At 47.8% G+C, this 57,671-nt stretch carries 48 protein-coding genes (1 of these 48 cut by a window edge); 44 read left to right on the forward strand and 4 right to left on the reverse strand.

Annotated features, from left to right (window positions below; genetic code table 11):
- Positions 1-35 precede the first annotated feature (35 nt).
- Positions 36-809, forward strand: a complete 774-nt coding sequence (locus tag C7E00_RS06115) for a DUF7713 domain-containing protein (protein ID WP_135358176.1) — start codon at positions 36-38, stop codon at positions 807-809.
- 104 nt (positions 810-913) lie between these two features.
- Here the strand turns inward: C7E00_RS06115 and C7E00_RS06120 are convergent, their stop codons facing one another.
- Complete coding sequence (locus C7E00_RS06120) at positions 914-1,123, reverse strand: DUF3892 domain-containing protein (protein ID WP_105303451.1); 210 nt, start codon at positions 1,121-1,123, stop codon at positions 914-916.
- A 182-nt stretch (positions 1,124-1,305) separates the two neighbouring features.
- On the opposite strand from C7E00_RS06120, the gene C7E00_RS06125 reads away from it, so the two are divergent.
- The 22 genes from C7E00_RS06125 (at position 1,306) to C7E00_RS06230 (ending at position 25,405) form a co-directional block, all read left to right on the forward strand.
- The gene (locus tag C7E00_RS06125) at positions 1,306-2,355 is read left to right on the forward strand and encodes an ATP-binding protein (protein ID WP_105303452.1); all 1,050 of its coding nucleotides are present in this window, start codon (positions 1,306-1,308) and stop codon (positions 2,353-2,355) included.
- Positions 2,352-4,616 carry a S8 family peptidase gene (locus tag C7E00_RS06130; protein ID WP_105303453.1) on the forward strand — a complete coding sequence of 755 codons (2,265 nt, stop codon included), beginning with the start codon at positions 2,352-2,354 and terminating at the stop codon, positions 4,614-4,616. Before C7E00_RS06125 ends, C7E00_RS06130 begins: the two co-directional genes overlap by 4 nt.
- 122 nt (positions 4,617-4,738) lie before the next feature.
- A complete protein-coding gene (locus C7E00_RS06135; protein WP_105303454.1) occupies positions 4,739-5,026 on the forward strand; it encodes a co-chaperone GroES in 288 nt (95 codons plus the stop codon).
- Between the two features lie 29 nt (positions 5,027-5,055).
- Positions 5,056-6,669 (forward strand): chaperonin GroEL, encoded by a 1,614-nt coding sequence (groL, locus tag C7E00_RS06140; RefSeq protein ID WP_105303455.1) that lies wholly within the window; start codon positions 5,056-5,058, stop codon positions 6,667-6,669.
- A gap of 85 nt (positions 6,670-6,754) precedes the next feature.
- A complete protein-coding gene (locus C7E00_RS06145) occupies positions 6,755-8,041 on the forward strand; it encodes an O-antigen ligase family protein (protein ID WP_167836490.1) in 1,287 nt (428 codons plus the stop codon).
- Positions 8,038-8,325 carry a hypothetical protein gene (locus C7E00_RS06150; protein WP_105303457.1) on the forward strand — a complete coding sequence of 96 codons (288 nt, stop codon included), beginning with the start codon at positions 8,038-8,040 and terminating at the stop codon, positions 8,323-8,325. The genes C7E00_RS06145 and C7E00_RS06150 overlap by 4 nt, the downstream gene beginning before the upstream one ends.
- Before the next feature lie 59 nt (positions 8,326-8,384).
- Positions 8,385-9,401 carry a glycosyltransferase family 10 domain-containing protein gene (locus tag C7E00_RS06155; RefSeq protein ID WP_167836491.1) on the forward strand — a complete coding sequence of 339 codons (1,017 nt, stop codon included), beginning with the start codon at positions 8,385-8,387 and terminating at the stop codon, positions 9,399-9,401.
- 8 nt (positions 9,402-9,409) lie between these two features.
- Positions 9,410-10,177 (forward strand): glycosyltransferase, encoded by a 768-nt coding sequence (locus tag C7E00_RS06160; protein WP_105303459.1) that lies wholly within the window; start codon positions 9,410-9,412, stop codon positions 10,175-10,177.
- A 3-nt stretch (positions 10,178-10,180) separates the two neighbouring features.
- Positions 10,181-11,353 (forward strand): EpsG family protein, encoded by a 1,173-nt coding sequence (locus tag C7E00_RS06165; RefSeq protein WP_105303460.1) that lies wholly within the window; start codon positions 10,181-10,183, stop codon positions 11,351-11,353.
- Positions 11,354-11,355: 2 nt separating this feature from the next.
- The gene (locus C7E00_RS06170; protein WP_167836492.1) at positions 11,356-12,471 is read left to right on the forward strand and encodes a glycosyltransferase family 4 protein; all 1,116 of its coding nucleotides are present in this window, start codon (positions 11,356-11,358) and stop codon (positions 12,469-12,471) included.
- Positions 12,464-13,930 carry a flippase gene (locus tag C7E00_RS06175; RefSeq protein ID WP_105303462.1) on the forward strand — a complete coding sequence of 489 codons (1,467 nt, stop codon included), beginning with the start codon at positions 12,464-12,466 and terminating at the stop codon, positions 13,928-13,930. The genes C7E00_RS06170 and C7E00_RS06175 overlap by 8 nt, the downstream gene beginning before the upstream one ends.
- Before the next feature lie 58 nt (positions 13,931-13,988).
- A complete protein-coding gene (locus tag C7E00_RS06180; protein ID WP_105303463.1) occupies positions 13,989-14,654 on the forward strand; it encodes a glycosyltransferase family 2 protein in 666 nt (221 codons plus the stop codon).
- 13 nt (positions 14,655-14,667) lie between these two features.
- Positions 14,668-15,042, forward strand: coding sequence for a DUF2304 domain-containing protein (locus C7E00_RS06185; RefSeq protein ID WP_105303464.1), 375 nt, complete (start codon positions 14,668-14,670; stop codon positions 15,040-15,042).
- Positions 15,017-16,462, forward strand: coding sequence for a hypothetical protein (locus C7E00_RS06190; RefSeq protein WP_105303465.1), 1,446 nt, complete (start codon positions 15,017-15,019; stop codon positions 16,460-16,462). Before C7E00_RS06185 ends, C7E00_RS06190 begins: the two co-directional genes overlap by 26 nt.
- On the forward strand, positions 16,459-17,478 hold the full coding sequence (locus C7E00_RS06195; RefSeq protein ID WP_105303466.1) for a hypothetical protein: 1,020 nt from the start codon (positions 16,459-16,461) through the stop codon (positions 17,476-17,478). Before C7E00_RS06190 ends, C7E00_RS06195 begins: the two co-directional genes overlap by 4 nt.
- On the forward strand, positions 17,468-18,685 hold the full coding sequence (locus C7E00_RS06200; RefSeq protein ID WP_105303467.1) for an ATP-binding protein: 1,218 nt from the start codon (positions 17,468-17,470) through the stop codon (positions 18,683-18,685). The genes C7E00_RS06195 and C7E00_RS06200 overlap by 11 nt, the downstream gene beginning before the upstream one ends.
- Positions 18,678-19,796, forward strand: coding sequence for a DegT/DnrJ/EryC1/StrS family aminotransferase (locus C7E00_RS06205; RefSeq protein ID WP_204378581.1), 1,119 nt, complete (start codon positions 18,678-18,680; stop codon positions 19,794-19,796). The genes C7E00_RS06200 and C7E00_RS06205 overlap by 8 nt, the downstream gene beginning before the upstream one ends.
- A complete protein-coding gene (locus tag C7E00_RS06210; protein WP_105303468.1) occupies positions 19,793-20,752 on the forward strand; it encodes an acyltransferase family protein in 960 nt (319 codons plus the stop codon). Before C7E00_RS06205 ends, C7E00_RS06210 begins: the two co-directional genes overlap by 4 nt.
- Complete coding sequence (locus tag C7E00_RS06215; RefSeq protein ID WP_105303469.1) at positions 20,749-21,654, forward strand: glycosyltransferase family 2 protein; 906 nt, start codon at positions 20,749-20,751, stop codon at positions 21,652-21,654. Before C7E00_RS06210 ends, C7E00_RS06215 begins: the two co-directional genes overlap by 4 nt.
- The gene (locus C7E00_RS06220; RefSeq protein ID WP_105303470.1) at positions 21,635-23,299 is read left to right on the forward strand and encodes a DUF6311 domain-containing protein; all 1,665 of its coding nucleotides are present in this window, start codon (positions 21,635-21,637) and stop codon (positions 23,297-23,299) included. The genes C7E00_RS06215 and C7E00_RS06220 overlap by 20 nt, the downstream gene beginning before the upstream one ends.
- Positions 23,299-24,417, forward strand: coding sequence for a glycosyltransferase family 4 protein (locus tag C7E00_RS06225; RefSeq protein ID WP_105303471.1), 1,119 nt, complete (start codon positions 23,299-23,301; stop codon positions 24,415-24,417). Before C7E00_RS06220 ends, C7E00_RS06225 begins: the two co-directional genes overlap by 1 nt.
- Positions 24,386-25,405: an acyltransferase gene (locus C7E00_RS06230; RefSeq protein ID WP_105303472.1), complete on the forward strand. Its 1,020-nt coding sequence runs from the start codon at positions 24,386-24,388 to the stop codon at positions 25,403-25,405. The genes C7E00_RS06225 and C7E00_RS06230 overlap by 32 nt, the downstream gene beginning before the upstream one ends.
- Here the strand turns inward: C7E00_RS06230 and C7E00_RS06235 are convergent.
- The gene (locus tag C7E00_RS06235; RefSeq protein WP_105303473.1) at positions 25,396-26,901 is read right to left on the reverse strand and encodes a lipopolysaccharide biosynthesis protein; all 1,506 of its coding nucleotides are present in this window, start codon (positions 26,899-26,901) and stop codon (positions 25,396-25,398) included. The genes C7E00_RS06230 and C7E00_RS06235 overlap by 10 nt on opposite strands.
- 80 nt (positions 26,902-26,981) lie before the next feature.
- Here C7E00_RS06235 and C7E00_RS06240 point away from each other — a divergent pair, with 80 nt between their 5' ends.
- The gene (locus C7E00_RS06240) at positions 26,982-28,202 is read left to right on the forward strand and encodes a glycosyltransferase (protein ID WP_105303474.1); all 1,221 of its coding nucleotides are present in this window, start codon (positions 26,982-26,984) and stop codon (positions 28,200-28,202) included.
- On the opposite strand, the gene C7E00_RS06245 is transcribed toward C7E00_RS06240, so the two are convergent.
- Positions 28,165-29,106 (reverse strand): DUF6625 family protein, encoded by a 942-nt coding sequence (locus C7E00_RS06245; protein WP_105303475.1) that lies wholly within the window; start codon positions 29,104-29,106, stop codon positions 28,165-28,167. The genes C7E00_RS06240 and C7E00_RS06245 overlap by 38 nt on opposite strands.
- Before the next feature lie 100 nt (positions 29,107-29,206).
- On the opposite strand from C7E00_RS06245, the gene C7E00_RS06250 reads away from it, so the two are divergent.
- From C7E00_RS06250 to C7E00_RS06285, 8 genes are read left to right on the forward strand one after another with little or no spacing between them, the layout of a single operon-like run.
- Positions 29,207-29,728 (forward strand): serine acetyltransferase, encoded by a 522-nt coding sequence (locus tag C7E00_RS06250; protein ID WP_204378582.1) that lies wholly within the window; start codon positions 29,207-29,209, stop codon positions 29,726-29,728.
- A 5-nt stretch (positions 29,729-29,733) separates the two neighbouring features.
- Complete coding sequence (locus C7E00_RS06255; protein WP_204378583.1) at positions 29,734-31,083, forward strand: sugar transferase; 1,350 nt, start codon at positions 29,734-29,736, stop codon at positions 31,081-31,083.
- Positions 31,080-32,294 carry a glycosyltransferase gene (locus tag C7E00_RS06260; RefSeq protein WP_105303477.1) on the forward strand — a complete coding sequence of 405 codons (1,215 nt, stop codon included), beginning with the start codon at positions 31,080-31,082 and terminating at the stop codon, positions 32,292-32,294. The genes C7E00_RS06255 and C7E00_RS06260 overlap by 4 nt, the downstream gene beginning before the upstream one ends.
- Positions 32,291-33,370 carry a glycosyltransferase family 4 protein gene (locus tag C7E00_RS06265; RefSeq protein ID WP_105303478.1) on the forward strand — a complete coding sequence of 360 codons (1,080 nt, stop codon included), beginning with the start codon at positions 32,291-32,293 and terminating at the stop codon, positions 33,368-33,370. The genes C7E00_RS06260 and C7E00_RS06265 overlap by 4 nt, the downstream gene beginning before the upstream one ends.
- Positions 33,371-33,372: 2 nt before the next feature.
- Positions 33,373-35,571 carry a hypothetical protein gene (locus C7E00_RS06270; protein ID WP_105303479.1) on the forward strand — a complete coding sequence of 733 codons (2,199 nt, stop codon included), beginning with the start codon at positions 33,373-33,375 and terminating at the stop codon, positions 35,569-35,571.
- A gap of 26 nt (positions 35,572-35,597) precedes the next feature.
- The gene (locus C7E00_RS06275; protein WP_105303480.1) at positions 35,598-37,433 is read left to right on the forward strand and encodes a glycosyltransferase family 39 protein; all 1,836 of its coding nucleotides are present in this window, start codon (positions 35,598-35,600) and stop codon (positions 37,431-37,433) included.
- The gene (locus tag C7E00_RS06280; RefSeq protein WP_105303481.1) at positions 37,430-39,079 is read left to right on the forward strand and encodes a hypothetical protein; all 1,650 of its coding nucleotides are present in this window, start codon (positions 37,430-37,432) and stop codon (positions 39,077-39,079) included. Before C7E00_RS06275 ends, C7E00_RS06280 begins: the two co-directional genes overlap by 4 nt.
- Positions 39,080-39,082: 3 nt before the next feature.
- Complete coding sequence (locus C7E00_RS06285) at positions 39,083-40,780, forward strand: hypothetical protein (RefSeq protein ID WP_105303482.1); 1,698 nt, start codon at positions 39,083-39,085, stop codon at positions 40,778-40,780.
- Here C7E00_RS06285 and C7E00_RS06290 read toward each other — a convergent pair.
- Positions 40,777-43,044, reverse strand: a complete 2,268-nt coding sequence (locus C7E00_RS06290) for a YfhO family protein (RefSeq protein ID WP_105303483.1) — start codon at positions 43,042-43,044, stop codon at positions 40,777-40,779. The genes C7E00_RS06285 and C7E00_RS06290 overlap by 4 nt on opposite strands.
- A 133-nt stretch (positions 43,045-43,177) precedes the next feature.
- Here C7E00_RS06290 and C7E00_RS06295 point away from each other — a divergent pair, with 133 nt between their 5' ends.
- The 12 genes from C7E00_RS06295 to C7E00_RS06350 form a co-directional block, all read left to right on the forward strand.
- Entirely contained in the window at positions 43,178-44,689 is a 1,512-nt protein-coding gene (locus C7E00_RS06295) for a glucosyltransferase domain-containing protein (protein ID WP_167836493.1), read from the forward strand.
- Between the two features lie 9 nt (positions 44,690-44,698).
- On the forward strand, positions 44,699-46,165 hold the full coding sequence (locus C7E00_RS06300) for a DUF6056 family protein (protein WP_105303485.1): 1,467 nt from the start codon (positions 44,699-44,701) through the stop codon (positions 46,163-46,165).
- A 13-nt stretch (positions 46,166-46,178) separates the two neighbouring features.
- Positions 46,179-46,736, forward strand: coding sequence for a haloacid dehalogenase-like hydrolase (locus C7E00_RS06305; RefSeq protein WP_105303486.1), 558 nt, complete (start codon positions 46,179-46,181; stop codon positions 46,734-46,736).
- Positions 46,733-48,109 carry an MBOAT family O-acyltransferase gene (locus C7E00_RS06310; RefSeq protein WP_105303487.1) on the forward strand — a complete coding sequence of 459 codons (1,377 nt, stop codon included), beginning with the start codon at positions 46,733-46,735 and terminating at the stop codon, positions 48,107-48,109. Before C7E00_RS06305 ends, C7E00_RS06310 begins: the two co-directional genes overlap by 4 nt.
- Positions 48,110-48,123: 14 nt before the next feature.
- Positions 48,124-49,575, forward strand: coding sequence for a hypothetical protein (locus C7E00_RS06315; RefSeq protein WP_105303488.1), 1,452 nt, complete (start codon positions 48,124-48,126; stop codon positions 49,573-49,575).
- A 59-nt stretch (positions 49,576-49,634) separates the two neighbouring features.
- On the forward strand, positions 49,635-51,470 hold the full coding sequence (locus C7E00_RS06320; protein ID WP_167836494.1) for a sulfatase-like hydrolase/transferase: 1,836 nt from the start codon (positions 49,635-49,637) through the stop codon (positions 51,468-51,470).
- The gene (locus C7E00_RS06325; RefSeq protein WP_105303490.1) at positions 51,467-52,504 is read left to right on the forward strand and encodes a glycosyltransferase family 2 protein; all 1,038 of its coding nucleotides are present in this window, start codon (positions 51,467-51,469) and stop codon (positions 52,502-52,504) included. The genes C7E00_RS06320 and C7E00_RS06325 overlap by 4 nt, the downstream gene beginning before the upstream one ends.
- A 30-nt stretch (positions 52,505-52,534) precedes the next feature.
- Positions 52,535-53,527, forward strand: coding sequence for a glycosyltransferase (locus C7E00_RS06330; protein ID WP_135358177.1), 993 nt, complete (start codon positions 52,535-52,537; stop codon positions 53,525-53,527).
- Positions 53,517-54,674 carry a glycosyltransferase gene (locus C7E00_RS06335; protein WP_105303492.1) on the forward strand — a complete coding sequence of 386 codons (1,158 nt, stop codon included), beginning with the start codon at positions 53,517-53,519 and terminating at the stop codon, positions 54,672-54,674. Before C7E00_RS06330 ends, C7E00_RS06335 begins: the two co-directional genes overlap by 11 nt.
- Before the next feature lies 1 nt (position 54,675).
- On the forward strand, positions 54,676-56,241 hold the full coding sequence (locus tag C7E00_RS06340; protein WP_105303493.1) for an O-antigen ligase family protein: 1,566 nt from the start codon (positions 54,676-54,678) through the stop codon (positions 56,239-56,241).
- The gene (locus tag C7E00_RS06345; RefSeq protein WP_105303494.1) at positions 56,238-57,212 is read left to right on the forward strand and encodes a glycosyltransferase family 2 protein; all 975 of its coding nucleotides are present in this window, start codon (positions 56,238-56,240) and stop codon (positions 57,210-57,212) included. The genes C7E00_RS06340 and C7E00_RS06345 overlap by 4 nt, the downstream gene beginning before the upstream one ends.
- A gap of 71 nt (positions 57,213-57,283) precedes the next feature.
- Positions 57,284-57,671, forward strand: partial view of a YfhO family protein gene (locus C7E00_RS06350; protein ID WP_105303495.1) — the start only. 2,189 nt of this gene lie beyond the right edge of the window; the window shows 388 of its 2,577 coding nt (coding positions 1-388); its start codon is at positions 57,284-57,286; its stop codon lies beyond the right edge, outside the window.

The raw sequence follows: 57,671 nt of genomic DNA on the forward strand, positions 1-57,671 counted from the left end.
CGATAATGCCAGCTGACGAGAACATGTGCGGAGTCATGGATGAGTATCATATTCCTCATATGTTTCTCGTGTCTTGCTCTGATTTCGGCAGTTTCAGACATTATGAGATGGAAGAAATCTATCGCTGCGGAAAAACAGGAAAAGTCTTCGCCCATCAGCCTGATACCCATTTCACCTTCTCTGTAATGGGACCTGCCGAAAATGATATGCAGCTGGTTCATGAAGTAATCGAGAAGACTGCGGTCGGCCTTCAGAACCTGACTCTGGAGCGCAGAAAAAACCGGAATTGGGGGAGTGGTGTTTATTCAGATGAGAACTTTGGGTATTTTTCGAAAGCGGTCGGCAAATTTGAAGTTAAAGAAAAAAGAAATGGCATCCGCATGCTTGTGGACGGGAAAGAATACTCAGGCGACGACTTTGTCAAACTCTTCAGCAGCTTTGAGGGTTTTACGATCAATTATCAGATTGCTGACCGCACATTCCCGATCGTGGAAAGCGATATGACATTGCTGCCGGTGAGGATTGATGAAGACACCCTGGGGGAAGAACTCTATGATCTGCTGTTTGCATTGACTAAGAATCATGAGGGAAAGTTCCTGCCGTATCAGGATGTTTCTGCATTTGATGTGCTGTTCGAAAAGATTCTGAAGAAACTGAGCTATTACTACCACAGCAATCCACGTGATATGGGGAAAGATGCGGGAAACCGCCTGATTCAGATTCTGAAAGAAGTCGGAACCGATGATGAGATGTTCCCTGAGTTTGAGATCAAGAAAGTGAAACAGGTAATTGAATCTGAGCAGTCATAGCAGTGGAGATATTATTGTAATAACGACGAAAAATCCTGATTTCAGGACTTTTCGTCAATGCTCAGACTGTTTGATATTTTTTGCTGTCTGAACTACTTAATGCTCTATCGGTGTTCGATGTTATTACTTATGCTATCGTCGGGGTTACTACGTACAAATTTGGTGCCGCCTGCATTCTGAACAGCAGTCAAGCCAGGAAGCTTTCCGCTCTTCGCTGCTTTGTAAGCTTCGGTGTTCGTATATGTTTTTCCGTTGATAGAAAGCAGTGTGTTCAGACCTGTTTCTGACTCGCGAAGTACTTTAACCTTTGCCATATCGATTTCTCCTTTCTTGCCTCGCTTGCCTACAGCAATGGTGGGCAGGACCGTTGCCTTTCGTATTCCGGATTACTGGCTAAAGAAAGTATAATTGATATTGGCAATAAAATCAATATATGTGTCCCAATTTGAAAATATATGTCCCATTCCGTATAATGACTATGAAGAAGGTGCCTAATATGAAGAAGAGTAGCATCATTAATCTGATTCGGTGTCATGCAGAAAAGGACGAAAATGGGTTTCGAAATCAGGCGGCGAGTATTGCAAAAGATTTTTATAATGAAGGTGATCGTGAACTTGGTGAGTATATCTTGTCATTGATTTCAGATGCAGATACTTTCACCGCGCAGGAAAGCAGCAATTTAAATTCTCCATATTTTGAAAAGCTTCCTTCCGCAACTGAGATGTTTTTGTTGCCTGATTCAGTTATGAATGATCTTCTGGGCATTGCCAATGCGATTGAAAAGAATATCGGAGTTAATAAATTCTTATTTTCTGGTGCACCTGGAACGGGAAAAACAGAAGCGGTAAAACAGCTTGGTAGGATTACAAACCGATCTGTATTATTGTGCGATTTTTCTAGGCTGGTTGATAGCAGACTTGGCCAGACCGTAAAAAATATTGCCCTTCTTTTTTCAGAAATCAACCAGAATCCTTTTCGCAGTAAGGTGATTTTCCTATTTGATGAAATTGATGCTATTGCTTTAGACCGAATAAATGAGAACGATGTTCGTGAAATGGGCAGAGCTACGACAGCTATTCTGAAAGGTCTTGATTCTCTGAAAGAAGATGCTGTGGTGATCGCAACTACTAATCTTGCGGATAAACTTGACAGAGCTCTGATACGAAGATTTGATGCGACGATCAGCTTTGATCGATATACCCACGAAGATCTTTCGAAAATTGCAGAAAAGCTTTTGGCATCGTATCTTTCGAAATATAACCTGGCGGGGAAAGATATCCGGATATTCAGAAAGATTCTGGATCAGGTTGAATCTCTCCCAGCTCCAGGAATTCTGAAAAACATGATTCGTACTGCGGTTGCTTTCAGCGATTCAGCTGATGAATATGACTATCTTCGAAGGTTATATTTTGTTTTCTGTAAAAAATCTCCTTCTGAACTTCAAGAGCTCAAGAATGAAAGGTTTACTGTTCGCGAAATAGCAATTCTTACCAGTAAATCCAAGAGTGCGGTGGATCGGGAGTTGAAAGGAGATAGAAGAAAATGAATAAACTTCTTGAACTGAACGGGGTATTCACACATAAAAAGAACCCATCAAGGCCAGGTGATCCTGTTCTTCCACCAGATGTCTCTGTATCGTCGGTAAAATTGGAAAAGCTTGCTTCTGATCTTGAAAGAGCAGACACTTTTTGGAACAATCAGAAGATTCTGTCAGGTGAATTGATTGCTGCTTGCGAAACCCGTGTCATCCCGAAATCGAACAGGCTGAAAGAGCTCCTTAAAGATAAAGGCTCAACATCTGATGATGGAATACGTGGGGCTTATTTTCTCAATGAAGATGCAGATGGTCAGAAGAGAAAAAAGCATGTTTTTGTCTATTATGTAAAGAAAGAAACCGTTCTGCATTCTATTGAAGAGTTGAAAACTGCTTCCAGGATTATTGATGATTACTATGAGGGAGTCATTTCTGCAAATGATATCGGAACATCACGAACTCCTTCAGGAAAAAGCCTTAATTCGATTCCATATCGGGCTAATTATTTAATGGCACGAACTACTTTTTTAAGAATCATATATGAATGCAGTTTTGTTGAACGCTTTGATATTCCGAATAAGAATATTTCTCTTGATAGTGACCATATCATCCGAATTTATAAAACCGACGGACCAATCCGGAAGGTGATGGAGCGATGCGGCATTAAGCTATCTGAAAATCAGATTATTGATGAAACGTCAGCAAAGCTTTCAGATAAGGAACTTGCTTTGCTTTCTGAAACGGCTCCTTATCTTGTTGCGATGACGATCAAAGACATGAATGATATACCTCCTGAAGAAGAATCCAATTCTTCAATAAAAGAAAAACTAATTCAGGACCCAACTGATGAACCGATTGTAGGCGTTATTGATACGCCATTTGATCCAAACGCTTATTGCAGTAGTTGGGTGGATAATCACTGTCTGATCAACGGTGAAATAAAGATTAAACCCGAAGATTTCGTTCATGGGACGGCAGTTACAACGCTGATTGTTGATGGTGTGAGAGCTAATCCAGAACTTGATGATGGCTGCGGACACTTTCGAGTAAGGCATTTCGGAGTTGTGACTGGCGACAGATTCAGTTCAATGCATCTATTAATGGAGATCAGACGAATCGTTGAACAGAATCAGGATATCCGAGTTTGGAATTTGTCTCTTGGTTCTGAAGCAGAAGTGAATGAAAATTGCATCTCGCCAGTTGCAGCTGAGTTAGATCGCCTCCAGAATAAATACAATATTGTTTTTGTGGTTGCTGGCACGAATAAAACAGGCGAAAAGAAAGCAATTAAGGGCTATCGGATTGGATCTCCTGCTGATTCTATTAATTCGATTGTGGTGAATTCGGTGAATCGGGACCATGAGCCGGCATCCTATTCTAGAGTTGGTCCGGTTCTTTCGTTTTACAATAAACCGGATGTTTCATGCTTCGGTGGAGATGGAGTAAAAGCAGACCAGAAAATGAAATACTACGATGACGGAATCTGCGGATACGGCTGTGGAACCTCGTATGCAGCTCCATGGATTACTCGAAAGATGGCGTATTTAATATATGTCATGGGACTTTCCAGGGAAAACGCTAAAGCACTTCTTATCGATTCGGCATGCGGATGGAGCAAGTCACCAGACGAAAAAAAAGGATATGGTGTTGTTCCTACAAGGATTGAAGACGTACTGAATGTGCCAAGTGATGAGATAAGATTTGTCATCAGTGGAGATGCTTTTTCTTATGAAACCTATAACTTCAACGTTCCGGTCCCGGCTCATAATAATAAGTATCCCTATTTTGCACGAGCAACACTTGTCTACTTCCCGGAATGTAATCCTGATCAGGGCGTTGACTATACGGGTACTGAACTGGACTTGCACTTTGGAAGAATAGACGGGAAAAAAGTGAAAGATATCAAGGCAAATATGCAATCAGAAGAAGGAATACATCTGATCTATGAAGAAGATGCACGAAAATATTTCCGAAAATGGGATAACATCAAGCATATCACTGATGAAATTCCTCAGAGACATGTAATCCCTAGAAAAAAATATGAGGATGGTCTCTGGGGAATAAGGATTGTTCGAAAAGAACGGAAGGATAATGCCTCTAACCAGCCAATTAGATTTGGGCTTGTGATTACTCTGAAAGAGATGTATGGCATTAATCGATATGAGGAATTTATCCGTGCGTGCAGCTTGAGAAACTGGATTGTCAATGAAATAAGTATTGAGAATAGAGTGAAAATCTATCAGAAGGCAGAGCAGGAAATCAGTCTCGAATAAGGAGGAAAATGGAGAAAAATATTTAGCACTCCTCTTGACATGGTGCTAATTCCGGCTATGATAATCATTGTTGGTTAGCAAACATGAAATCGGAGTGCTAACATCTGGAGGTAAATAAGAATATGTTGAAGCCGTTGCATGATTATGTAGTACTGGAAAAGGTGAAGGAAGAAGTCAAGACTGCTTCCGGTATCATTCTGACTACGAAAGAAGCGAAGGATGAACCGAGTCTTGGTGAAGTAGTTGCAGTAGGACCTGGCAAGACGGAAGATGGAAAGCTGATCCCGATTGATCTGAAGAAGGGCCAGAGAGTCATCTACAAGAAGTATTCCGGAACAGATGTTACCTATGACAAGAAGGATTATCTGCTGATCTCTGCAGAAGACATTCTTGCAGTAGTAGAGAAATAATCAGAAAAGAAAGAGAGAGATAGAAGAATATGGCAAAGGATATTAAGTACGGAAAAGACGCCCGCCAGAAGATGCTGGATGGCGTGAATAAGCTGGCTGATGCAGTCAAGATCACACTTGGCCCGAAGGGACGCAATGTTGTTCTGGAAAAGTCTTATGGTTCCCCGCTCATCACGAATGATGGGGTAACCATTGCAAAGGAAATCGAACTGGAAGACAAGTTCGAGAACATGGGTGCTAAGCTGGTCTATGAAGCAGCAAATAACACCAATGAGACTGCAGGTGACGGCACGACTACTGCTACTCTTCTGACTCAGTCCATGATTACCAATGGTCTGAAGGCAGTAGACAAGGGATCCAACCCGGTTCTGATGCGCGAAGGTATGGATCAGGCAGCTAAGGCAGTTGCAGAAGATCTGCTGAAGCGTTCGAAGGAAGTCAAGACTTCTGAAGACATCAAGTCCATCGCTACCGTTTCTTCCGGATCGGAAGAGATCGGCCAGATCATTGCGGATGCAATGGACAAGGTCGGCCGTGACGGAGTCATCAATGTCGATGAATCCAAGTCCTTCGAGACCACCCTTGAGATGACCGAAGGCATGCAGTATGACAAGGGCTATGTATCTCCTTACATGGTATCTGATCATGACAAGATGGAAGTCTCTCTGGACAACCCGCTGATCATGGTGACAGACCAGAAGGTCAATACAATTCAGGACATTCTGCCGGTACTGGAAGAAGTCGTCAAGGCGAACCGTGCTCTGCTGCTGATTGCGGATGACTATGACAATGAAGTCATGAGCACCCTCATCATCAACAAGCTGAGAGGCACCTTCAATGTTGTTGCGACCAAGGCTCCTGGCTTCGGTGACAACTCCAAGAATCAGCTCGGCGATATCGCTGTCATGACTGGTGCAAAGTTCTTTGCAAAGGATCTGAACATGAACCTTGCAGATATGAAGATCTCTGACCTCGGCACTGCCAAGAAGGTTGTTGTCGGCAAGGACAAGACCACGATCATCGGCGGCAAGGGCAAGAAGGCAGATGTTCAGGCTCGTGTTGAAGAAATCCGTTCTGCCATTGAAAATACGAAGTCTGACTATGACAAGAAGAAGCTTCAGGAACGTCTTGGCAAGATGACCAATGGTGTTGCACTGATCAAGGTCGGTGCTACTACCGAGACGGAGCTCAAGGATAAGAAGCTCCGTATTGAAGATGCTCTAAACGCGACCAAGGCTGCAGTTGCTGAAGGTGTTGTCACCGGTGGCGGACTGGCTCTGGTACAGGCATATACCGATGTCAAGGATTCTCTGAAGTCTGATGTCACCGATGTGCAGAAGGGAATGAATGTAGTTCTCGATGCACTGAAGGAACCGATCATGCAGATTGCTGAGAATGCTGGCTATGACGGAAATGAGATCTATGAGAAGCAGCTTGCTCAGAAGACCAATGTCGGCTTCAATGCAAAGACCGGAGAATGGGTTGATATGTTCAAGTCCGGCCTGATTGACCCGACGAAGGTTACCCGTTCTGCTCTGCTCAATGCTGCAAGCATCTCCGGTCTCTTCATCACAACCGAAGCTGCAGTTGCGCAGATCCCGGAGAAGCAGCCGGCTCCTGCACAGCAGATGCCTGAATATTGATCTTTCTGAAGAGAACAGATCATAAGTAGAATTGACCGCTTTACACGATATAATGTGTAAGGCGGTTTTTTTATTGGAGAGAAAGATGAAAACATTGATTGATTTTCTGTCAGATCGCAGAAACCTCTGCAAGTTCTATCTATATGCAATGATGGTGATTATTGCGGTGGTGCCATTTTTCTTTGGGAAAGGAACGGATCTTTCTTTTCTCTATACGCTGAATCGTGCGGTCTGCAGTATCTGGACCCTGTTCCTTCTTCTCTCTGATCTGATTCACCATAGAGTTCCGAAAGGTCTTCTCAGCTGGTCTTCTGCGTGGCTTTGTGCTGCTGCCTGCCTGTCTCTGATTTTCGGGACATCCTCTCCGAGTTCTGGACAGATCGCAGGGATCTTCTTTCTGATCATGACTTCTTATCTTGCTGTGACCGTAGGCTTCTATCATTCTGACACGTTCAGTGATGACTTTGACCCTCTGTTCAGAATCCTTGCAATTGAATTATTCGGTCTGGCAGCGGTATCTCTGATCATGTTCCTGTTTTATAAAAATGGGTATGAATCGGTGTTCGGCATTCCATATGATGCAGTTACGAGCCCCCGGGTTGTTCGGGTCCGATATTCCGGAATTCTCGGATTTGCTACTGCAGGAGGCTATCATCTGATTGCAGGTCTGATTCTGTGCTTTTATCTTTCTGCTAAGAAGAAGCTTCCAGTCTGGTTCCGCAACCTCGATATTCTTGTCTCAATGGTCATGATTATGCTTGAGGATGCCCGAAATGCCTACCTGGAAGCCGCAATCATAGTGCTGTTGCTCTTATACCGATGGATGAGAACAAAAATGCAGGCAAAGCAGGTGAAATGGATTCTTGCAGGAGCTGCTGCGGCAGTAGGTATTTTCTATGTGCTGAGAGATGCTTCCATGAATGATCCTTCCAATGGCACTGCCTTGGAATATCTGAATCGTTTTACGAGCGGCCGGCTTGCTCTGTGGGCGGGAGCCGTGAAGGGCTTTCTCAGTAATCCGGTCTTCGGGCAGGGGTGGCTGAATGGATCTGCGATCACCGCAGTGGATCCGACTCTTTCAAATGCACATAATGTCTTTATGAATGTCCTGCTCTGGACAGGACTTGCCGGAATGATTCCATTCTGCATCTTCCTGATCGGCGGCTTGATCCGCATCCTTCGCAATCGGCGGAACCTTCGAAGTCCTGCTGATCAGTGGCTCATGGTTCTGGTGATCTGCATCCTGTGGGGCTCTATGCTTTCTTCGGTATCCATCATCGGGGATGACAGCCATCTTGTTTCCATTCTGTTCTATCTTTCTTTCGGGTATCTGTATTATCTGACTCCTCGGAAAGAGAAGGCCCTGAAGTGAAAAACGATCAGAAAGGACAGACAATCCGGGCAGATCACGGGCTGATTGCTATCCTGACGGTTCTATCAGCTGTCAGTGTCATGGTGAAAGTGCGGCTGGGATTTGACATCGATGAGCAGTATGCCTTATCCATGATGTACCGCTTCTCAGAAGGCCAGAAATATCTGACGGACCTCTTTGATCCGCATCAGTTCTCTGCATTTCTGATGACGCCGCTGTTTCTCTTATGCAGAAATCTTCGGATCTGCTGGAGGTTGTTTCCGAAGACTTCACAGTTTCTCTAGCTGAATCCGGAGAAACCTATACCCATTACCTTGCAGTGAGAAAGTGATTCATGATGAATATGGAACGAAAGAAAATCAGACTTCAGTTTGCCGACTTCAATCCGGCATTTGACAGGGAAAATAATGACTTTATCCGGTTTCTGAGAGAACGGTATGAGGTGGAACTCACCGATCACCCGGATTATGTCATTTATTCTGTCTTTGGTTATCAGCATCTGGATTATGACTGCATCCGGATTTTCTATACGGGAGAATGCGTCGTCCCTGACTTCAATGAATGCGATTATGCACTTGGCTTTGATCGGATTTCGTTCGGGGATCGGTATCGGCGGATCCCGTTTTATCTGCTGCATGAATACCGCCAGGGATATCTGGATCTCTTGAAAGAGAGAAAACTGGTGACCAGAGAAGAATGGCGCAGTCGGAAGTTCTGCAACTTCGTGGTTTCCAACTGCTTTGCAGAAGATGTCCGGGCGCAGTTCTATCAGAAGCTCAGTACGTATAAGCAGGTAGACAGCGGCGGAAGGTATCTGAACAATGTCGGCGGCCCGGTTGAGAACAAGGAGTCCTTTCAGAATGATTATCGGTTCTCCATTGCCTTTGAAAATACTTCATACAAGGGCTATCTGACCGAGAAGATCGTAGACGCATTCCGGGCGTATACAATTCCGATCTATTATGGAGATCCGGATGTTTCCCTGGATTTCAATGCAAAGGCATTTATCAATTGCCATGACTTTTCTGATTTCGATGATGTCATTGCCTATGTGAAACAAGTAGATGCAGATGAGGATCTGGCTCTGGAAATCCTGAACCAGAATCCGATTCAGGATCAGAAGAATCCCTATGAGCTGAAAGACTTCCTGTATGAAATCTTTGATAGTGATCTCAAGGAAGCAGGCAGAAGACCTCATTCCATCAATGTGCGTCAGTATGAAGCTATGCTGAAGCGCCATCGTTTTTTTGAACATGAGATCTACCGCCCTTACCGAAAGATTGCCAATACAATGAAGCGTCTGGAAACCGGTACGATTCTGCGCATGCCGGGATCCACCGATGAGCAGAATAACCGATAGGAGTATGCATGTCAGAAAAAGTTTCCCTCCTGATGACTACCTTTAACTGCAAGGAGCACTTTGAACAATCGATTCAGAGTGCCCTTTCGCAGGACTACGACAATCTGGAGGTCGTGATCGCCGATGGCGGTTCTTCAGACGGAACCGTCGATCGGATTCGCTATTATGCCGAATCAGTGAAACAGCACCCGGGCGGAAAGACCATCGTTTGGAAATCAGAGCCGGACCATGGTATCTATGATGGCATGAACAAAGCAATCCGGATGTCTTCCGGAGAAGTGCTGGCAGTATTCAATGATCTTTTTACCTCCAGCCATGCCGTAAGCACGATGATTTCTGCTCTGAATTCCGGAGAATACCAGGGAGTTCATGCGGATCTGGTTTATATGAATCAGGGAAAGTGCTGTCGCTACTGGAAGATGGGGCAGGGGAATCTGCATTTCGGGTGGATGCCCGCCCACCCGACCCTCTATCTGAAGCGGGAAGTCTATGAGAAATACGGTCTTTATGATCTGAAGTATCACAGTTCTTCTGATTATGATTTCATGCTGAGGATTCTGAAGGATGGAACCGTGAAGCTTGCCTATGTTCCGGAAGTCATGATTGAGATGTTCTATGGAGGCACCAGCAATGGGTCCGGTTACTGGAATAATGTCCGGGAAGCTTACCAGGCACTGCTGAATAATCGCATCTCCTTTCCGCTGACAGCGATTGTGTGCCGTTCTTTCCGCACTCTGATACAATATTTGGATGCAAAGGATTACAAAGGTAGCTGACATATGTATATCTATCTGATTTACGGAGCACTTGCGGCGTGGCTTCTGATCGAGCTGTTCCGGGAGAAATCGAATACCAGGGCAAATAGGATTCTGTTTCTGGCGTTAGGGATTCTGTTTGCGGTACGCTTCAACATGGGCCCTGATCAGGATACATATTATTATCTGTTCCACTGGATTGAGACTCCGGTAAAGGGCGTATTTGAGTATGGATTCCAGCGGAATCTTCTTTTCAGCATTCTGGTCTACTGGAGCAAGGTCTTCTTGAAGGAATACAGGTGGTTCATTCTCATTGTGAACCTGATCTGCATGGGACTGATGTCCTATGTCGTATGGAAGAAGAGCAGAAATCTTCTTCTCAGCATGCTGCTGTTCCTAGGAGCAGGGTATATGGCGGTCTATTATTCCAGCGCAATCCGGCAGATGATCGCAATGTGCCTGTATCTGTTTGGCTTCTACGAGTTTCTTCCGAAGAAGCAGTATCTGAGATACGAGATCTTCGCAATTGCGGCGGTGCTGTTTCATGAAGCAGCACTTCCAGCTCTGGTGATTCCGCTGCTGTACCGTCTTGTGCCGGTCTTTCAGAAGAAGCCAGGAAAACTGATCGGCATCAGCCTATGCATTGCCATCGGACTGACTGTGATCTTCACGGCAGTGCTTCCTCCTCTGGTCCAGTCGATTGCAGGTGCCCCCTGGACACCGTTCATGCATATTCTGAAATACCTGCTGGCTCCTTCGTCTAGCTTCATGGGCATCGCGATGGAGTCGGTATTCGGAGTGGGGATATTGGTCCTGTATCATGAGATGGATTCTCATGACGAGGAGTTCCTGCAGTTTGAAGTGCTTGTTTTCCTGTTTTCGATATTTCTGTATTTCTGCTTTTCCAGCTTCAGTCTGATGTCGCGGGTTTCTGATTTCCTGCAGTTCATCATTGTGATTCTGCTTCCGGAAATGCTGTCCAGGATTTCTTCAAGAAAGAGAAGAGCCGCGGTCTTGATGAGCTTGATTGTGCTGAATGGCTTTCTTCTCTACAAAGACCTTTCTGATATACTCCCGAAGATCTCAGAAGGGATGACTCTGAACGATTACCAGTATTTCACGGTATTTGAGAAAGAGAAGACCGATCGCTTCCTCGAGATCTCCGGATGCGATCTGAGCCAGGAAGCGAGGGACTGAGCATGAGAATTCATATCATCTACAACCGCTATCTGGACGAAAGAGATCATGACCGCATCATCATCGGAGGTCTTCAGAACTATGTTGAGAATCTCTGCGCGCTTTCCATCCGGCTTGGCTATGAGACCTTCGTCTATCAGAGATCGGTCAGAGACTTCGAGAAAACCCTGGAAAATGGGCTCCATGTCATCGGGGTCAGAGAAGTCCGCAAGGCCTGGACAAAGGATCTCGTGAAGAAAGCCGAAGAAAACGGAGATCTTCAGAAAGATCTGCTGATCTTTGCGACCAGCACCCAGACCGAACCGCATCATTTTTCTCATTCGCTGATGATTCAGCATGGAATCTACTGGGATATTCCGACCATCATGGACCGGAAGGTGAGACCGCCGTTTGATTCGTTCCTGCGCCATATCCAGGCAGACGGGGAAGTGAAGCGCCATCAGCTGGTTTCCTTCACCGTATGCGTGGACGATAACTATATCAACTGGCTGAGGACCCAGACCACCAGAAGAGATCTTGCTTATCAGGTGATTCCGAACTTCTCAGATGTAAGCGCCGATCGGAATGACTATGACGGGCCTGCCAGGATCATCTTTGCCCGCCGGTTCGTGACGATCCGGGGAGTTGAATTGCTTTCGCAGTTCATGCCGGATATTCTGAAACAGCATCCGGAAGTCACATTCACTCTTGCTGGAGACGGAAGATGCGAACAGAAGCTTCATGAGGTATTCGATCCGTTTCCTAATGTCTCCTTCCTCACTTATGCCCCTCATGACAGTCTGAAGGTTCATGAGACACAGGATATCGCACTCGTTCCGACGATCGGATCCGAAGGAACTTCCTTTTCTCTGCTGGAAGCGATGGGCGCAGGGTGTGCCGCCATCTGCTCCGATGTCGGCGGGATGAGCAATATCATCCTTGACCGCTATAACGGAAGAATGGTAAGACCTCTGGCAGATGACTTTCATGACGCTCTCGAAGAACTGATTGAGCATCCGGAACTGAGAAAGACGTATGCAAAGTGCGGCCAGGAAACAGTAAGGACTGCATTTTCAAAGAAAAAATGGGAATCTCAGTGGACGGATGTGCTGAAGAGGTTCGGAGATCCAGATGAATAAGCGATCGAAGTCCGTAGAAGTGAATATGGTCCTGAATACGGTGAGGACGATTGTCTCCATCGTTTTTCCGCTGATCATCTTTCCTTATGTGACCCGTGCCCTGCAGATGGAAAACCTGGGCAAGATCACCTTTGCCCAGTCCTTCATCGGCTATATCGGGCTGATTGCCTCGCTCGGGTTTACCAGCTATGCCACCAGAGAAGGCGGCAGGTTCCGCTCTGATCCGAAGAAGATGCAGCAGTTTGCGGATGAGATCTTCACGATGAACATGATCACGACAGCTGCGGCATATGCGGTTCTCTTCCTCTGCATTGCCATCTTTCCGAACCTGAAGAATCGCCAGGTGCTGCTCGTCATCATGAGCGCATCGATCATGTTTTCCACAATCGGCGTGGACTGGCTCAATGTGATCTATGAGGACTACCTTTACATCACGGTCCGTTCCATCCTCATTCAGATTCTCAGCTTTCTCTTGACGATCATCCTGGTCAGAAAGCCATCAGACTTTTACAGGTACGCTGCCATCCAGGTCATCACGAATGGAATCATCGCGGTCATGAATCTGATCCATGTCCGTCAGTACTGCCGCCTTCACCTGACCAGGCATATTCATTTCAGACAGCATCTCAAGCCGGTTTTAGTCCTGTTTTCCAATAATCTGGCGGTATCAATCTATCTGAACATCGATAATGTCATGATCGGCTGGATGGTCGGAGACTATTTCGGAGGTATTTATTCCATCGCCGTCAAGGTCTATACCGTCGTAAAGCAGCTGCTTGCGGCAATCTACAATGTCACGATAACGCGTTTGAGCGATTACTTTGCTCATCAGCAGATGGACGACTTCAAGCTGCTCTTGAATCAGGTGATCAATGATATGATCGTCACTGCGCTGCCAGTCAGCCTCGGGATCTTTATTCTGTCAGAACCGATCGTGGAAATCGTGGCAGGAAAGAGCCTCCCGGAATCGGTGATTCCGCTTCGGATTCTGGCCGCGGCGACGCCGATTGCGGTGTTCGGAGGAGCCATTGCCTATTGTGTCAATCTGCCGCTTCATCGGGAATCAGTGAACCTTTTTTCCACTGCAGCCGGAGCGATCGAGAACCTGGTTCTGAATCTGTTCTTCATTCCAGTCTGGAAGGCTTCCGGTGCGGCGTTTACCACGCTGCTTGCGGAAGCCACCGTATTCTGCATTCTCTTGTATCACATTCGGGATTACTTCTGGCTCTTTGACCGGAAGGCCATTCTGTCCAATACCTGGAAGTGCCTGGCGTCATGCTCAGGCATTCTGGTTTTCTCCTTTCTCGGATCCCGGTATCTCTCTGCAAATGCAGCATTGCTGTGCGTTTTTGTCATTGTATTCTCGATCCTCAGCTATCTGGCTATCAATCTGCTGCTGAAGAATATCAATGTGGAGCGCCCGGTAAGAAGAATCCTGCAGAAAATCCGCCGTTCCTAGGCAAAGTGTATTTCACAGAGAATTCTTTTATAATAGGGAGAGTCCGGAGGAAAGAGTCGTGAAGGTTCTGATTATTGTCCCAGCCCATAATGAACAGGATAATCTTCCGACGCTGATCCCGGAAATTCATTCCTATGGCTGGGAAAGCCTTGTGATCAATGACTGCTCCAGTGATCAGACCGGTGAGATTCTGGACCGGATGGGCTGGAAGCACCTGGATCTGCCAGTTAATGCCGGCCTTGCCAGCGTGACGCAGATCGGATTCATGTATGCCCGGGATCATGACTATGATGTCGCAATTGTAACCGACGGAGATGGTCAGCATCCTCCGAAATACATTCATAAGCTTCTGGAAGGGATTGAAGAAGGCAATGACTATGTGGTGGGATCGAGATTCGTGGAGCAGAGGAAGCCTCTGACTTCCCGGATGATCGGCTCCCGGCTTTTATGCGGAGCGATCCGCCTGAAAACCGGACGCCATGTCACGGATCCGACCTCCGGCATGAGAGCTCTTGGCAGAAAAGTGCTTGCCGACTTTGCTGAGAATATGAATTTTGTCGCAGAACCGGACGCCCTTGCCTATGTGATTCATCACGGCTATCGGGTCAAGGAAGTCCAGGTAAATATGAAAGAACGCGAAGCAGGGGAAAGCTATTTCCATAACCCGATGAAATCTGCCGGCTTCATGTATAACGTTCTCATGAGTATTCTGTTTATTCAGTAGTAGAGGAGATTCTATGACCGTTGGTATTCCGGAAGGGCTGAGATGGGTGCTGATTCTCGCATCCCTCGGCATCCTGATCTTTGTCATCTATGGCTCTGCAAAGTCCCGCATGAATGTCCGCTATGCGGTTGTCTGGATCACCTGGGCAGTCTTTGTCCTGATCGTTGCGATCTGGCCTGGCGTAGCCAGATGGATGGCAAATCTGATCGGCATTCAGTCTGTCACGAACTTCATCCTCCTGTTCATGACGGCGATCCTGTTCCTGCTGAATTATTTCCTGTATATGCAGATGAGCAGGATGGACAAGGATATCCGCAAGCTGAATTATGAGTTATCGCTTCTCAGGCAGAAGAAGGATCAGGATGACGATCAGAAAACAGAAAAATGAGCAGAGAACAGCGGCAGCAGGTCTTCTGCTGATCTCTTTTTTCTGCATTACCATCTTCTCACGTTCTTCGTTTCTGTATGAACGGAATCCATGGAGCGATGCGAATATCTTTCTGACCATCGGCCGGGGCATGCTGAAGGGGAAAAAGATGTATACGGACCTGTTTGATCATAAAGGGCCTCTGCTGTATGTTCTGTATGCAGTTGCTGCTATGATCTCTGATCGCTCCTTTGCAGGAGTATATCTGATTGAGGTCCTCTCCCTGTTCTGGTTCTTATGGGAATGCTGGAAACTTCTGAAGCTTCTGCAGACGGAACATCCGTTTCCCGGGCTGCTTCTGATTGCGATTGCGATCGTCACTGCCAAGGCATTCTCCTTCGGCGGGGGAAGTGTCGAGGAACTTGCTCTGCCGCTTCTGATGCATTGTCTGGTTCTTTCTCTGAAACGAATTCTTGCGGAAGAATCCTTTTCAAAGGAAGACTGCTTCCTGATCGGCATTCTCGCCTCTGCCGTATTTCTGATGAAATTCACGCTCTGCGGTTTTTTTGCCGGACTGGCGATTGCGCTGATTCTCTATCAGGCCAGACAGGATCGCCGCAGACTCTTTCCATGCATCATGGAAGCGATTGCTGGTTTCCTTGTGCCCGTGCTGATCACAGTGCTTCTGTTTTCCATGAATGGAAACCTCTCCGATTTTCTGAAAGTCTACTTCGGATACAATCTGAACCAGTATCCGGCTTCTGCAGGAATCCCGACCAGAATCTACCGGATGGCAAGAGCTTACTTCTTCTACCTGAAGAATAATCCGGTCCTGATTCTGTTCAGTACCATCGGTTTTTTTGCGGGAATCCATGAATTCCATCAGAAGCCTGCGGCACGAAATCTGCTGATTCTGATCTTTCTCTGCTGGTATTTCATCTCGTTTATTGGCAATATCTTCATCGCTTACTATATTCTTCCGATGATCTGCTTCAGTGTCTTCCTGGTTCCTATAGTTTCCAGGAAGATGAATCGGAAAGTCATGATCAGTCTCTCAACTGGTCTTTCGGTTCTATGCGCCTTCGGCTCTTCCAATCTCCGTGCGATTGGAAGACAAGGATCCGTGCAGCAGGATTTTGTATCTCTGATTCAGAGCTATGATCCTGGTGCTTCTTATCTGATGCTGGAAGGGTATGACCAGGGATTCTACCTGGAGGGCGGAGAAATTCCTGCCTGCAGGTATTTCTCTGCCATCAACAGTGAAACAGAAGAGATGAAACAGGAAAGACTTCACTGCATTGAAGAAAAACAAATCAGATACCTGATTTCCATGGACCATGAACTCGATCTTCCGGAATATGACTTGATTGCACAGGAAACCGGGGAATATGATGGCGCTGAGCGTACCTACCGTCTTTATGAAAGGAAGAATCTGCAATGAAACCTAGTGAGACAGATGTACCTGTCAGAGTGAATATATGGATCCGCCCGGAATGTCAGAAGCGGCAGTTTGATCGGATTGCCGAGGCAAAGCCAAGCACTCTGTTTCTGATTTCGGACGGAGGCAGAAATGATGATGAATGGAAGAAGATCCGTCTGAATCGGGAGTACGTGGAATCCCATATCGACTGGGACTGCAAAGTCTATAAGCTTTACCATGACCATAATGAAGGTCTGTATGCGACCGGAAAGCAGGGACATGATCTGATCTGGTCGAATGCGGATTACTGCATTCTCCTGGAAGATGATATTCTGCCAGACGTTACTTATTTCCGTTTCTGCCAGGAAATTTTTGAAAAATACCGGAATGATACACGAGTTTCTGCAATCACAGGGCTTAATCTGATGGGGGTTTATGAGCCGGCTTCCTCAGACTGGTTCTTTTCGAGAAAAGTGGCAATCAGCGGGTTCGGCATGTGGAAGCGAACCTATGAACAGTTCTACAGCCGTGACTTCGGAAGAGATTCCTATGTGATGTCACTATTGAAAGAAGAGACAAAGAAGAATGAAGACTTCCGCAAAAAGATTCTCGGGTATGCCGAAAATGAGTTTTTTGAAGGCCATATGGCATTTTCGGAATTCTATACGGAATTCTCTGCCTATGGTCAGCATCAGCTGATTGTCGTTCCGAAGCGCAATCTCATCAGCAATATCGGCTATGGAGAAGGAAGTGCTCATGCAGCAGATCTGAACCGGATGCCGAAGGCTGTCCGCAAAACGTTCAATATGAAGACCTATCCGATGCAGTTTCCGATGAAAGAGCCGGAATATCTGATTCCGGATCCGTTCTACGAGAAGCAGTTCGATCGGATCATGGGAAGAAATGACAAGCTTCTGCAGGCTTCCCGGTGGCTCCAGTTCAAATGGCTGTATCTGAAGAACGGGGGAAATCTTGCGGAAGGAGTCAGACGAGTTGTGAATCGGCATAGAAACCGGAAGAACGAATATGAAAGCTGAGAAAATTCTGCTGCTGGGTGGATCTGCCCAGCAGGTCACTGCAATCAGGGAAGCGAGAAATATGGGATATGAAACAGTACTGTGCGACTATCTCCCTGATAATCCTGGTCAGTTTGCCGCAGATCATTATTACAATATTTCAACCACTGATCGTGATGCGGTTCTTGATATTGCCAGAAAGGAACAGATTGATGGCATTCTTGCTTATGCTTCCGATCCTGCGGCGCCGACTGCTGCCTGGGTAGCAGAGCAGATGCATCTTCCGGGAAATCCGTTTCATTCGGTTGAAACTCTCTGCAGCAAGCATCTTTTCCGGCAGTTTCTGAAAAGCCATGGGTTCAGCTGCCCGGAATCCAGCAGTTATCAGGATCTGGATGATGCGCTGAAAGATGCATCTGATTTCCCTTATCCGGTGCTCGTAAAACCATCAGACTCTTCCGGCAGCAAAGGTGTCACGCTGCTGAAGAGTTCTGAGGGACTGCAGAGTGCTGCAGAAACAGCTTTTTCTTACAGCAGGGCGCATGAAATCATTATTGAGGAGTATGTTTCGAAGAGCACCCCTTATCTGATCGGCGGCGATCTGTTTGTAGTCAACGGCAAGGTAGCACTCTGGGGACTGATGAACTGTTATCGGGATGAGCGGATCAACCCGCTTGTTCCGATGGGCAAGAGCTATCCGCCATTTCTTTCCGATGGGCAGCTCAGGCTTGTAAAGGATACGCTTTCGAGAATGGTTTCCGAACTCCAGATTCAGAATGGCGCTATGAACGTGGAACTGATCCTCGATCAGAAAGACCGGGTGTTTGTGCTGGATGCCGGGCCCCGCAATGGCGGCAACATGATTCCGGAACTGATGGGAATGATCTTTGACCAGGATATCGTTCGGATGACGATTGAAGCAGCCATGGGGAAATCAGTATCGGTGAAGGAAACAGCAGGACATCCGTTTTATGCGACGCATAATCTTCATTCTGCCAGAAGAGGAAAATACCTTGGCATCAGATTCTCAGAAGAACTGAACCCATATCTGATCCGGAAAGAACTCTGGAAGAAACCTGGTGATCAGGTCGTCCCTTTTCTGAACTCTGCCGGTGCTCTCGGCATCATCTTTCTGAAGTTTCCGGATCGTGACACAATGGAGTATTATTTAAGACGCATGACGGACTTCTATACCGTCATTCTGGATGAGGATACCAGCCATGAGTGATCAGAAAATATTAGTTACCCGTTCTTCCATGCCCCCTCTGGAAGAATACGTGGAGGAAATCAGAGAGATCTGGGACAGCCACTGGCTGACCAATATGGGAGTCAAGCACCAGGAACTGCAGAACGAGCTGGAACAGTATCTCAAAGTGGAACACCTCGAGCTGCTGACGAATGGGCACATGGCTCTGGAGATGGCGATGCAGGCAATGGACTTTCATGGCGAGGTCATCACGACCCCGTTTACGTTTGCTTCTACGACACACGCCATTGTCCGCAATGGGGCAAAGCCGGTTTTCTGCGACATTGATCCGGATGATTTCACGATCGATGCTTCCAGGATTGAAGCGCTCATCAATGAACATACCACTGCAATTGTTCCGGTTCATGTCTACGGAAATATCTGCCATGTGGAAGAAATTCAGAAGATTGCAGAGAAATATGGACTGAAGGTTCTCTATGATGCTGCCCATACCTTCGGAGAAACCTATCACGGCATCGGTGTCGGAAATTTCGGAGATGCGAGCTGTTTCAGCTTCCATGCGACAAAAGTATTCAATACGATTGAGGGAGGCGCGGTGACCTTCCATGATCCAGAGCTTGGCAGAAAGATCTATGGACTCAAGAACTTCGGAATCCGCGATGCGGAAACGGTGGATGCGGTGGGTGCCAATGCCAAGATGAATGAGTTCTGTGCCGCGATGGGCATCTGCAATCTCCGGCATGTGGATGCTGAGATTGAAAAGCGGAAGAAGGTCGCGGATCATTACCGCAGCCGCCTTGAGGGGGTCAGAGGGCTTCGGCTTAATGTGATTCAGGAAGGCGTGAAGCAGAATTATGCATATTTTCCGGTCATCTTTGAGGAAAAGGAGTTCGGAGCCGGAAGAGATGAGGTCATGAAAGCGCTGGCGGAACATGGGATCGGGGCGAGAAAATACTTCTATCCGATCACCAGCAGCTTTGAGTGCTACAGGGGACAGTACAATCCGGAAGATACTCCGATTGCTCTGCATATCAGTCAGAGGGTGCTGACGCTGCCGCTGTATGCAGATCTGTCTCTTAATGATGTAGATCGGATCTGCGATATCATTCTGGATCTGAGCGTACACGCATGACTACTTCCTACCGAGACAGGACTGCAGATCTTCTGAGGGCAATCGCGCTGTTTCTGCTGTTTGCCGCCCATACTTCATTCCCGGATTCGTTTCAGAATATCCGGGAGTTTGATGTGCCGCTTCTGTTCTTTCTTTCCGGGATGTCGTATGTGTATTCCATTCAGGGAAGCCGTCCTGACCAGAAAACCTATCTTCTGAGAAGATTCCGGAAGCTGATTCTTCGGGTATGGATCTTTCTGATTATCTTCTTTCTGTTCTTCAATGGCATTCTGCATTCCGGAATCTCCAGCAACGTGATCCTGAATTCATTTCTGATGACCGGATCCGGAATCATGTTTGTCTGGGTGTACCGGGTTTTCTTCTTCAACTGCATCACGCTTCCGATCCTGCAGGAAAGAACCAGGAAGATGCCTGCAGAAAAGCGGATTCTGATCGGTATAGCCGCATTGGCGGTCAATGACCTGATCTATCGGTTTCTGATCAGTCCGATGCAGAACTATGTGGTTCAGAAAGTGTTAACGTATCTTTTCAGCGATACCGTAGGCTTCACCGTGCTTGCCTGGTTCGGGGCTTCGTATACGGATCTGGAAGAGAAGGGAAGAATCCGGTTCACGCTGCTGTTCCTGGTATTCTATCTCATTGCCGGAGGACTTTCGGGATTCCCGTTTCTGGAATCGATGAAATATCCGCCTTCGCTGTATTTCTCGTCTTATGGCATGTTCTGCTCCTCGCTTCTGTATCTGCTGCTGAGCCGGAATCCCAGACGAATCAGGAACTCTGCCGTCTGGATCTCGAAGAACTGCATGGATCTCTATCTTGCCCATATCTTTGTCTATTATCTGGGAACCTGGAAGATTGAAAGTCCCTGGATCCAGTTCGCTCTGCTTTCTGCAGGCTCATTCCTGATCGTGTATGCTGCAGAAACAATCAGAAAGGCGGTGAAGACGCATCGATGACCTTTATTTCCATTGTGATCACAACCTATCATCGGCCAGAGCAGATTGCCCGTGCAATCACCTGCGCCGACCGCCAGACTGCTGCCCATGAAATCATTGTAGTCGATGATAACGGAATCGATACGCCAGAGCAGAAGGCAACGGCAGAAGCGATCCTTCCTTATTCAGATCGGGTGACGTATCTGGTCAATGAACAGAACCGCGGCCCATCGTATTCCAGAAACCGCGGCTTGCAACAGGCCAGGGGGGACTGCATCACATTTCTGGATGACGATGATGAAATCGCTCCGGAAAAACTGGAGGCACAGGCTGCGCTATTGGAGCGGAAGGGACCGGAATACAGCTGCTGCTATTGTTCCTTTACGAAATATCTAGCCGGCGGGAAACGGTTTCTCAATGCAGAAAAGACCGAGGGAGCAGTATATCCGTATATCCTCGGACGCATGCTGTATGTCGGCAGCGGCTCGAACCTTCTGGTACGCACCGGGATCCTGAAAGATGCCGGCGGTTATGATGAATCGCTGCGGAAGTTTGAAGACTATGAGATGATGGGAAGGATTCTGAAGCACCATCTCCTTGCCTATCTGGATCAGAATCTTCTGACCATTCATTATGAAGTTCGAGGAAAGGTGCCGACCTATCAGGAACTCGTATCGTATGATCAGCTCTATTTTGATAAAATCAGTGCAGAGCTCGATCAGCTTCCTGCAGGAGAACAGGAAGGAATCCGGCAGATGGAAGCACTGGAACGCTGGCGCTATGCCCTGCCTCGGAAAGAAACGGCAGATGCCTGGGGCTATCTGAAACAATGCGGCGTTACCCCCGCACTGTTCTTCCGATATCTCTGCTATTGCGCCGATCGGGCCATCGGAAAGAAATCCTATGGATTCAAGACCTTCTGAACAGCACCAGAACCTCAGAACACAGGACCTGCTTTATGCAGGTGTTTTCACTGCGGTTCTGCTGGTGCAGCTATGGAAGGCACGCCAGGGCATGGGCTATTCCGATGAACAGTTCTATGTGACGATCGGAAAGAGATTTGCCGCGGGCGATCGGATGTTTGCGGATGACTGGCATATTGCTCAGATGATCGGGTTCTTCCTGACTCCGCTCTATGAGCTTTATACCGCAGTCCACGGCGGCACCGATGGGATTCTGCTCGGTTTCCGGCATTACTACGTTGCCCTGACGATGTTCACCGGACTCATGATCTATGTGCGCTTCCGGAACGAAGGGCCTTCATCGATTCTCGCATCGCTGCTGTATCTCGTCTTCACGCCATTTCAGATCATGTCGCTTTCCTACAACACGATGGGGGCAGCAGCAGTGATTCTGGCAATGCTGGTGTATCCGATGGAAGGAAGACATCCGTTTCGCTTCTATCTCTGCGGCATTCTGATGGCATGCGCGGTGATCAATACCCCGTATCTGATCTTTCTGTATCTGATTCTGACCGTTATTGCGGCGGTAAAGCCTGCCTGGTTCTCCAGAAGTGCCTGGAAGGGAATTACTGCCGGGGCATTGACCATCGCTGTCATATTTCTGATGATTCTCTGGAGAAACGGATCCTTTGAGAACTTTTCAGAATCTCTGGTCCATCTGATCGATCCGTCCCATCAGATGACGTTTCCTGAAATGGCGATCCGCAATGGCGGAAGATTATATCTGCTGTTTGGTTTCTTTCTCATAGTTTTTGCAGCAGAACTCATTCTGACCCTTGTCTTTCTGAAGGACCCTCAGAAGGAGCAGAGGCTCAGAAGGTGTTCGTTCTGGATCAATCTCTGCTCCATGATTTATGCCGTATGTGTTTCCGGGTACCAGATGGAATCCGGAACTTATGCTGCCCTGCTGATTCCGCTTTGTCTTTCCGGCCTTCAGGCATTGCTGCAGAAGAAGCGCAATGACCTTCTGATGATCTATGGCGTATCAGTTTTCTATGCCCTCATGATTTCACTTTCCAGCAATGTCGGTCCCTCGAGCTTCTGCAGCCCGCTCATCCTTGCTGGCAGCGTTTCGTGTATTGCATTTTCAGGCAGGGAATGGAATCAGCTTCTCGTGATTGCGGTGATTTCGGTCTTTGCCTTCTATAAGTGCAGCTATGTGTTCGGAGCCAGAATCAGCGGCTATGATGCTGAGATCGAAGATGGTCCGCTCAAGGGTATATTGGATACTGAGGAAGCCGTGATGCAGTATGAACACAGACTCGAAGATATCAGGGAAATCAATGCCATGGAAGAATGCAGCAGCGTTTCCCTCGTGACCGGGCAGAGCTGGGAATATCTGGCCTGCAATAAGAGAATTGCCGCCAATTCCACCTATCTCTATTTCTGGGAGAAAGATCAGTATACTGCTGCGGAAGATGCCTATGCTTGTCTTCATGAAGACCGGTATCCGGCTTATATTTATGTGGACCATACTGACAGCCACTATTTCTATGAACCGCAGGACAGCTGGCTGGATCAGTTTGCATTCGTGAAAAACATGCAGGAAGGGACCCTTTATATCCGCAATCAGAGCACGATTTCCTGCACAGAGGAGGCGAAGTGATGAAGATCCTGTTTGCAGCCACGGTTGATATTCACATCATCAACCATCATCTCCGGATTATCCATAAGCTCCATGAGCAGGGGAATCTCATCGATGTCGCTGCCAATGGAACCTATATCAACGATGATATTCATCGGAAATACAATGTCTGCTTTTCCAAGAGTCCGACGTCTGCCGATAACCTGAAAGCATACCGATTCATGAAAGAGCTTCTGAAGAAAGAAGACTATGACATCATCAGCACGCATACGCCGCTGGCTTCCTTCTTTACACGGATGGCTGCGGAAGGGCTGAGGACAAAGGTCATCTATACTGCGCATGGCTTCCATTTCTACGAAGGTGCTCCGCTGAAGAATCAGCTGATCTACCGGAATATGGAACGCATTGCAGCGCATCATACCGATCGTCTGGTAACAATCAATCAGGAAGACTATGCGGCAGCACAGCAGTTCCATTACCGCCCGGGCGGACATGCAGTCTATATTCCAGGGGTAGGAGTAGATCTTTCCCGGATTGAAGCTGCCCGTACCGATCGCAGCGTGATCCGGAAACGGCTTGGTCTTCCCGAAGCGGCATTCGTGATGATCTCGGTAGGAGAACTGAATCAGAACAAGAATCACCTGTTCGTGATGAATGCTCTGCAGAAAGAGCTGCGGGAAGATCCCATGCTTTACTATGTGATCTGCGGAACGGACCTCTGGCATGGCACTTATGCTGAGAAGATCAGAGAGCTTGGCCTGGAAGGAAAAGTCCGGCTGTTAGGATACCGGAATGATATCTATGAACTGCTCTATGGCATGGATCTGTTTCTCTGTCCTTCGTTCCGCGAAGGACTTCCTGTCTGCGTCATTGAAGCGATGACTGCCGGTGTCCCGATCATTGCATCAGATGTGCGCGGAAATCATGACCTCATTGAAAGCGGTGAAGATGGATATCTCTACCCAGTCAATGATGCAGAGCGGTTCCGGAAAGAATATCAGACTCTGCGCAGAGATCAGACCCTTCGGGAAACCTTTATCCGCAATGCCAGGCAGAAAGCCCTGAATTATTCCGAAGAAACCATCGATCCGATGATCCTGGAGCTCTATGACGAACTCAAGCCGAAATACAACGATTGACGCAATGCGCGTCTGTGCGGCGCTGCTGGTCGTATTTGTCCATTCCGGGAATCTGATTCTTGCCTATCAGGTCGGAACTCCGATCGTTCTGAAGCCGTTTCTGATGCTTGCGGATGCAGGGGATGCGATCTTCATGATGATCTCAGGCTACCTGCTTTTCGTGCACCCATTTCAGTATGGCCTGATGCTTCAGAAGAAAGTCAGAACGATTCTGATCCCGCTGGTTCTCTGGAATCTGATCTGGATTCTGACAGATCTGTTTCTGATGGATCTTAGAGGCAATGCTTCCGGCATCCTTTCCTGGTCTTTTCAGGAATGGTTCCGCAATCTGATCGGCATTCCGTTTCATACGGCTCCGTTCTATATGCCATTCTGGTTTCTGACGGATCTGTCCGGTCTGCTTCTATTGTCGCCGCTGCTGCGCAGTCTGACGAAAGAGGTTCCTCATCTGGCCGCTGCCGGTATTCTGATTCTCTGGTTTCTTCCGGTCTCTTATCGGATCCGCATTCCATTCTGCTTCTTCCTTTTCGGGGCATTGCTTGCGGAGTATCCGGAATGGAAAGAAAAACTGAAGCGAATTGCCGAAAAGATCACGCTTCCTTCTGCACTGCTCTGCAGTCTCCTTGTACTGTTTCTTCCCTCTTCCTGGTATGACCTGCTCGATCGGATCACGCTGATTCTCTGGATCTATCCGATCGGAAAGCTTGCAGAAGCCTGCATGAAGAAACAGAAGACCGCCAGCAGAATCGAACTGGCGGCTTCCTGGAATCTGTTTCTGTATGCGGTGCATGGAAAGGTGATCAGCTATCTGCAAGGTATTTATACCTCCCATGTCGCGTGTTCAGATAGTTCTGTCATTGCCGGTTATTTCGGGCTTGCGGTTCTTTCCATCTTCCTCTGCTGGGTTGCAGCAGCCATCATGCAGCACATAATGCCTCGTTTCTACGGAATCCTGAGCGGCGGCAGAGGCGTGCCGGTTCACTTATGAAACAGCTTCTGCTTCAGGAATGCTTTTTCTTCCGGCTTCAGCGCCATCAGCCAGACTAATACTGTGTAGAGGATCACAACCACAAGGATCTGGATCACTACAGAGCTCCATCCGACCCCTGCAAATACGACATTGCAGAGATAATAGCCGGCAGCTAACGCAATCGCATCCGGGAGCAGAAAGCTACGGTAGCATTCCCGGAAGAAGGAACGGATATCCAGATTCAGTTCTTTCTGGTAGACATGATTCATCATTGCAAACTCTGTCAGAGACGCAATGCAGATTGCCATGCATGCGCCAAGTGCTCCGAACTTCGAAGAGAGCAGGAACGAAAGAATGACGCAGACAATCGTCTTGACGATCTGAGCGATGCCTTTCTGGCGGACTTTATTTTCTGCAATGACGGCAGTATTGGCAATCTGCTGAGTCACATTCAGCATGTCAGGAATGATGCAGAGGACTGTGCAGAGATAAGCCCCCTGATAATCCGGTCCCATCCAGGTAACCATGAACGTATTGCCTACGCACAGGAACCCGATGAAGATCAGTCCCATGAACGCAAGCTGGTATCTTCCGACCATGACCATCAGCGGATAGATCCGGTTTTCTTTTCCCTGGGCGATATACCGGCTGATTCTCGGCAGGAACATATCGTTGATCGCTGCTGCAAAGGTAGAAAAATATCCTTCCAGGAAATTGGCAGGGGAGAACAGAGCAATCTGAGCAGTGTTGGAAACAATGCCAAGAATCGTCGGAGCAAGTCCGTACGTGCATCCTTCGGCAATGGTCGTCGTAGCGGTCCAGGCCGTGAACTGCAGAATCTGTGTACGCATCTCCTGGTCATTCCTCTGGCTGATGATCCGCAGATGAAGCCCATTGCGGATGATGAAGTATTTGACGAGGATGAATACGATCGTGGAACCTGCATACGCAGCCATCACGGCCACGACATCCATATGATTCAGCAAGGCAATGATGATCAGTATGACAGACAATACCTTCTGCCCGAGATCGCAGAGCTTCAGCGGAATGAATTCCGCATAAGCAGTCAGAATGCCATTCTGAGAAAGAAACGGAAATGAAAATACCGTGGCTGCAGCCATGATCAGATAGATCTTGCGGAATATGACGATCTCTTCGGCAGTCAGTCCCTGGTAGATGTCTCCGAGGAAGAAATAGACCACGATCAGAATGGCGCAGATGATTGCTCCGAGGACCAGGTAGAACTTCGTGACGGTTCCGAGAAAGTGCTCTACTTTGTCTTCCCGTCCCTCTGCTCGGTACTTTGCCACAAATCTGGAGACTGCCGCATTGAGGCCGAGATCCACGAGGAACATCCGGACAAAGGAATACGCAAGATTGTAAAGGCCGTACTGCGATTTTCCAAGCTGGTTTGCCATCCATGGCGTATAAGCAAGAGAAATCACGGAATTCAGGATGATGGCAAGATAGGAAATCATTGCCCCGTATTTGATCTGCCGGTTTTCTTCTGACATGCGCACCTCAATCGTTTCAAAATAACAGCTTTTCAATTATATAATGGAAACAGCTTTTTGCAGAAGAAACGGAGTTCCAGATGAAAGTAGTCCAGCTGAACAGTGCATGCCATGGCAGTACCGGCATGCTGATGGGAATTCTATCCAAGGCAATGACAGAACATGGCATTGAGAACCGGATGCTGTATACCTTCGGAGAAGATCCTGCAGAAAATGGGTATCGATACGCATCCGATGCGGAAATCAAACTCAATGCTCTGCACTCGCGAATCAGCGGCAGATATGGCTTCGTGTCAGAAAAGCAGACCGGTCGTCTGATTCAGTTTCTGAAGGACTATCAGCCAGATCTCGTACAGATTCATACGATCCATGGCCATGATCTGAACCTGACCAGGTTCTTCCAGTATCTGAAAGAAGCTGGAATTCCGGTCGTCTATACATTTCATGACTGCTGGCAGTTTACGGGATACTGCCCGTATTATACGTGGGAGCGCTGTGAAAAATGGAAGACCGGGTGCGAAAACTGTCCGTTAAGAAAACGGTACTCCTGGTTCTTTGATCGTTCCGGAGAGAATTACCAGAAGAAGCGGGAAGCCATGTCCGGATTCCACCACCTTCAGATTGTCACCCCGAGCAGGTGGATGGAAGAACAGGTGGAACAGTCCTTTCTCAAGGATCTTCCCTGCACGGTGATCCCGAATGGCATTGATTTATCCGTGTTCTATCCATCTGTAAGCAATATCCGCAACCACCTTCATCTGAACGATCGGAAGATCGTGCTTGGCATTGCCCTGTCTCTTTCGGAAGCCAAAGGCTTTCATGATTATCTGGAGCTCAGCAGAAGACTGCCGGAAACTCATGTTCTCGTTCTGGTCGGAGTGCCGGAAGAGAGGAGAAAAGATCTTCCTTCGAATATCATTGCCCTACCAAGAACTTCCAGCAAAGAAGAGCTGAGAGATCTTTACAGTGCAGCAGATGTCACAGTCGTTCCGACTCATGAAGATAACTTTCCGACTGTCATCCTGGAATCGCTTGCCTGCGGAACCCCGGCCGTCACGTATCAGGTCGGCGGAGCTCCGGAAGCACTCGATGAAAAAACCGGGAAAGCAGTCAGAGAGAATGATCTCGATGCATTGATGGAAGCAGTACTTGAATTCAGCGGAAAGAAAAAGGAATACGCAGCATTCTGCCGGAAAAAGGCAGAACAGCGGTATTCCATGAAGCAGTTCACAGATTCGTATTTATCTCTCTATGAGAAGATGGTCAGCTGCGCTTTTCCGCAATGTGGAACAGCTTGCTGAGCTTGCGTTTCACCCGTTTTCCCTGATAGTCAAGCGTATAGCGAAGCAGGGAAGAAGGGTGTTTTTTCATGGCTTCTGATTCCTTGGAAACGATGAGATCGGGAGCAGTCAGAAAGAAATGATCCGGATCGATTCCGGAAGGAACTGTGATCTTGCGCTGGGAGAAGTGGACATACATCTCTTCTCTCAGCACTCTTCCATAAGATCTTGCCGTCAGGGTTCCGTTTTCAAAGCAGAAATAGAGTTCCGGCACATTGCATTCCTTCTGACTGCGCACCTTGAAAGAACTGATGTTGGCATGAATATCTGCGAAATCGACAGAATCATAGAACCGTTTTCCATTTCTCCGGATGATTTCTGCCATTCCGCCGCCATGCCATTCCGCATATTCATCAAAGGCACAGTTTTCTGACGATGTGAAGACCGTTTTCCAATTCATGCATCCAAGCGGATCAAGGGTCTTATACCAGGCATTTACTTCGGGGGTATTGCGGTAAAGGGTGAAATGACCTGAGGAATACAGACGGTCATTTTCAGAAAGGATGGAATCGGTGACATAATGACTCAGATTGCCGAAGATCACATCGAGATCGCAATGTCCCCAGAAGCTGTAATCTTTCAGATATTCAGAGAGAATTTCGCCATACGCCGGACGGAAGTCGCAGCACTTATAGGGACGCTCCAGAGAAACAGGAAAGGAAAAATTTTTCTGAACGAGCGTGCGGAATTCTGAGAAGGACAAATAAACCAGCTTCACATTAGCAGGAAAGTCCAGTTCAGAATGATCGTCTGTAAACAGCAGAAAATCAAATTCCTGATTATACTGGCAGGAATTCAGCCATAGCGGCATAGAGGAAGGAAATTTACCGAACCATGGAATCACAAGTGCAATCTCTGCAGACATCAATCTTCTCCGAACTCTGTGTTTCTGACTAATTACGAACTATATCAGATCCTTTCTCATTTGCAAAGTCAGAGAGAGCTTGTATAGAATACATTCAGGTATGGCAAGAAAAGTAATCCTGAGCGGTCCGGAGAAGTGGCTTCAGCCCAAAGTAGAACACTATTCCCATGAGAAATACTGGAAGATGCGGGAACGCGTGGTTTCCTATCATGGCGGGTTCTTCGAAAAAATGGTATGCACCTGGTATCTGTTTCGCATCAAGCGCATGGATGCGTTCAACAACGCTTCCATGGGCACGCATCTCGGATATGGTGCTCAGTTTGCAGAACCTCCTCATCTTCCTCATGGAATCAAAGGAATCATTCTTTCCCACGAGGCAGTGATCGGGAAAAACTGCACGATTCTCCATCAGGTAACCATCGGCGGCGGCAATGGCGGTGCCCCGGTCATCGGCGACAATGTGGAAATCGGAGCCGGAGCGATGCTCGTAGGAGGGATTCATATCGGAAACAATGTGAGGATCGGAGCAAATTGCGTCGTCGCCGAAGATATCCCGGACAACTGCACGGTGGTCATGCCGCATCCGCGCATCCTTTCCAGGTCGCAAGCGACATCAGACTGATTTCATTGTATAATTCCGTTATGCAGTTACGCAGGGATGAACGGACGCAGCGTACCGTCTCGGCCGCAATGAACACGCTGACGATTCTGGTTCTGGGGGCAGTATTCTACTATATCTGGTTTGAGTATTTCCGCACGTTTGCATATTTCTACCGGATCGGAAACTGGGCAGTGCTCGGAATCTATATGGTTCTTCTGGTAGTATTCAACCAGATGTACGGAGGCTTCCAGATCGGATATTCGACCACAGGAGACCTTATTTTTTCACATATCATCAGTCTCTTTTTTTCGAATGCAAGCATCTTCATCCTGGCCATGCTGGTCGGAAGAAGAGTACTTCCAGCAAGGGACTTCGTGCTGTATTTCGTCGCAGAAATCGCAGTTGTCGTATTCCTGAACATCCTGAATAACAAGATCTACTACCGGATATTCCCGCCGAGAAAGTCATTGATGATCTTTGAACAGGAAGATCCTTCGATCTATCAGCGTATTCTGAAGTATCAGTCCAACAGCTACGATATTCAGAATCAGATTCCATATGATTCCTATATCTCTGATGAGAAGATGATCCAGAGCTATGACTGCGTGATCGCAGTCGGACTGACTCCGGATGAAAAAGAATATCTGGTCAGCAGATGCTACGGATATGGCAAGAGTCTCTATCTGATTCCGGATATCTGCGATGTGCTCATCAACAGTGCGACCAATGTCTATCTGGTTGATACCCCGGTCCTTAAGACGAATACGTTCGGGCCAAGTCAGATCGAGAAGATCTTCAAGCGTCTTTTTGATATCATCTTCGCCATTGTTTTTCTCGTGATTACGTCTCCGATCTTTCTGGTTACCGCCATTGCCATCAAAGCGGAAGACCATGGCCCGATCTTCTATGTGCAGACGAGACTGACTCAGTTCGGGCGGAAATTCGGCATCATCAAATTCCGGTCAATGCGTACCGATGCAGAAAAAGACGGAGTTGCCCGGTTCGCTTCCGAACATGACAGCCGCATTACGAAAGTAGGCAGATTCATCCGTTCCTGCCGGATTGATGAACTTCCCCAGTTATTGAATATTCTGAAAGGGGATATGTCGGTCGTCGGTCCGAGACCCGAGCGCCCGGAAATCGTAGAGAAGATCACGAAAGACCTGCCGGAATTCAATTACCGCCTGAAAGTGAAAGCAGGACTGACCGGCTATGCGCAGGTTTACGGCAAATACAACACTCGCTTGAAAGACAAGCTGCTGTTTGATCTGATTTATATTGAGCATTTCTCGATCGGTCTTGACGTCAGAATCATGTTCATGACTTTCAAGATTCTGTTCAAGAAAGACAGCACGGAAGGCGTGGAAGAATCATGAGAGCCGCCTTCGTCAATTCCATCATCGGGACCGGCAGCACTGGCAGGATCGTCTATCAGCTCTCAAAAATTCCGGGAGTCCAGGGCAGGATCTATTACGGCCGCAAGGAAAACCATACAGATGCGGATGCATTCCGGGTCACGAAGTTCATGGGAAACGCAGAACACGCAGTCTTCACTTTCCTTTCAGACCGCCAGGGCTTCTGCAATACCGAAGAAACCGAGAGAATGGTTGAAAATCTGAAAGCTTTCCGGCCGGATCTCATTCATCTGCATAATCTTCATGGCTATTATCTGAATGTCGAAGTGCTGTTTCATTATCTGAAGACCATTGATACGCCAGTGATCTGGACCATGCATGACTGCTGGGCTTTTACCGGACACTGCGCGCATTTTCAGTATGTCGGCTGCGACCGATGGAAGACCGAGTGTGCCCATTGCCCGGGCCTTTCACAGTATCCGGTCACCTGGAACGGGGCGCATGTCACAAGAAACTATGAACAGAAGAAAGCACTCTTCAATTCTCTGAAGCCCGGGCAGATGACCATTGTGACTCCCTCTATCTGGCTGAGGGAGCAGGTGAAGCAGTCTTTTCTGAAAGATCAGAGGATCATTCAGATTTCCAATGGCATCGACCTTGCCTGCTTCCATCCGGAGACTTCCGCATTCCGTTCTTCCCATTCCATGGAAGGGGATTTCGTTATGCTTGCGGTTGCCAATCCCTGGACGAGAGAAAAAGGACTTGCGGACCTTCAGAAACTTGCCGGAATGCTGAAACAGAACCAGAAGCTCATCATCGTCGGCACAACGAAGAAACAGGCTTCGCTGTTTCATGATCTGCCCCAGGTTCTCTGCATTCCGCATACAGAAAGCGTGCAGGAACTTGTGCAAATCTATTCGGCAGCAGATGTGCTTCTGAATACGACTTATCAGGATACCTTTCCTACGGTGAATATTGAGGCTCAGGCCTGCGGCTGCCCGGTCATTACCTATCAGACCGGAGGCAGCACGGAAATGCTGACGAAAAAGACCGGGATCGTGGTAGAACGCGGAAATCCGGACGCCTTGAATGATGCCGTGCAGGCACTTGCCTCCGGGAAGATTGTTCTGAAGCGTTCTGACTGCATGATCCATGCCCAGCGCTATTCCAAGGATGCCATGCTTGGTGCTTATCGCAGTCTGTATATTGAAAGGACCGGGCTTCCGCTATGAAAGTCTGCTGGGTCAGCAATGCGCCATCTCCGTATAAAGTAGCTTTCATGAACCAGCTCGGGACAGAAACCGAACTTCTTTCCTTGTTTGAGATGAAGGCAGAATCTGATCGGGAAAAGCAATGGTATGACTATGGCTTTCATACGTTTCAAGCAGCCTTCCTCGATGAAGGAGATGGAAACATCAGAATCCGGAACGCTGCAGATCAGTGCGATCTGCTGATCTGCTCGGATTATTCCAACCGATGGAATCAGAAGGCTCTGCACGCATTCCATCGGAAAAAGAAACCCGCTATCATGCACGCCGACGGAGGATTAGCAATCCCAAGGGGATTGCTGGATTTTGCCATTCGGGCGGTCATGAAGCAGTATGACTGGTATCTCAGCTCAGGCATCACGGTCAATCAGCGTTATTTCGGCTATTATCATGTTCCAAGAGAGAAGATATTCACTTATCACTTTGCCTGCATGTCAGAGCAGGAACTGCTTGATTGTGCCGGAAAGAGACTGGAAAAACAGGCATGCAGGAAAAAAATCGGAATTTCTGACAAGCCGATGATTCTTTCGGTCGGGCAGCAGATTCCCCGAAAAGGCTATGATCTGCTGGTTCAGGCAATGGCAGGAATCGATGCCGAAGCCATGATCATCGGCGGCACTCCGGAACAGAAAGTCCAGGAATATCTCAGCGCTCATCACATGAGCAATGTGCATTTTCTTCCATTCATGAATAAGCAGGAACTCTCGGACTATTATGCGGCTGCAGATCTCTTCGTGCTGCCGACCAGATATGATATCTGGGGACTGGTGATCAATGAGGCAATGGCCTTCGGCTTACCGGTTCTTTCAACCGACCGGTGCATGGCGGCAGCTGAATTTGCAGAACGGTATCAGGCAGCTGAGGTGATTCCGGCAGAGAACGCTGACCTGCTTCAGAAAAAGATCAGAGAACTGCTGGAGGACGAAGCGCATCGCGATCAGCTCGGAAAACGGGCAGAAACAGTAATCCGGGACTGGAGCTATGAGCAGATGGTCCGCGATTTCATTTCAGTATTCAGAGAAATCAGACAGGGAGGGTGATTATGGCAGGAGATACTTCTTTTACATCGATCGGGGAAGCAATTTCCTTCTATTTCAGCCACTGGAATACGGATTATGTTTCCCTTTCGATCCTGATGGTCGGAATTCTGATGCTGTCAGGCTATTTCTGGGGCAGGCTGATTCAGCATTATGCCAAATCCCTGAAGAACGCCGACTGCACATTCCTCGGCATTTTCGTGATTCTCGGGTTATTTCAGATCGAGATCTTTTTCAGCATCTGCCTGGACCTGAGTACTGAGATTGCGTTTTACTTTCTTCCGGTTCTATTGTCTGCAGGGCCAGTTCTGTGCCTGATCACCAGATCGGATGTGCTTCCTTCCTGGAAACATCTGGTGTCTCTGCTTGCGGGGATTGCAGTCACCGTGATTCTGTGCAAGGCCTCAGCACAATGGACCACAAATAATATCTTCTATGATTCCATCACCTATCTTTCCGAGGTTCTGGAAAATGCGAAGGCTTCCGTATTCGGACATATTGACTACACCAGCGGCTATCACTATGAAGGAATTGAGAACCTGCATGATTTCCAGGGCTATTACTATTTCTGGAGTATTCTTCTGAGGTGGGCAGTTCAGCTGACGGGCTTCAGTGAAATCCTGACTCCGCTCTATATCTGGGGCGCTACGATTCTGTATGGAATGAGCTTAGGCAATCTGACGGTTTCCAGCGTGAATGTGCTCTATCGCACGCAGAAATGGAAAGGCCTGATCTTTGCGGTGCTGATCCTTTCTCCATACTTCACGAATTATTTCAATACGACTCTCGGCTTCTTCGGAAATACGATCCGGACGATCATCATCGGCTGGAGTGTCCTGATTGTCTTCCGGATCCTTAAGGAAAAGAATCGTTCTCAGCAGCAGATGCTGTATGCCAGTGCAGCCATGACTTATCTGGCTGGCATTTCAGTAAGCTCTTCCAGCTTGTTCATCGATCTCTTTCTCTGTGTCGGTCTTTTCTTCGCGCTCTGCTGGGCAAAGGAGAAAAACAGAGATGCCTGGAATCTCTTCATTTTTTCCTGCGTGCCGGTCATCTTCTATGGAATTCTGATTACCCTCGGACATAATTCCTTATTGCGTTCCATTCTATTCACTGCTGCAATCACTGCAGCACTGATTGGCATTGTCTTCCTGCTGCAGAAACATCTGGATGTCTTATGCCGGGTCTGCGTACGGATCCTGCCGGTGCTTTTTGCAGTTCTGGTTGGTCTTACTGTCTATCTGAATCGCAGCAATGGCTTCTCAGATATGATGCTGTATTTTTCTTCGCCATCTGCTTATGACATGGAAGTGAATCTGACTTCTCATACAAGTACTTACGAACTGATCCGGAATCTGATTCTCTATGTGCTGATTGCACTTCTTTTCGTGAACCTGAAGAAGGAAAACCGCTTCAAGTTCTTCCTGATTGTTCTCGGAATTCTGTTCCTGAATCCATTCTCCTACAGTCCGGTAACCAGGTATCTGACTTCCAGCGCGTATTTCCGGGCATTTGACCTGATCATCAATCCGTTTACGCTGATATTCCTGATCTGGAACGCAGATAAAGTACTTTCTTTCCTGAGCTATGTCCTGCTGGGAATCGCCGGGGTTTTCTCCGCTTTCTATGCGCATCAGAATCTGACGGAAGCAGTGAGTTCCACGCTGGTATCAGACCGGGAAGACTGGAACTGGGAAACGAAGGTCACTGATGATGACTATGAGCTTTATGATTATATTCAGAACAATATCTCAGATGCACAGGAGCTGCCGGAAATCCTGTCCCAGGATATCAACCTCAGAGGCTATACCACAGATGTGATCAGTGTCTTCAGCAGTATCAGATGGAGAACTGTCTTAAGCGATCCGGTCCAGTATCAGCAGAATTACAACCTGGTTACGCTGCTGTATCCGAATACGAGATTTGCATCAACATCGATTTCAGAAAACCCGGACTATTCCAAGCTTCCGGATGTCATAAAGGAATATGGATCAGACTATGTCATCATTTCCAATACGATCTCCGTATGGGATGATCGCGGATGGTATGATAAGGCATACGTGAAAGTGGTGAACAGTGGCCAATGCTCATTGCTCTGGCAAAATGACAGCTGGGCAATCCTGAAAGTGAATCATGACTGGTCGGCACCGAATAAGAATGAAACCAGATACTGGGTTCATAAACTGGAAATTCCGGAAAGCTGAAGGATATGAAGGGGAGAAAGAATCAAATGTTACTGCAGTTCAGTGAGTTCTGTGCGTTCTTTCTGATCTGCAGAAATCTGTATCTGCCAGCATGGAGTTCCATTCTGATCGGACTTCTGGCAGCAGTTCTGCTCAGAAAGAACGCAGAAAGAGACTCTGAAGAGAAAATCAGGTCATCGTTCAGCTGGATTCTGCTGGCGATTCTCTGCTATCTGATGGCTAATCTCGGGAGAATCTTTCTGTATCAGTCAAAGTTCCTGTCTGACCTCAGCGGCTCAACCGGAGTCCCGCTGGTTCTATGCGCCATAGGAACTGCATTTCTGATCGGAATCTGTGCATTTCCGGGACTGCGGGCTCTCTGTGCTCAGATCTTTTCTCCATCCTCTCAGCAATCTCATTCCAGCTCCAGCCGTCCTGATCGGAAGACGATCCTGGTTCTGTTTCTGATCAGTCTTGCTGCCGTTTCTTTCTTCTCGAAGTCTTCTCCGCTTTATCCATTCAATGACTGGGAAGATTCCAACTGCTTCATGACGGTAGGCAAGGGGATCCTTGCAGGAAAAGTCCCATATCGGGATTATATCGAGCAGAAAGGTCCGTACCTGTATTTTCTCCATGCTGCAGCGGCATTGGTCTCCTTTTCTTCCTTCACCGGAGTATGGATCATTGAAGTGGTGACGATGTGGGTTTCCATGTGTTATGCCTATCGAATAATCCGTCTTTATACCGATGCATCATGCTTGTACCTCTTTCCACTGGCTGCTGCTCTGATCTGCGGAACGGAATGCTTTTCCCATGGCGACAGCGCCGAAGAGCTGATGATGCCGTTTCTCTGTTTCTCGATGTTTATCTTTCTTCGATATCTGAAACAGAATCATCTTCCTTCTTTCGCCGAAGCAGTTTCAGTCGGGATTTCTGCCGGGATTATTCTCTGGACCAAGTTCAGCTTCCTGGGTTTTTATCTCGGTTCTGCAATTGTTCCGGTGATCGTGCTTCTGAAAAAAAAGCAGGGAAGAGAACTGCTCATTCTGATCGGCGAGATTCTGCTTGGCATCGGAATTGCCACTTTTCCAGTAGTTCTGTACTTCGGAATGAATCATGCATGGAATGATCTGGTGCAGATTTATTTCATGGATAATCTGTTTCATTATGATGGCGCAGCGCAGCATTCTGCAGGATTCAATATGGCGGTCGGAATCTTCTGGTCGGTGTTCAAGAATCCGATCTATTTCACCGGAATCGCTGCAGGCATGCTGGAAGTTTCCAGAAAACATGCAGGATCCGGATGGTATCTGCTCCTTTCGTTCATTGTCACCTGTGTCACAGTCTATCCCGCATCGTTCTACCGGATGTACTATGCACTGATCTTTGCGGTATTCTGCTGGCTGATGATCATTCCGCTATCGGAATGGTGCTGCAGACTGGCTCAGGCATTGACGGAGAAGAAGTTCGGAATTGCTGTTCCGATCCTTGAAACTGCAGGGATTGCCGCATTGTTTCTGAACTGCAATAACCGCTATCTGTTTCTGCAGGATCGAAGCGTTCTTCCGCAGTACAAGTTCAGAGAGGAGATTCTTTCCACAGAGTCTCATTCTCTTCTGAACTACGGATTTCTTGACGGAGGCTTCTATACGGTGACCGGCATTGTTCCGGACTTCCGGATGTTCTGCGAGCTGAACTTCAGTGTTCCGGAATTCCAGAATCTTCAGGACGAATATCTTTCTTCCGGGCAGGCAGATTATGTTGTGACCTGCGATCATGAGATTCCGGAAGACTCTTATGAGCTGATTGATACTGCGGTCTTCCGTTATGAATCGCATGTATATACCTATCGGCTGTATCGCCGCAGGGGGATGGTCTCATGAGAAGAATGAACAAACAGGATTGTCTCGTCCTGGTTCTGCTGTTATCTGGTCTGGTTTTCAGTTTCTGGCGGGCACCATTCGGAAATCCTTCCTGGGATGAAACGTCATATCTGGCTATGATGCATCGCTTCTGGCTTGGTGATATTCCGATTATTCATGAATGGCATCCGACCCAGTTTTCAGCACTTCTGACTCTTCCGATCTATTTTGCTTATCTCGCCATTCACGGTTCTACGGATGGCGTCGTGCTGTTTATGCGATACCTGTTCCTGATCGTGCAGGCACTTACTGCGATCTTTCTATATACGCGGATCCGGAAGTATGGCTGGATCAGCTTCTTCTGTGCCCTGCTGTTCTTCCTGACAGCTAAGAATGAGATGTATTCTCTGAACTATAACGGGCTCGGTCTGATTCTGGCGATGTTAGCGGCGGTGCAGCTCTTTCTGAAGGGGAAACATCCGAAGCTGGATACTTATCTTGCCGGAATTGCCTTTGCCGGACTGACACTCTGCACCCCGCATATGGTCTTTGTCTATCTTGTGTATTCCATTGTGCTTCTGTTCCGGAGAGTCTGTCATTCGGAAACCGAAGGCGGATGGGGCATCTTCACCCTCGGCATTCTGACGATTGCCGGAATCTTTCTTGCTGTTCTGCTTTCAGAGGGAAGTGTCAGCGAATATGTCTCCTCGATTCCGGAACTGCTTTCAGGTGCAGATCATTCTTCTTCTCTGAAGACCGGGATCATTCAGTATCTTGCCTTGGCAAAGATGATTATCACGAATTCCGTATTCACGATGATCGGAGTGCCTGCATATGTGGTCCTGCTGATTCTGGCATGGAAAAACAGAGGAAAGAAAAAGACAGGAAATCGCTATCTGATAATCGGGCTCCTGCTGACGATCGTTCTTCTCATCGGCTATCAGTTTGGAAATAATTATTCAATGGTTGCCTTTGTCCCGCTTGGAATCCTTGTATTTATCCTAGATCAGAGGGCAGAAGAGGAACTGAAGAAGTTCTTTCTGTCAGGAATCGGATATATGCTGATGATGAATCTGAGTTCCAACACGATCCTGAATGGCGTTCAGCTTGCCAGCACGGTATGCATGGTTCCTGCTCTGCTTGCGACTTCCGATCTGATTTCTCCGAAAAATAAAAAAGCTTTGTTTATGCTTGGCTGCTGCGGAATACTCATGATAGGAATGGATGTGGTTCATAAACTCACGTACTGCTATGTCGATGATGCTCCGCTGAATCTTCATGCAGTTTCTGAAGAAGAGGGTCCGATGAGGGGAATCTGCTCCACAGAAGAAAATGTGCAGAGCTATGAAGATCTTCAGAGCATATGGGATCAGTCCATCGAAGGGCATCAGAATGTGCTGATCTATTCGCTGAACCGGTGGCTGTATCTGGAACTGCAGCCAGGCCAGCATGTTGCTTCGCATACGATCTGGCTTAAGAGCACCGGGGAAAGTGACCTGCAGCAGCTCAGCCGCTATTATGAGAAGAATCCGGACCGTATTCCAGATTATGTTCTGGTGCCGTATCAGAGTGAAGCAGACCTGGAAGGATTCTCGGAGTTCCTTTCGGCCTATGGATTGAATCCGGAACAGACTTCTGCAGGCACGATTTATGAGAAGGGGGAATAGCAGATGAGACAGAACCGCATCAGAACACAGGATATTGCTGCAGCTGCTGCAATTCTTGCGATTCTGTTATTGAATCTCTGGAAAGCACATTACGGATTTCCGGCCAGAGATGAAACCTTCGTTATCTCTCTGGCTCATCGCTTCTGGCAAGGCGATCTCCCGGTCTTTCAGGAATGGAACAACTCTCAGTTCTCAGCCATCCTGATGCTGCCGTTCTTTTCCATGATTGTGAAATTCAATGGGGGCACGGAAGGAATTGTTCTGGCGTTCAGGGTCCTGTATGTCATTCTGAATTGCTGCACCGCGGTCTTTCTCTATCTGAAGACCAGAAAAAATGGCCCGGCAAGCATAGCCGCAGCTTCAATCTTCTTTCTGTTCACGTTCGGCCAGTCTATGGTTCCAAACTACAATACCCTCGGCCTGATGTGCGTGATCGTCTATTCACTGCTTCTGCTGGAGCCTGGAAAGCATCTCTGGCTTTCCTGTTTCCTGGCCGGCATTTTCTATGCTGCCTCCGTGCTCTGCACGCCTTATCTTGCATTCCTGTATTTTTTCGGAACACTGATTCTTCTGATCAGCCTGATCCGGCATTCTGAAAAACATGCATATGGAAAAAGGGCATGGCTGCCATTCACGTTAGGGGCAGTGCTTCTGGCACTGATCTATATTGTCTATTTTCTCCGGGGCGGAAGTGTCAGCGAACTGATTAGATATATGCTGCTGCCGCTTCAGTCTGATTCCACGCATACGTATACCGGCCTCGGGCCGATCATCAATATGCTTGCTCTCTGCAAGACTCTGTGGCTCGGCTCCAGGATTTCCACCGTCGTGCTGCCGCTGTATTTCATTCTGTTCCTGGTGGTTCTGAAAGACCGCAGGCATGCAAGCCGGCGCAGACGTTCTGTCTGGCTCCTGCTGAATATCGTCTTCACACTTCTTCTGATGATCGGCTATGGGGCTGAAGCAGATGGGGATTATTCGATGATTGCTTTGGCTCCCATCGGCTTCTATGTCATTCTGATCGATGCTCATGCTGATGAGATGCTGAAAAAGCTCTGGATTTCCGGTGTGCTGTATATCGTGATGATCAATCTTTCTTCTGATACGATCATCGGAGCTTCCAATCATGCCAGCACGGTTAGTGCAATTGCTTCCATCCTGCTGATTTCCGGATACCTGTCGCATACTTCCATGCATCTGAGAATTAATCCGAAGTATCTTGCTGCATGCTTATCAGTATTGCTGATCTGCTTTGAAGTCCGGGATAAGCTGACCGTGATCTTCCGGGATTTGGCTCCGTCCGAACTGGATGCAGAAATCACCGAAGGACCGGTAAAAGGAATTCTTACAACGAGTGAGAAGAAAGCAGAATATGAGCATCAGCTCTCCAGAATCCAGGAACTGAACCTGGATGATGGAAAGAAAGTATTGTTCTTTACGGATCAGTCCTGGATGTATCTCAGCCTTCAGAACAGCAGATATGGGGTTTATTCTACCTGGATGAAGCCGGAGAAAGAGGAATTCCTGACGATGCTGAGACAGTACTATGAAGAATTCCCGGACCAGATTCCGGATGCCGTCTACATGCCAGCTGGCCAGAATGGAGCTTTGACCGACGAATTCGATCAGATCATGACGTCCTGCGGATTAACGCTTCAGGATAATTCGGACGGACTCTATTACGCGAAATCAGCCAGTTAATGCTTCTTCCGATGATCGAGGAAGATCAGAAGAACCACAAGAACAGCTCCGGCAATGCTCAGCAGCTTGCCTTCCTTCAGACCATGCGGCGCAAAGGAGAAGACAATATTGTTTTCTCCTTTTTTCACGGCGATGCCAGTCATGCCGCCATTGACTTCATAGCTCTTTACCGATTCTCCATTGACGGTGACCGTCCATCCTTCATCGTAAGGAACGGACAGAACGGCAAAGCCGTCCTCTGAAGCTGTCAGCGTCGCAAATGCCTGGTTTCCTTCGGCACTTGCGTCGCTGCACTGCACTTCTTCATTCCCGATCAGGGCAGAGATTTCTTCATAGTCCTCAGCATGGCAGATCACTTTCTCGGTGATCTCTGAAGACATCGAGACCTCATAGTCGTCATACGTCATGATGCCGGTAAAAGTCTTTCCAAGATTGATGTAGTCAAGATTCAGATACAGGTCATAATCTGCATAGTGACCGATCAGCTCACCATGATTGAACGGGCAGGCAGTACCTGGAGCGACCACCGCATACTTGGTGGATACCAGGGTCATGATATCTGGATTCTGTATATCAAATGTCCATGGCAGATAATCAATGACCCGGTCTGGATCCAGCTTGATCAGATCATTCGTGCTTGCAAGATAGGTGGAGTCATAGGCTAATAATCCTTTGATATCCGCATCCAGGTTGTAATTCGTTCCCTGGCTCCAGTAAACACCGACTGGATCCACATAAGTCCGATAGAACGAGCTGGCATTGGCAGGGTCCAATGTCAGCGACCATTCGTTGTAATAGTCCTTGTTTCCCATGGATCTCGCTACCCGGTCCGCATCTTCTTTCTTCAGAGCACTCTGGGTAGGATTGCCGAAATACGTAAACGTTGCAACATAGCAGAGCTCTGCAATGACCACTGCGGTGCACATTGCCTTTCTGTTCTTTCCGATTGCATAGCAGACCAGAATCACGAACGGGATATAGCAGATCACCAATGCATAATCACTCAGGATGGAAGAAACAGAAACTTTGCAGATCAGCGCAAAGAGAATCGGCGTAGCTGCGAGCAGAATGGAGATGTTCACAGCAGTCTGCTTCAGAAGCTTCTGGTGAATCAGTTCCGGATGTTCCAGGAAGGGGAGAATCTCAGCAACTAACAGGAACGTGACATTGGCCATCCAGCGGAACGAAGGCTCGCTGAAGCCATGCATGACCGAGTTCAGAATCGGAACGATGGAGAACAGAGTGATCAGGATCAGAACACCGAGATGGAATTCTCTTTCTTTCTTCTCGGCAAACAGCTGAGGTACTAACAGGGCAGCTGCTGCACCAGCCCAGACATACATGGCCATGAGCTGATGGTTCGGAGTGTCATAGAGATACAGATCAGAAATTTCAGTGCCCCGGTAGGCAAGCATGGATACCGGCGTGAATAATCCGGAAAGATAATCGAGATACGGAACGATGCTTTCATAGATCAGAGTTGAACTTCTGGTGCCGACGCGGCTGTTGGCTAATACATTCAGCACTTCCGGAACAACAATGACTCCGCTTAACAGGAACCCTATGACGTAATATCCGATCAGCCGGAAGGCATTCTTCCATAAGCCTTTCATACTCTGATACTGCTTTCTCCATCTCCAGATGAAATACAGGATCGTGAACAGAGAAGTCATATAGAACAGGTAATAGCTGTTGAAGAACATGAAGAAGACCATGAAGATGAAGAAGCCATGTTTCTGCTCGGCAATATAGCGGTCAACAGACAGGAAATAGAGCGGGAGAAACGAGATGAAGCTGGCAAAGAACGGATCCCGCATGATCTGCAGAAGATAAGCGCTGAAAGTGAACAGCAGGGAACCTATGATCGAGGTATGTTCCGAATACCGGTTATATCTTGCATAGGCATAGAACGAGAAGCCGGCCGTCAGAAACCTGAGATAAGTCATCCAGATGATCGCATCCGTATACTTCAGATTCGTGAATGCAAAGAAATATTCCCAGAAATCATTGAAATAGAATAATTTGCTCGAATAGAAATCATTTCCGAGAAAGTTGACCCAGGACCAGTAGGGAAGCGTTCCGGTATTCTTCCACTGCGCAAGCATTGTTCTGAGGTTCTCGAAATTGCTGGAATAGATGGTCCGCATATCCCAGCCCAGAATAAAAGCAGTCCCGGTCACGAGATACGGAATAATCATTACGGCAAATATCAGAGAGATGAACAGAAACAGCTTGATCCATGCTTTACGGTCAGAACGCTTCATAGATACCTCATTTCAGACAGGAGTATTGTACAATCATCAGCGCTTTTTTCGTACTCTTACCGGGAACTTTCCAAGGAACGCTCTTCGGGTATAATGGTGGATGATGATCAGAATAGAAAAATGGAAAACATTCTTGAAGGAACTTTCGTCAGATCATAGGGTCCGCCTGTTCTTCGTTTCGGTGTTCTGCTTCGGCATTCTTGCCCATGGCATGATGATGTTCAATAAGTATTCGTTCGGAGACGATTCCTGGCTTCTCTTCAGCATCGGCTCTCTGGTTGATGTCGGCAGATGGATGCTCGGTGTGATCGGCAAGCTTTACGGCCTGATTTTCCGGAATAATTACAGTCTGCCTCTTCTGCATGTGTTCTGGACCATGGTGTTTACCGGCTTGAGCGGAAGCGTGATCATCCGGACTCTGGACTTGAAGAACCGATGGGGGATCGTCTGTCTGGCGGCAGTCATGATCGCCATTCCTTCCGTGACCGGAACGTTCGGCTATCTGTTCACTTCTGCTTATTATGCATTCGCAGCGTTTCTTGCACTGCTTTCGAGCGTAATGCTGTTTCGAGCAGAGAATCAGAAGCAGATGCTTGCGGCTGATTTTCTGCTTTGCTGCACGATCGGGATCTATCAGGCAGAAGCAGCTCTGGCGGTTTCTTTTCTGCTGATTCTGCTGCTGAAAGAATGCCTGGAAAATCGCATGAGCCGAAGGACATTTCTGAAAAGAGCAGGGATTCTGCTAGGCAGTCTTCTGATTTCTGCGGCAATGTATGCAGGCATCACAGAGCTGTTTCTGAAGGCTTTTCATATGACAATGTCTTCCCATGCCGGACTGGACCAGCTTTCTGCTTCCGCAGGTTCCAGCATGGTTCTTGGCAGGATTCTGAAAGCCTATCAGGAATTCGTGCTTCCCGCTGCGAAAGCAAGCACGAACATGTATCCCGGAAATATCAGGATTCTCTATGAAGGTCTTCTGGTTCTTGAACTTGCGATGCTTGGAAAAGAGCTCCGGAAAACCGCCAGCCATGCGCTGAATCTGGAAATTCTCCTGTTTCTTCTGCTGTTTCCGCTTTCTGTCAAGCTGATGTTCCTATTGACGGATGCTGCTTATGTGCATTCTCTGATGATGTATGCAGATATCATGGTCTTCGTTCTTGCTCTGATGCTGATAGAACGATCCTCCGGTTCTGAAGTACGTAAGGGAGCAATTTTCCTGATTGCGCTGATTTCGGTTATGTTCGTGCGTTATGACAATGTCGTATATCTGAAGACGGAGATTCAGCAGAGCCAGGCAATCAGCTACTATAGCAGTCTGATCACCCGGATCCGCAGCGTGCCAGGATATACTGATGATACTCCGGTCTGCTGGATCGGTTCCCTGAAGGAAGCAAGCGATCAGACGATTTCTGACGATCCGGAATTCAGAGAAGTGATCACCGCTCCTTATGATGAAGTCATGATCCGGGACTATGCATGGAACCACATGATGAAACTCTGGTGCGGTTTTGATCCGGAAACGGTCTCTGCAGACAGTTTTTCAGATCGAGAAGAAGTTCAGGAAATGCCTTCTTATCCTGATGATGGCAGTATCCGGATGATCGACGGAACGGTTGTTGTAAAATGTTCGGAAGAAGGGAGCTGACCGGAAACCATGAAAAAGCATGCTCTGACAGCTGAACGGATTGTGCCATGGGCAATTGTCCTGCTCTTTTTTCTCGCCTTTGCGCTGATCTCCAGATGGACTCCGGCAGCAGGAGATGACTGGGTCTATGCGGTCGGAGGCAGATATCATAATCCTCTTGTCAGGGCTGCCGAGATGTATTTCAGCTGGTCGGGCAGGTTTCTCAGCGAATTATACGGATATCTCGTGACTCCCCATAAGAACCTCTGGAATCTTCTGAATCCCTGCCTGTTCACCGGCATCTTCTGCTTGATTCTCAAGCTTGCCGAAGGAAAGACAAAAGCACATCCGATCGCCTCTGCACTGCTTCTGGCTCTGCTGGTATTCTCGGTTCCATATCGCCTGCGCATGCAGACCTATACGTGGATGATGGGAACTACCTACGTGATCCCGCTGTTTCTGTTTCTGCTGGATATGGTCCTGATGAAGGAATGGATCCTGGAAGGGAAGAACCATCTCTTCTGGTGCATTCTGCTGAATTTCTGCGTTCCGCTGTATATGGAAAACGCCGCTGCCCTGATGGTCGGGGCAGATCTGCTGATTCTGATCGATCTTTACTGGATCCGGAAAGATCCGCAGAAGAGCAGGCAGATGCTGGTGCTTCTTCTTGCAGCGGCGGCAGGGGCATGCATCATTCTGTTCTCGCCTGGGGCACATGCCCGTCTGATCGGCGATCAGGCAGCCTTCCATTCACTGAGCATTTCTCAGAAGCTTGCCCTGAACTTTCCTCTGTTTCTCGAGCATACCTATACGGATAACCGCTGGCTCATGGCAATTCTTTCGATTGTACTGATTGCAGTAATCTTCCAGAGCTCCAGAAGGATAGAGAAGCCGAAAGAAGCGGCAGTTCTGATGCTCATCTGTGCATTGTCTCCGATTCTGAATCTTGGCGGAGTGTATCTGCTGGAAACGATCGCAATGGTTCTGGTTCCTGTTCTCTATGAATCGGATTCCTTCCGGAAACAGGAGGAGCTGTTCTATCTGCTCTGTGCACTCGGGGCAGATCTGGTCATGCTCGCAAGTCCGATCTTTGACAGCCGCAGTTCTCTCTATACGGTTTTTCTGCTGTTTCTACTTGCTGAGCTTCTGTTTGAATCCGTTTCCTGTTCCCGGAAACCGGTCAGATTTCTGATCATCGGGGTACTAGGCGTTCTCTCTGTGATTCGGGGGCTGAGCTATTATCAGCTGTACCATATGGTTCATTCCATCACGATTAAGCGGAATCAGGAAATTGCGTACTATCAGACACACCCTGATGCAGGCGAAGCATGGCTGATTGCCTATCCTGACGAAAGCATTCATTCGCCCAATGTTCTGCAGGGGGATGAAACCCATGACCGCTTCTTCAAGGAATACTATTACCTGAATCAGGATCTGGAACTGAAGTTCTACTATCTGAAAGAATATACCGCGGAGCAGATCTTCGCTTCTGACTGAGGAATGATTGACTATGAATGTATACGACTGGGATGACACGATCTATCGCGGAGACTCAACCTTCGGCATGGTTGGCTATGCCTATGTTCATCGTCCCAAGACTCTGCTCAGCATTCCAAGAACCGCCATCTGCGGTCTCTTATTTGTGCTGCATCTGATGCCGAAATTGACCTTCAAGCAGAATCTCTATCATATGTTTGTATTCATTCCGGACATGGATCAGTTCATCGAGGAATATACGTCTTCGCATCTGAATCATGTCAAGCAATGGTATCTGGACCAGCAGAAGCCAGATGATCTCGTGATCTCTGCTTCTCCGGAATTCCTGATCCGGTCTTTCTGCTCCAAAATCGGTATTTCGAATGTCATGGCTTCAAAGGTAGATATGCATACCGGAAAGTATGACGGCCTGAACTGCCATGGAGTAGAAAAAGTAAGACGCTTCCATGAAGTCTATCCGGATCAGAAGGTAGAGAACTTCTATTCAGACTCCAGAAGCGATACCCCGATGGCAAAGCTGGCGGAACATGCATGGCTGGTAAACGGAGATGAACGGAGGCCGTGGAAATGAGCGTTCTCTCCATTCCTTACCTCCTTCTCTCAGGGGCTTCAAGCATTTTTATCTGGCTGTTTTCCGGTCATTCGAAGAAGATTACGGTATTCCTTGCCAATGCAGTATTCCTGTATCTGCTCGGGCTCCGTACGGCAGATGCGACCTATGTGCTGATCCTGACCGTATGGACCTGGCTCTTCGGCCTTCATGTGAAAAAGAAACCTCTCCTGGTTCTTTCCATCCTTGTTCCGGTCCTAGGTCTCTGCTTCTATAAGTACAGCAATCCGTTCACCGGTCTCTGGCTGGCCATGCCCCTAGGCATTTCGTTCTATACGTTCAAAGCCATCAGCTATCTGGCTGATCGCTATCACGGAAAGAATCGAAAAGCTTCTCTTCTTGAAGTATTTGATTATCTCTGCTTCTTTCCGGTCTTCATGGCAGGGCCGATCAATCGTTCCGAGCCTTTCTTTGAAGAACTGAATAAGCCCATGGTATTCCAGTACCGGGACCAGAAAAACGGCTGTATCCTTGCCGGACTTGGATTATTTCAGAAACTGGTCATCTCTTCCGAACTCTCGAGACAGGTGTCCTTCTATCTGAACAATGCGGATCATCCGGAACTATCCGGATGGTATACGCTGATCGGCGTAATCTTCTATGCGTTCTATATCTACGCAGATTTCGACAGCTACTCGAATATTGCCATCGGGACTGCCAGAATGATGGGGTTCCATCTGGAACGGAACTTCTTTACGCCGTATCTTTCTGCAGATATCCGGGAATTCTGGCGCAGATGGCATATCAGCCTTTCTTCCTGGCTGCGGGATTATGTCTATATTCCGCTGGGCGGAAACCGGAAAGGAAAGGGCAGAAAGTACCTCAATACCCTGATCGTATTTGCCGTTTCCGGCCTCTGGCATGGCAATACGAAGATGTTTCTGATCTGGGGACTGGGACATGGAATCCTGTCTGTTCTGGAAGATCTGATCTTTCCGAAGAAACAGAACTATCCTGTACTGGTCAGGATTCTGCTGGTGCTTCTGAATTTCAGTCTGGTCAGTCTGTTATGGATCTTCTTCCGTTCTTCTTCCGGAACAGAAGCTCTTTCCGTATTCCGCAATCTTGCTCAGGTTCCATCTTCCAGCCTTTCTTCTGTCAGTGCAGAAGGACTCGGCATCACGCAGAATGAGTTTGTGTGGGGCTTTATTCTGATAGCGATGGTGATCGTCACAGATCTTCTGCGCAATCACAGAGATATGCTCGAATGGCTGGCAGATCGGAAATTAGTTACCAGATGGGTGATCTATTTCGTGCTGATGGTCATTGCGATGATCTTCGGTGTATACGGACCGGGATACCACGCATCAGATTTTATCTATGTGACATTCTGACAGAGGAGAAGGATATGAAACAGAAGGTGATCACAGGCTTGAAGATACTTCTGAAGACTGCAGTTGCGGCAGCTCTTTTCCTTGTGACCTGGCATGGTCTGACTCCATATTTCCGGGTTGGCCGCAATACGGATGGTGATCTGTTCCGCAACCTCGATCCGGATTCCATCGATGTGCTTGCCTTAGGCTCTTCTCATATGCAGTATGCATTCAATCCGGCCGTGCTCTATCAGGAAACCGGATACTATGGCTATGTGCTCGGCTCTTCGTGTCAGCCGTTCTCCACAAGCTACTATCTGCTGGAAGAAGCCCTGAAGACCCAGCATCCTTCGGTGGTACTGATTGATGTATTCACACTCCTTCCCGGCAGTCAGGTGTGCTATGCCGATGGCATGTACTACAAAGCAATTGACATGATGAGCGGGAAGACGAGAATCGAGGCAGGAAAGCATGCGACGGATACCTTATCCAGTGACCTGCAGCTTGCCTATACGTATGACTTCATTCTGAATCATGATCACTGGAAGGACATGGACTTTTCAGATCCTGAGAGCATTCTTCAGAATGCTGAACCTGTAGAAGGGATTCACTGGGACCTCGGCTATGTGAGACAGATGCCGACGGTATTTCAGTACACTCCGGTTCAGTATCTGGAACCGGATAATCCGATTGCGCTGAGTGAGGAAGAAAAGCAGTGGATTGACAAGCTGATCGATCTCTGCAAGGAGAATGAGATTCATCTGATTTTTCTGAAGACGCCATATGACATGAGCCAGACTGATTCCAATAAGCTCTGTTCCATCTGGGCTTATCTGGAAGAAAAAGGGGCAGACTATATTGACTATGTCCGCAAAGCAGCAGATCAGGAAATTGACTGGTATCTCGATATGGACGGGGATACCTGGCATAACAATGCCTGGGGAGCAGAAATCGTTACTTCGGATCTCGGAAAATACCTGGTGGAGAATCAGCTGGTGACGAATCATCAGGATGATGAACTGTTCCGGCCCGTCGCGGAGGGTGCCGTGCGTTCCACGGCAGAGTCTCTGATGAATACGACGAATCTCAATGTCTATACCCTGATTTCCGATTCAAGGGTCTATCCGAGCACTGTTCTGCTCCGCTACCGGAAAGAAGGAAACGGACTCACGGACCTGCTTGCGTTATCTTATCTGGAAAAGCTTGGCCTGAATACGGATTTCTCATCCGACTGCTATGCGGTAATTCAGGATGGCAAAGTGCTTTCAGAAGGAACGGAACCATTTGACTATGAACTGAACGGACATACGATCTCTTTTTCAGAAGACGATATCACAATCGATGGAACCTCCGGCTATGGGACCGGGACGATGTGTCTGACCTTTGCGGCAGATGATTTCAGCTGGATCAACCCGATTCCGATCAGCTATGACCAGCATTCTTTCTGGAAAGACGGGTGCGACAGCTGGAGCTGCAGCGTTCAATGAAAGAATCAGAGAACTCTGTTATACTTAAGGCCGTCAAATCAGATGCGAGAGGCAGCAGAATGAATCAGAAAAATGTGATGTTCCTGGTGATTGACGCATGCAATGCGGATTACCTGGGGCCGAAAGACTATAAGCCGACATGCAGTCCCTTCCTGGATTCTCTTTCCAAGTGTTCTCATACCTTCAGCAATGTGTTTTCTTCTGGCCCATATACAGAAGCTGCCATGATGGAACTCATGGCAGGGTACCGCGTGCTGGATCATAACAGCTTCATCGAGAATCTTCAGTTTGCGCCGAAGACCGTTCTGGAGACGTTCCAGGACCATGGCTATGATACGTATTCGATCATCGGATGTTTCTCGGATTATATTTCCTTTTTCCGCGGTCTGGATCATCCGGCGGTCAATGCGGCTCCGTCATACCGGAATCTCTATTACGGCAGAATCCGTTTCTATCGGGAACTGTATCTGAACCATGAACTTCCGGAAGAGAAGTATCAGATCATGAAAGACCTCATGAAGCACTATTTCGAGGGCTATGAATGGTTCCTGAACGACTATCTGAACCACGGGTATGCAACGAAGTTCATTGTGCGTCCGGATCTTTCCGATGAAGGTGCGCAGGCAAAGCTGAACGGAATTCTGGAAGAACAGAGATCATTTGAATCAGATCCGGATACCTATATTGATGGCATGCTGAAGGATGGTGAAGAACACCGGCTGTTCGCACTGGAATTCGGCGGGAACTGGGTAGAGTCTGAAAAGATGCGCAATCTGATCAATGAGATGATTGACAGATATGCCGATACGATCGACCGCATGCGCAGACTTCAGATTCGCGGCAACCGGAAATATATCGGCGGCATGGTGCCCAATGCTTTCCGGCAGGCCGGGACGGCACTGAAGATGACTGGCAGGCTGATGGCAGCGCATACGATGAATATGCCGCGCTTCAAGGATGCGGTCGGCATGCCGGTGCTGGAACTATCCATCTACACGGATTATGTTCTGAACAATGTTCTGAAGAAAGACATCAATTACCGCAAGATCAAGACCGGCCCATGTGCGAAGGATATGTATGATCATTTCCTGGACTGGTATGATACGCAGTATACGCATGAGAAGCCTTTCTATGCTTATATCCACATCGATGATATTCATATGAATCCGGTTCCGTTCTCCTTCACGGAAGACCGGGAGCTGCTGGACAGAGAATTTGCGTATATGAAGCAGTATGTGGATTCTCTCGATGACCGCTATCATGGCAATATCATGTATGACGTCGGCATCCATCATGTAGATGAGAAGATCCGGCTGTTCACGCAAGAGCTGAAGAAGCGCGGGATTCTCGAGGATACCGTGCTGATTGTCACGGCGGACCATGGCTACTATTATTCCTACAATCATTTCCGCAAGGATTCGATCGGCAATCTGTACCGCGAGAATTTTCATATTCCGCTGATCTGGCATGAGCCTGGTCAGACGGTTCCGACGGCAGATTCTGCTTTTCATGCGGAACGTGACATCCCGTATACCTTGATTGAGAGTCTTGGCATGAAGCCGGATGAAAGCTGGCAGGGAAAGAATCTGTTTACTGCCGAAGGAAGACCATGCATCCTTTCCGAATACCCGGGCAGAGGATCTCCTGACATGGATCTGAAGCAGCTGTATTTCGGCTGCTACGACGATTCCTGGAAGATCGTCGTCAAGGCTTATCTGAAAGAAGAGCTGAACGAGCAGAATATCACAGAGATCTACGATGTCCGCAAGGACCTCTTTGAGGGAAATAATCTGAAGAATGGCTCCTATGACCGCGATCATGTTCAGAAGCTGTTTGAGGTCGTGAAGAAGAGGTTCCGGGAACTGAAACAGGAATATGCGGGGCTGCTGAAATGAGCGATCTGAAATTCAGCGTGGTCATTCCGGTCTATAACTGTGAGGATACGATCCGTTCTTGTCTTGACAGTATCTTACTTACCAACCAGGCAGAACTCGAGGTCGTTGCCGTAGACGATGGGTCTTCGGATCAGAGCGGAGCAGTTCTGGATCAGTATGCCAGGAAGGATCCCCGGCTTCATGTGATTCACCAGAATAATATGGGCAACTCCTTTTCCAGAGATACTGCAGTTCAGAATACGACCGGGGATTATATCCTGTTCGTTGATGCAGATGATGAACTGGAGCCGCATGCGGTTGATCAGATTGCAGGATTTCTGAAGGACCTGCCGGACATTCTGATTTTCGGCTTCACGAGCGTCTTCACGGAAGAACATTACAGCGTGAAAAAGCAGATGCCGGATCGCACTTTTTCTGATGCGAAAGAAGCAGCAGTCTTTCTGCTGGAACAGGGGGGATTCAACCTGCTCTGGAATAAGTGCTGGAAGGCATCTCTGATCCGCAGCTATCATGATTTTCCCGCCATGAAGACAACCGGTCAGGATTTCATCTTCAACTGCCATGTATTTCCGCGGGCGGGTTCGGTGATCAGCTGCAGTCGCCTGTTCTATCGGTATGAGAAACGATCCCGGGAAACCATGGTCACCAGGTATCTTCAGGATGGCTATGGAAATCTGAAGCGCAAGGAAATTGCCCTGGAAGAAATGCTGCATCAGTTCACCGATGTTCCGGAACAGGTACTTGCGGACTATATGATCCGGGAATATGAAGTCTATACCATCAATCTGTTTTCTCCGAAGTGTCCTTTATCGGCGGCGGAAAAGAAGGAGGAAATCAGAAAGCATATTCTGTCTGAACCAGCATTCAGCAGAATCTGCATGGCGCATCCGATCAGCAGATATTCGGCGTTATTCCAGAGAACCGTGAAAACCGGAAATGCCGGAACGATCGTACGGGTCTATTCCGCGCTGTGCTGGTTCCGGGATTCCTGTGCTCCTGTCTACCGCAGAGTGCGCAGAATGGTGAATTCATGACGTGAATCGTCCGTAGGAAAAAACTCATTTTTGATATACTATTATCCGGATATGGAAGAAAAGACTTTGATCACGGTAATCATACCGGTCTATAACATCCAGGAATATATCGGCGCATGCATGAAGAGTGTGCTTGCCCAGACTTACCGGAATCTTCAGATTCTTGCGGTCAATGACGGCAGCACGGATCATTCCCGGGAGATTCTGGAGAAATATGCCTCTGAGGATTCCCGGATCACGATTCTGGATCAGAAAAACGGCGGCTTGTCTGATGCGAGAAATTACGGGCTGACGAAGGCAGAAGGAGAGTTTGTCTGCTTTGTTGACGGGGATGATACGATTGCTCCGACATATGCAGAAGATCTGCTGCTGATGGTTCAGAGCCTGACTGCGGATATTGCGGTCTGCGATATGGAATATCACTATGAAGACGGAAAGACGGAATTCTCTTCCGGCGGCACGTTCAGCCATACCAATGCGATCAACTGGCCGGAGCTCGTGCTGATCAATAACAGTGCATGCAATAAGCTGTACCGGACGTCCTTGTTCCAGGATCTGCAGTTTCCCAAAGGTAAATTATATGAAGACCTTGCTACGGTTCCTTCGCTCTTATACAGTGCATCCCTGGTGTCCAAGGTGAATAAGCCGCTTTATTTCTATCGCCAGAGGAGCGGGAGTATCCGCCATACCAGCATTGATGACCGGATTTTCGACATCTATGATGCGATTGATCGCAATAAGGGATATGTCATTGCCCATGGAAATGATCCTGAAGTGCTGGAGCAGCTGAATCATCTGTATGTGATTCATGGTCTGGATGCGATTACCCTGAAGATCAAGGATGCTGAAGACAAAGAGAAGCGAATCCCGTATCTGAAGAAGAATATGGAGATCCTGAAACAGGAGTATCCGGACTTCATGAAAGATCCCTATGTGAAGAAAGCCGGATTCCGGAAGAAGATCATCTACAATTTCCTCGCTGAGGGAAACTATAAAATGGTATTGCGACTGTATGACCGATAAGAAATCTATTCTGTTTGTAAATGACGAAATGCGCATGGGTGGGGTTGCCCGGGTGCTGAATACGCTGATGGCGGCATTGCCGGCGGATCAGTATGACATTGACCTGCTTGTGCTGCATCGAAGAGGGATGCTGCTGGAGGAAGTTCCTTCCAATGTCCATATCATCGAGGGAACTTCTTTTTTCCGTCCGGTGGATGAATCCCTCGATCAGCTTGTCTCTTCCAGGGACTGGCCGGAGACTGCTGCCAAGCTCCGTCTTCTGTTCTATATGAAGACGGGTCTCATCTGGAACAAGATCCGGGAAGAACGCAAACGAATGCTGCATAAGCAGTACGACGTCGAAGTCGCAGCTAAAGAAGGCTTCTGCACGATTTTCACGGCTTGCGGAGATTCGAAGCGGAAGATCAACTGGGTTCTGACGGATTACAGCGTCTGCAATTATTCCAGAAATCATATGCCGCTTGTTCAGAGAGCGCTGAAGCATATCGATCTGAATATTGCTGACTCCGAGAAAGCACTGATAGCGTATGAGACCGTATTTCATGTATCCAACGGCATTACGATTCATAACCTCATGGATACCAAGAGGATCGAGAAATGCCTTTCTGAAAGCAAGGGAGAAGAAATCAGCGGAACCGATGGTCCGAATCTGATCTCCGTCGTCCGCTTCCACCCTCAGAAGTCCGTGGACCGTCTTCTGATTGCAAGTGACCTTGCCTACCGCAAGGGGCTTCATCATACGCTTTATCTGATCGGAGGAGGGGAAGAAGAGGAGAAGCTTCGCAATCTGGTGAAAGAACGTGACATGCATCATGTTGTCTTCCTCGGCTATCAGGCAAATCCATATGGTGATATGGCAAAGGCAGATCTCTTTGTGCTGCCGAGTCTCTATGAAGGCTTTGCAACAGTGATCAGCGAGAGTCTGATCGTCGGTACGCCAGTGCTTACCACGGATGTTTCGGGCTGTCATGAGCAGATCGTGAAACCAGAACAGGGATGGATCGTCAAAAACAGCCAGGAAGGACTGAACCACGGCCTGGAAGAGGCATTGCGTGATCCTGAACGGCTGAAGAAAATGAAAGAACAGCTGAGATCCTATCATTACCCGAATGAGGAGATTCTCAGGCAGTTCATGAAGGTGCTCTGATATGCGCAGAATATTCACGGAAAAACTGCTTCACCGCCTGATTCTGATCCTGATCGTGATCCAGCCGATCATCGATCTTGATTATCTGGCTTATGACTTTCTGGATTCCTACGGGCTGCCGCGTCCGGCAACGATCATTCGCTTTCTGATCATTCCAGCATTGACAATCTGGTCGTTCTGGCTGCGGGAGAAACACAAGAAGCGCACCTTCGTGCTTGCCTTGATCTATTGCATTGCCTTTCTTGCCTATTTCTATCTGCACTGCCGTCAGGCAGAAGCCCTGTATCCGCGCCTGGATCTGACGGAGAACTTCCGATTTGACAGGTGGCAGGAACTGACCTATGTTCTGACTTTAGTGCTGCCGTATGCCGCCGTATATTTCATCTATCATGAACACTTTGACGCGAAAGAACTGCGCTCCATGGTGCTTTTTCTGAGCGGCATCATCAGTATTCCAATCCTGATCGGCGATCTGTATGTCTTTGCGGACAGCACCTATTACGGAAAGACCGTAGGCAATGTGTTCAGCTGGTTCAGCGGCATCTACAGGTGGTATCATCCGCGGACCCTCGCTTCGAAGTTCTTTTTCAATGAAGGCAATACGATCGGCATCCTGCTCTTCATGATTCTTCCGCTGATGTACTATTTTTTCGCTTCTGCAGAGACAAAGAAAGAGCGGAAGAAGATTCTGTTCCTGATTGTGGTTCAGAGCATTGCCATGCAGATGCTGGCAACCAGAGTCGCCACCTACGGGGCAGTCATGATGCCGCTCATCTTTTCGGTTTTCTATTTCTTCGATGCAAAGATTCTGAAGAAGAGAACATTAGAAAAGAATATTCTGATTTCTTCTATTGTGATTGCTGCAGTATTCGGGGCAATGCTCAACTGGACCCCGGCAGTTCAGAACCAGAGAGTTGATGCAAAGAATGATACGGCACTGCTTCATAACGGCGCCATCCAGTTTGCCGCAGATGAGCTGAAGAATGCAGAAGACCTTGTTCCTGGTTCCGAAGAATACATCAACTTCTATGTCTATGCTTTTGAAACCTACGGAATCAATGCCAAATATATCCAGTCGGTTCCGTCCATGTACTATACGGAGTACTACAGCTACCAGCATGATCCCAAGTTCTGGTTTGATGTATGCATGATGCCGGTATTCGACCGGGTCAACGGAAGACAGATCGAAACGATCTTCTTCAATTACAAATACCAGAACCTGAAGTCTCTCGAAAAAGTATTAGGCATGGGCTACAGCACCTTCATGAATGGTTCCATCGTTCTGGAACGTGACTTTGTCATGCAGATCTATACGCTCGGATATGCCGGAGAACTTCTATGTGTTGTTCCGTGGATCCTGATCTGCCTGTATGGACTGGTGATGTTTATCCGGTACTGGAAAAAACTCCTCAATCTGGAAAATATGATGCTGATTGTTTCACTTGGGGCAGGACTTGGCTCTGCATATCTTTCCGGGCATATGCTCGATCAGTTCATCACGACGATCTTCCTTGCACTGATTGTCGCGGTTCTTCTGAACCGGGTTCAGGAGGCCCGCAAGGCATGACTGCGGTATCGGTGATCGTGCCTTGCTACAACTGCGAGAAGACGGTAGAGAGAACATTAGACAGTCTGCGCAATCAGACTTTAAAGGATCTGGAAATCATTGCGATCAATGACGGCTCTGAAGACAGCACATTATCTGTACTTCAGAACTATCAGAAGAGCTATCCTGATCTGAACCTGAAGGTTTACAGCAAACAGAATGAAGGAATTGCCGAAGCGAGGAACTTCGGTCTTTCCAAAGTGACCGGAGAGTATTTCGGCTTTCTGGACAGCGATGACTATGCTGAGTCTTCCATGTTTGAAGATCTTTACCGCAAAGCAGTTTCAGAGAATCTCGAACTGGTGATTTCTGACTTCTGGTGGGAAAACTCGAAAGGGCAGAAGCTTCAGAAAGAAGGCCCTTACGAAACTGGACCAGACATGATGGTTCAGCTTTTTGCGGTACTCTGGAATAAGCTCTACCGGACTTCCTTCATCCGTTCTTTAGATATCTCTTTTCCGAAAGGGGATCGCTATGAGGATGCATGCTTTCTGTACTGTCTGACCTGCAGACTTTCTAAGATCGGCTTTGTCGATCAGCCTTATGTACATTATGTGCAGCAGGAGAAGAGCATCACGCATACGAACAATGATCAGGTCAAGAATATGATCGAGGTTTTTCAGATCATTCAGAAGTACTACCGGGATCATGGCTTCTATGAAGAATACCGGGATGCCCTGGAATACATCCATATCAAGTTCTTCTTAGGAAACAGTTTCCTGAGAAGTTCAAAGATTGAGGATAAAAAGGATCGGGAAAGAACGATCCGCATGGGCTGGGATCTTCTGAATACTTCCTTCCCGGACTGGCATCATAATCCGTATCTGAAGAGCCTCGGCGGGATGAAGAACCGCTATTTCTCCATGGTCAATGAACATAATCTGATGTTCTTTGCATGGCTCTTCCGGCATTTCAAGAAAGACAATCTATGAGATCCGATTATTCTGAAGGTTAATGAAACTTTAAGAATCCTTTCTGCTGCCTTTCACCTATAATCAGAGCGATGCAGAAGTCTGGTAACGGGTGGAAAAAGGTCCTTGCAACGCTTGCCGTCGTACTGGTGGTCCAGTATGCGGGGCTGAAGCTGATTCCGGGTGCCCGCTTTTATTTTCAGGGAGATGAAACAGAAGAAGTCATCCCGATGGTGATGCATTTTTATCGTGCCATCCGTTCCGGTTCGCTCGGGTTCTGGGACTGGACAAGCGGATTCGGGGTTTCCAATGCGATTCATCTGTTTACGTTTCTCGGTTCCCCGGGACTGCTGGTCATTCTGGCATTGCCGCAGATCACCGATCTGTTTCATGTTTTCTATTTTCTGATGTGCATTGCAGTTCTCCTGACTGGTTTATTCAGCTATTTCTGGCTGAGCCGGATCGTCAGAAGCGAAAAAG

Origin of the sequence: Anaerolactibacter massiliensis (assembly GCF_900290205.1) — a bacterium.
GTDB classification, from domain to species: domain Bacteria; phylum Bacillota_I; class Bacilli_A; order Erysipelotrichales; family Erysipelotrichaceae; genus Bulleidia; species Bulleidia intestinalis.

Coding starts and splice junctions, on each gene's coding strand:
- C7E00_RS06115 (WP_135358176.1), top strand. CDS start 36: ATGGATGAGTATCATATTCCTCATATGTTTCTCGTGTCTTGCTCTGAT.
- C7E00_RS06120 (WP_105303451.1), bottom strand. CDS start 1,123: ATGGCAAAGGTTAAAGTACTTCGCGAGTCAGAAACAGGTCTGAACACA.
- C7E00_RS06125 (WP_105303452.1), top strand. CDS start 1,306: ATGAAGAAGAGTAGCATCATTAATCTGATTCGGTGTCATGCAGAAAAG.
- C7E00_RS06130 (WP_105303453.1), top strand. CDS start 2,352: ATGAATAAACTTCTTGAACTGAACGGGGTATTCACACATAAAAAGAAC.
- C7E00_RS06135 (WP_105303454.1), top strand. CDS start 4,739: ATGTTGAAGCCGTTGCATGATTATGTAGTACTGGAAAAGGTGAAGGAA.
- groL (WP_105303455.1), top strand. CDS start 5,056: ATGGCAAAGGATATTAAGTACGGAAAAGACGCCCGCCAGAAGATGCTG.
- C7E00_RS06145 (WP_167836490.1), top strand. CDS start 6,755: ATGAAAACATTGATTGATTTTCTGTCAGATCGCAGAAACCTCTGCAAG.
- C7E00_RS06155 (WP_167836491.1), top strand. CDS start 8,385: ATGGAACGAAAGAAAATCAGACTTCAGTTTGCCGACTTCAATCCGGCA.
- C7E00_RS06160 (WP_105303459.1), top strand. CDS start 9,410: ATGTCAGAAAAAGTTTCCCTCCTGATGACTACCTTTAACTGCAAGGAG.
- C7E00_RS06165 (WP_105303460.1), top strand. CDS start 10,181: ATGTATATCTATCTGATTTACGGAGCACTTGCGGCGTGGCTTCTGATC.
- C7E00_RS06170 (WP_167836492.1), top strand. CDS start 11,356: ATGAGAATTCATATCATCTACAACCGCTATCTGGACGAAAGAGATCAT.
- C7E00_RS06175 (WP_105303462.1), top strand. CDS start 12,464: ATGAATAAGCGATCGAAGTCCGTAGAAGTGAATATGGTCCTGAATACG.
- C7E00_RS06185 (WP_105303464.1), top strand. CDS start 14,668: ATGACCGTTGGTATTCCGGAAGGGCTGAGATGGGTGCTGATTCTCGCA.
- C7E00_RS06190 (WP_105303465.1), top strand. CDS start 15,017: ATGACGATCAGAAAACAGAAAAATGAGCAGAGAACAGCGGCAGCAGGT.
- C7E00_RS06195 (WP_105303466.1), top strand. CDS start 16,459: ATGAAACCTAGTGAGACAGATGTACCTGTCAGAGTGAATATATGGATC.
- C7E00_RS06200 (WP_105303467.1), top strand. CDS start 17,468: ATGAAAGCTGAGAAAATTCTGCTGCTGGGTGGATCTGCCCAGCAGGTC.
- C7E00_RS06205 (WP_204378581.1), top strand. CDS start 18,678: ATGAGTGATCAGAAAATATTAGTTACCCGTTCTTCCATGCCCCCTCTG.
- C7E00_RS06210 (WP_105303468.1), top strand. CDS start 19,793: ATGACTACTTCCTACCGAGACAGGACTGCAGATCTTCTGAGGGCAATC.
- C7E00_RS06215 (WP_105303469.1), top strand. CDS start 20,749: ATGACCTTTATTTCCATTGTGATCACAACCTATCATCGGCCAGAGCAG.
- C7E00_RS06220 (WP_105303470.1), top strand. CDS start 21,635: ATGGATTCAAGACCTTCTGAACAGCACCAGAACCTCAGAACACAGGAC.
- C7E00_RS06225 (WP_105303471.1), top strand. CDS start 23,299: ATGAAGATCCTGTTTGCAGCCACGGTTGATATTCACATCATCAACCAT.
- C7E00_RS06230 (WP_105303472.1), top strand. CDS start 24,386: ATGACGAACTCAAGCCGAAATACAACGATTGACGCAATGCGCGTCTGT.
- C7E00_RS06235 (WP_105303473.1), bottom strand. CDS start 26,901: ATGTCAGAAGAAAACCGGCAGATCAAATACGGGGCAATGATTTCCTAT.
- C7E00_RS06240 (WP_105303474.1), top strand. CDS start 26,982: ATGAAAGTAGTCCAGCTGAACAGTGCATGCCATGGCAGTACCGGCATG.
- C7E00_RS06245 (WP_105303475.1), bottom strand. CDS start 29,106: ATGTCTGCAGAGATTGCACTTGTGATTCCATGGTTCGGTAAATTTCCT.
- C7E00_RS06250 (WP_204378582.1), top strand. CDS start 29,207: ATGGCAAGAAAAGTAATCCTGAGCGGTCCGGAGAAGTGGCTTCAGCCC.
- C7E00_RS06260 (WP_105303477.1), top strand. CDS start 31,080: ATGAGAGCCGCCTTCGTCAATTCCATCATCGGGACCGGCAGCACTGGC.
- C7E00_RS06265 (WP_105303478.1), top strand. CDS start 32,291: ATGAAAGTCTGCTGGGTCAGCAATGCGCCATCTCCGTATAAAGTAGCT.
- C7E00_RS06270 (WP_105303479.1), top strand. CDS start 33,373: ATGGCAGGAGATACTTCTTTTACATCGATCGGGGAAGCAATTTCCTTC.
- C7E00_RS06275 (WP_105303480.1), top strand. CDS start 35,598: ATGTTACTGCAGTTCAGTGAGTTCTGTGCGTTCTTTCTGATCTGCAGA.
- C7E00_RS06280 (WP_105303481.1), top strand. CDS start 37,430: ATGAGAAGAATGAACAAACAGGATTGTCTCGTCCTGGTTCTGCTGTTA.
- C7E00_RS06285 (WP_105303482.1), top strand. CDS start 39,083: ATGAGACAGAACCGCATCAGAACACAGGATATTGCTGCAGCTGCTGCA.
- C7E00_RS06290 (WP_105303483.1), bottom strand. CDS start 43,044: ATGAAGCGTTCTGACCGTAAAGCATGGATCAAGCTGTTTCTGTTCATC.
- C7E00_RS06300 (WP_105303485.1), top strand. CDS start 44,699: ATGAAAAAGCATGCTCTGACAGCTGAACGGATTGTGCCATGGGCAATT.
- C7E00_RS06305 (WP_105303486.1), top strand. CDS start 46,179: ATGAATGTATACGACTGGGATGACACGATCTATCGCGGAGACTCAACC.
- C7E00_RS06310 (WP_105303487.1), top strand. CDS start 46,733: ATGAGCGTTCTCTCCATTCCTTACCTCCTTCTCTCAGGGGCTTCAAGC.
- C7E00_RS06315 (WP_105303488.1), top strand. CDS start 48,124: ATGAAACAGAAGGTGATCACAGGCTTGAAGATACTTCTGAAGACTGCA.
- C7E00_RS06320 (WP_167836494.1), top strand. CDS start 49,635: ATGAATCAGAAAAATGTGATGTTCCTGGTGATTGACGCATGCAATGCG.
- C7E00_RS06325 (WP_105303490.1), top strand. CDS start 51,467: ATGAGCGATCTGAAATTCAGCGTGGTCATTCCGGTCTATAACTGTGAG.
- C7E00_RS06335 (WP_105303492.1), top strand. CDS start 53,517: ATGACCGATAAGAAATCTATTCTGTTTGTAAATGACGAAATGCGCATG.
- C7E00_RS06340 (WP_105303493.1), top strand. CDS start 54,676: ATGCGCAGAATATTCACGGAAAAACTGCTTCACCGCCTGATTCTGATC.
- C7E00_RS06345 (WP_105303494.1), top strand. CDS start 56,238: ATGACTGCGGTATCGGTGATCGTGCCTTGCTACAACTGCGAGAAGACG.